This window comes from Paenibacillus sp. FSL H8-0048 (assembly GCF_038002825.1).
Lineage (GTDB): Bacteria > Bacillota > Bacilli > Paenibacillales > Paenibacillaceae > Paenibacillus_AQ.
This window is the reverse complement of the sequence record NZ_JBBODF010000001.1, coordinates 7,257,178-7,314,026: the sequence shown is the minus strand read 5'-3', so window position 1 is coordinate 7,314,026 and position 56,849 is coordinate 7,257,178. Positions and strand designations below refer to the sequence as shown.

63 protein-coding genes (2 of these 63 only partly in view) are annotated in these 56,849 nt (G+C 53.7%); 1 reads left to right on the top strand and 62 read right to left on the bottom strand.

Annotation, left to right across the window (positions count from 1 at the left end):
* The 23 genes from NSU18_RS31740 to NSU18_RS31630 form a co-directional block, all read right to left on the bottom strand.
* Nucleotides 1-328, bottom strand: the beginning of a protein-coding gene (locus NSU18_RS31740) for a DnaD domain protein (protein WP_341018403.1). It extends 440 nt beyond the left edge of the window; 328 of the gene's 768 nt are visible here — the first part of the coding sequence; the start codon lies at nt 326-328; its stop codon lies beyond the left edge, outside the window.
* Nucleotides 329-352: 24 nt separating this feature from the next.
* Nucleotides 353-1,648, bottom strand: a complete 1,296-nt coding sequence (asnS, locus tag NSU18_RS31735) for an asparagine--tRNA ligase (protein WP_076156680.1) — start codon at nt 1,646-1,648, stop codon at nt 353-355.
* 21 nt (nt 1,649-1,669) lie between these two features.
* Nucleotides 1,670-2,878, bottom strand: coding sequence for an acetate/propionate family kinase (locus NSU18_RS31730; protein ID WP_341150940.1), 1,209 nt, complete (start codon nt 2,876-2,878; stop codon nt 1,670-1,672).
* Complete coding sequence (locus tag NSU18_RS31725; RefSeq protein WP_173128977.1) at nt 2,875-3,747, bottom strand: 3-hydroxyacyl-CoA dehydrogenase family protein; 873 nt, start codon at nt 3,745-3,747, stop codon at nt 2,875-2,877. The genes NSU18_RS31730 and NSU18_RS31725 overlap by 4 nt, the downstream gene beginning before the upstream one ends.
* A 132-nt stretch (nt 3,748-3,879) precedes the next feature.
* Nucleotides 3,880-5,382: an AAA family ATPase gene (locus NSU18_RS31720; protein WP_341018399.1), complete on the bottom strand. Its 1,503-nt coding sequence runs from the start codon at nt 5,380-5,382 to the stop codon at nt 3,880-3,882.
* Nucleotides 5,375-5,917 carry a hypothetical protein gene (locus NSU18_RS31715; RefSeq protein WP_341150939.1) on the bottom strand — a complete coding sequence of 181 codons (543 nt, stop codon included), beginning with the start codon at nt 5,915-5,917 and terminating at the stop codon, nt 5,375-5,377. The genes NSU18_RS31720 and NSU18_RS31715 overlap by 8 nt, the downstream gene beginning before the upstream one ends.
* Before the next feature lie 268 nt (nt 5,918-6,185).
* Nucleotides 6,186-6,956, bottom strand: a complete 771-nt coding sequence (locus NSU18_RS31710; RefSeq protein ID WP_445321837.1) for an aminoglycoside adenylyltransferase domain-containing protein — start codon at nt 6,954-6,956, stop codon at nt 6,186-6,188.
* A 237-nt stretch (nt 6,957-7,193) separates the two neighbouring features.
* Entirely contained in the window at nt 7,194-7,715 is a 522-nt protein-coding gene (locus NSU18_RS31705; protein WP_341018394.1) for a cell wall elongation regulator TseB-like domain-containing protein, read from the bottom strand.
* A 29-nt stretch (nt 7,716-7,744) separates the two neighbouring features.
* Nucleotides 7,745-9,046 (bottom strand): amidohydrolase, encoded by a 1,302-nt coding sequence (locus tag NSU18_RS31700; protein WP_341150937.1) that lies wholly within the window; start codon nt 9,044-9,046, stop codon nt 7,745-7,747.
* The gene (locus NSU18_RS31695) at nt 9,036-9,686 is read right to left on the bottom strand and encodes a redox-sensing transcriptional repressor Rex (RefSeq protein WP_341018391.1); all 651 of its coding nucleotides are present in this window, start codon (nt 9,684-9,686) and stop codon (nt 9,036-9,038) included. The genes NSU18_RS31700 and NSU18_RS31695 overlap by 11 nt, the downstream gene beginning before the upstream one ends.
* 138 nt (nt 9,687-9,824) lie before the next feature.
* Complete coding sequence (gene dinG, locus NSU18_RS31690; protein ID WP_341150936.1) at nt 9,825-12,686, bottom strand: ATP-dependent DNA helicase DinG; 2,862 nt, start codon at nt 12,684-12,686, stop codon at nt 9,825-9,827.
* 115 nt (nt 12,687-12,801) lie between these two features.
* Complete coding sequence (locus NSU18_RS31685; RefSeq protein WP_341018388.1) at nt 12,802-13,440, bottom strand: tetratricopeptide repeat protein; 639 nt, start codon at nt 13,438-13,440, stop codon at nt 12,802-12,804.
* Nucleotides 13,441-13,554: 114 nt separating this feature from the next.
* The gene (gene panD / locus NSU18_RS31680; RefSeq protein WP_036698065.1) at nt 13,555-13,938 is read right to left on the bottom strand and encodes an aspartate 1-decarboxylase; all 384 of its coding nucleotides are present in this window, start codon (nt 13,936-13,938) and stop codon (nt 13,555-13,557) included.
* Complete coding sequence (panC, locus tag NSU18_RS31675) at nt 13,931-14,821, bottom strand: pantoate--beta-alanine ligase (RefSeq protein ID WP_341018386.1); 891 nt, start codon at nt 14,819-14,821, stop codon at nt 13,931-13,933. Before panC ends, panD begins: the two co-directional genes overlap by 8 nt.
* 1 nt (nt 14,822) lies before the next feature.
* Nucleotides 14,823-15,689 carry a 3-methyl-2-oxobutanoate hydroxymethyltransferase gene (gene panB, locus NSU18_RS31670; RefSeq protein ID WP_341150935.1) on the bottom strand — a complete coding sequence of 289 codons (867 nt, stop codon included), beginning with the start codon at nt 15,687-15,689 and terminating at the stop codon, nt 14,823-14,825.
* Nucleotides 15,690-16,460: 771 nt separating this feature from the next.
* The gene (locus NSU18_RS31665; protein ID WP_341018382.1) at nt 16,461-17,261 is read right to left on the bottom strand and encodes a biotin--[acetyl-CoA-carboxylase] ligase; all 801 of its coding nucleotides are present in this window, start codon (nt 17,259-17,261) and stop codon (nt 16,461-16,463) included.
* Nucleotides 17,254-18,774, bottom strand: coding sequence for a CCA tRNA nucleotidyltransferase (locus NSU18_RS31660; RefSeq protein WP_341018380.1), 1,521 nt, complete (start codon nt 18,772-18,774; stop codon nt 17,254-17,256). Before NSU18_RS31660 ends, NSU18_RS31665 begins: the two co-directional genes overlap by 8 nt.
* Before the next feature lie 10 nt (nt 18,775-18,784).
* Complete coding sequence (gene bshA, locus NSU18_RS31655) at nt 18,785-19,942, bottom strand: N-acetyl-alpha-D-glucosaminyl L-malate synthase BshA (RefSeq protein WP_341018379.1); 1,158 nt, start codon at nt 19,940-19,942, stop codon at nt 18,785-18,787.
* 91 nt (nt 19,943-20,033) lie between these two features.
* A complete protein-coding gene (gene bshB1, locus NSU18_RS31650) occupies nt 20,034-20,738 on the bottom strand; it encodes a bacillithiol biosynthesis deacetylase BshB1 (protein WP_341150934.1) in 705 nt (234 codons plus the stop codon).
* Nucleotides 20,735-21,160 carry a methylglyoxal synthase gene (mgsA, locus tag NSU18_RS31645; protein WP_341018376.1) on the bottom strand — a complete coding sequence of 142 codons (426 nt, stop codon included), beginning with the start codon at nt 21,158-21,160 and terminating at the stop codon, nt 20,735-20,737. Before mgsA ends, bshB1 begins: the two co-directional genes overlap by 4 nt.
* A gap of 17 nt (nt 21,161-21,177) precedes the next feature.
* Nucleotides 21,178-21,981: a 4-hydroxy-tetrahydrodipicolinate reductase gene (gene dapB, locus NSU18_RS31640; RefSeq protein WP_341018375.1), complete on the bottom strand. Its 804-nt coding sequence runs from the start codon at nt 21,979-21,981 to the stop codon at nt 21,178-21,180.
* Between the two features lie 32 nt (nt 21,982-22,013).
* Nucleotides 22,014-22,535: a tetratricopeptide repeat protein gene (locus NSU18_RS31635; protein ID WP_341018373.1), complete on the bottom strand. Its 522-nt coding sequence runs from the start codon at nt 22,533-22,535 to the stop codon at nt 22,014-22,016.
* Nucleotides 22,536-22,594: 59 nt separating this feature from the next.
* The gene (locus NSU18_RS31630) at nt 22,595-22,924 is read right to left on the bottom strand and encodes a nucleotide pyrophosphohydrolase (protein WP_036698080.1); all 330 of its coding nucleotides are present in this window, start codon (nt 22,922-22,924) and stop codon (nt 22,595-22,597) included.
* A 167-nt stretch (nt 22,925-23,091) separates the two neighbouring features.
* On the opposite strand from NSU18_RS31630, the gene NSU18_RS31625 reads away from it, so the two are divergent.
* Complete coding sequence (locus NSU18_RS31625; RefSeq protein ID WP_341018372.1) at nt 23,092-23,964, top strand: YitT family protein; 873 nt, start codon at nt 23,092-23,094, stop codon at nt 23,962-23,964.
* A 194-nt stretch (nt 23,965-24,158) separates the two neighbouring features.
* On the opposite strand, the gene NSU18_RS31620 is transcribed toward NSU18_RS31625, so the two are convergent.
* The 39 genes from NSU18_RS31620 to NSU18_RS31430 form a co-directional block, all read right to left on the bottom strand.
* The gene (locus NSU18_RS31620) at nt 24,159-25,058 is read right to left on the bottom strand and encodes a sporulation protein YpjB (RefSeq protein WP_341150933.1); all 900 of its coding nucleotides are present in this window, start codon (nt 25,056-25,058) and stop codon (nt 24,159-24,161) included.
* A 55-nt stretch (nt 25,059-25,113) separates the two neighbouring features.
* Complete coding sequence (locus tag NSU18_RS31615; protein WP_341018368.1) at nt 25,114-25,761, bottom strand: DUF1405 domain-containing protein; 648 nt, start codon at nt 25,759-25,761, stop codon at nt 25,114-25,116.
* Nucleotides 25,762-25,848: 87 nt separating this feature from the next.
* Nucleotides 25,849-26,724, bottom strand: a complete 876-nt coding sequence (locus NSU18_RS31610) for a menaquinol-cytochrome c reductase cytochrome b/c subunit (protein ID WP_341018367.1) — start codon at nt 26,722-26,724, stop codon at nt 25,849-25,851.
* Between the two features lie 23 nt (nt 26,725-26,747).
* Complete coding sequence (gene qcrB, locus NSU18_RS31605; protein ID WP_036727267.1) at nt 26,748-27,419, bottom strand: menaquinol-cytochrome c reductase cytochrome b subunit; 672 nt, start codon at nt 27,417-27,419, stop codon at nt 26,748-26,750.
* A gap of 5 nt (nt 27,420-27,424) precedes the next feature.
* Complete coding sequence (locus NSU18_RS31600) at nt 27,425-27,979, bottom strand: ubiquinol-cytochrome c reductase iron-sulfur subunit (protein WP_341018366.1); 555 nt, start codon at nt 27,977-27,979, stop codon at nt 27,425-27,427.
* Nucleotides 27,980-28,200: 221 nt separating this feature from the next.
* Nucleotides 28,201-28,626, bottom strand: coding sequence for a DUF2487 family protein (locus NSU18_RS31595; RefSeq protein ID WP_341018364.1), 426 nt, complete (start codon nt 28,624-28,626; stop codon nt 28,201-28,203).
* Between the two features lie 121 nt (nt 28,627-28,747).
* Nucleotides 28,748-28,927: an IDEAL domain-containing protein gene (locus NSU18_RS31590; RefSeq protein ID WP_341018363.1), complete on the bottom strand. Its 180-nt coding sequence runs from the start codon at nt 28,925-28,927 to the stop codon at nt 28,748-28,750.
* Between the two features lie 18 nt (nt 28,928-28,945).
* Nucleotides 28,946-29,452 carry a gamma carbonic anhydrase family protein gene (locus NSU18_RS31585; RefSeq protein WP_341150932.1) on the bottom strand — a complete coding sequence of 169 codons (507 nt, stop codon included), beginning with the start codon at nt 29,450-29,452 and terminating at the stop codon, nt 28,946-28,948.
* Nucleotides 29,453-29,463: 11 nt separating this feature from the next.
* Entirely contained in the window at nt 29,464-30,552 is a 1,089-nt protein-coding gene (locus NSU18_RS31580; protein WP_341150931.1) for a hypothetical protein, read from the bottom strand.
* A 90-nt stretch (nt 30,553-30,642) separates the two neighbouring features.
* Entirely contained in the window at nt 30,643-31,230 is a 588-nt protein-coding gene (locus NSU18_RS31575) for a histidine phosphatase family protein (RefSeq protein ID WP_339310367.1), read from the bottom strand.
* 148 nt (nt 31,231-31,378) lie between these two features.
* Nucleotides 31,379-31,822: an anti-sigma factor gene (locus NSU18_RS31570; RefSeq protein WP_341018359.1), complete on the bottom strand. Its 444-nt coding sequence runs from the start codon at nt 31,820-31,822 to the stop codon at nt 31,379-31,381.
* 152 nt (nt 31,823-31,974) lie between these two features.
* Nucleotides 31,975-32,562, bottom strand: coding sequence for an RNA polymerase sigma factor (locus NSU18_RS31565; protein WP_341018357.1), 588 nt, complete (start codon nt 32,560-32,562; stop codon nt 31,975-31,977).
* A gap of 881 nt (nt 32,563-33,443) precedes the next feature.
* On the bottom strand, nt 33,444-34,538 hold the full coding sequence (locus NSU18_RS31560) for a prephenate dehydrogenase (protein ID WP_341150930.1): 1,095 nt from the start codon (nt 34,536-34,538) through the stop codon (nt 33,444-33,446).
* A 59-nt stretch (nt 34,539-34,597) separates the two neighbouring features.
* Nucleotides 34,598-35,695 carry a histidinol-phosphate transaminase gene (gene hisC, locus NSU18_RS31555; protein ID WP_341150929.1) on the bottom strand — a complete coding sequence of 366 codons (1,098 nt, stop codon included), beginning with the start codon at nt 35,693-35,695 and terminating at the stop codon, nt 34,598-34,600.
* 23 nt (nt 35,696-35,718) lie between these two features.
* Nucleotides 35,719-36,543 carry a tryptophan synthase subunit alpha gene (gene trpA / locus NSU18_RS31550; protein ID WP_341150928.1) on the bottom strand — a complete coding sequence of 275 codons (825 nt, stop codon included), beginning with the start codon at nt 36,541-36,543 and terminating at the stop codon, nt 35,719-35,721.
* Nucleotides 36,533-37,738 (bottom strand): tryptophan synthase subunit beta, encoded by a 1,206-nt coding sequence (trpB, locus tag NSU18_RS31545; RefSeq protein ID WP_341150927.1) that lies wholly within the window; start codon nt 37,736-37,738, stop codon nt 36,533-36,535. Before trpB ends, trpA begins: the two co-directional genes overlap by 11 nt.
* Nucleotides 37,735-38,415, bottom strand: coding sequence for a phosphoribosylanthranilate isomerase (locus tag NSU18_RS31540; protein ID WP_341150926.1), 681 nt, complete (start codon nt 38,413-38,415; stop codon nt 37,735-37,737). The genes trpB and NSU18_RS31540 overlap by 4 nt, the downstream gene beginning before the upstream one ends.
* Nucleotides 38,408-39,238, bottom strand: coding sequence for an indole-3-glycerol phosphate synthase TrpC (gene trpC, locus NSU18_RS31535; protein WP_341018342.1), 831 nt, complete (start codon nt 39,236-39,238; stop codon nt 38,408-38,410). The genes NSU18_RS31540 and trpC overlap by 8 nt, the downstream gene beginning before the upstream one ends.
* A complete protein-coding gene (gene trpD / locus NSU18_RS31530) occupies nt 39,228-40,268 on the bottom strand; it encodes an anthranilate phosphoribosyltransferase (protein ID WP_341018339.1) in 1,041 nt (346 codons plus the stop codon). Before trpD ends, trpC begins: the two co-directional genes overlap by 11 nt.
* A gap of 136 nt (nt 40,269-40,404) precedes the next feature.
* Nucleotides 40,405-41,958: an anthranilate synthase component I gene (gene trpE / locus NSU18_RS31525; protein ID WP_341018336.1), complete on the bottom strand. Its 1,554-nt coding sequence runs from the start codon at nt 41,956-41,958 to the stop codon at nt 40,405-40,407.
* A 359-nt stretch (nt 41,959-42,317) separates the two neighbouring features.
* Nucleotides 42,318-42,689, bottom strand: coding sequence for a chorismate mutase (gene aroH / locus NSU18_RS31520; RefSeq protein ID WP_341018334.1), 372 nt, complete (start codon nt 42,687-42,689; stop codon nt 42,318-42,320).
* A complete protein-coding gene (gene aroB, locus NSU18_RS31515) occupies nt 42,683-43,786 on the bottom strand; it encodes a 3-dehydroquinate synthase (protein ID WP_341150925.1) in 1,104 nt (367 codons plus the stop codon). Before aroB ends, aroH begins: the two co-directional genes overlap by 7 nt.
* Before the next feature lies 1 nt (nt 43,787).
* Nucleotides 43,788-44,957 carry a chorismate synthase gene (gene aroC / locus NSU18_RS31510; RefSeq protein ID WP_036727299.1) on the bottom strand — a complete coding sequence of 390 codons (1,170 nt, stop codon included), beginning with the start codon at nt 44,955-44,957 and terminating at the stop codon, nt 43,788-43,790.
* 182 nt (nt 44,958-45,139) lie between these two features.
* Complete coding sequence (locus NSU18_RS31505) at nt 45,140-45,316, bottom strand: hypothetical protein (protein ID WP_341150924.1); 177 nt, start codon at nt 45,314-45,316, stop codon at nt 45,140-45,142.
* A gap of 110 nt (nt 45,317-45,426) precedes the next feature.
* Entirely contained in the window at nt 45,427-46,230 is an 804-nt protein-coding gene (locus NSU18_RS31500) for a CheR family methyltransferase (protein WP_341018326.1), read from the bottom strand.
* 27 nt (nt 46,231-46,257) lie between these two features.
* Entirely contained in the window at nt 46,258-46,701 is a 444-nt protein-coding gene (gene ndk, locus NSU18_RS31495; RefSeq protein ID WP_036727303.1) for a nucleoside-diphosphate kinase, read from the bottom strand.
* 111 nt (nt 46,702-46,812) lie between these two features.
* The gene (locus NSU18_RS31490) at nt 46,813-47,781 is read right to left on the bottom strand and encodes a polyprenyl synthetase family protein (RefSeq protein WP_341018324.1); all 969 of its coding nucleotides are present in this window, start codon (nt 47,779-47,781) and stop codon (nt 46,813-46,815) included.
* Complete coding sequence (locus NSU18_RS31485) at nt 47,778-48,638, bottom strand: menaquinone biosynthetic enzyme MqnA/MqnD family protein (RefSeq protein WP_341150923.1); 861 nt, start codon at nt 48,636-48,638, stop codon at nt 47,778-47,780. The genes NSU18_RS31490 and NSU18_RS31485 overlap by 4 nt, the downstream gene beginning before the upstream one ends.
* Nucleotides 48,635-49,177, bottom strand: a complete 543-nt coding sequence (locus NSU18_RS31480) for a UbiX family flavin prenyltransferase (RefSeq protein ID WP_445321883.1) — start codon at nt 49,175-49,177, stop codon at nt 48,635-48,637. Before NSU18_RS31480 ends, NSU18_RS31485 begins: the two co-directional genes overlap by 4 nt.
* 62 nt (nt 49,178-49,239) lie before the next feature.
* Nucleotides 49,240-50,115 carry a UbiA-like polyprenyltransferase gene (locus NSU18_RS31475; RefSeq protein WP_341150922.1) on the bottom strand — a complete coding sequence of 292 codons (876 nt, stop codon included), beginning with the start codon at nt 50,113-50,115 and terminating at the stop codon, nt 49,240-49,242.
* Nucleotides 50,108-50,860, bottom strand: a complete 753-nt coding sequence (locus tag NSU18_RS31470; RefSeq protein WP_340752875.1) for a demethylmenaquinone methyltransferase — start codon at nt 50,858-50,860, stop codon at nt 50,108-50,110. Before NSU18_RS31470 ends, NSU18_RS31475 begins: the two co-directional genes overlap by 8 nt.
* A gap of 3 nt (nt 50,861-50,863) precedes the next feature.
* Nucleotides 50,864-51,733, bottom strand: coding sequence for a heptaprenyl diphosphate synthase component 1 (locus NSU18_RS31465; RefSeq protein WP_341150921.1), 870 nt, complete (start codon nt 51,731-51,733; stop codon nt 50,864-50,866).
* 115 nt (nt 51,734-51,848) lie between these two features.
* Nucleotides 51,849-52,388, bottom strand: coding sequence for a hypothetical protein (locus NSU18_RS31460; RefSeq protein ID WP_341018312.1), 540 nt, complete (start codon nt 52,386-52,388; stop codon nt 51,849-51,851).
* 107 nt (nt 52,389-52,495) lie between these two features.
* On the bottom strand, nt 52,496-52,744 hold the full coding sequence (gene mtrB, locus NSU18_RS31455; RefSeq protein WP_051478165.1) for a trp RNA-binding attenuation protein MtrB: 249 nt from the start codon (nt 52,742-52,744) through the stop codon (nt 52,496-52,498).
* A 102-nt stretch (nt 52,745-52,846) separates the two neighbouring features.
* Nucleotides 52,847-53,119 (bottom strand): HU family DNA-binding protein, encoded by a 273-nt coding sequence (locus tag NSU18_RS31450; RefSeq protein ID WP_019909963.1) that lies wholly within the window; start codon nt 53,117-53,119, stop codon nt 52,847-52,849.
* Between the two features lie 355 nt (nt 53,120-53,474).
* Complete coding sequence (spoIVA, locus tag NSU18_RS31445) at nt 53,475-54,953, bottom strand: stage IV sporulation protein A (protein ID WP_341018310.1); 1,479 nt, start codon at nt 54,951-54,953, stop codon at nt 53,475-53,477.
* Nucleotides 54,954-55,372: 419 nt separating this feature from the next.
* Entirely contained in the window at nt 55,373-56,131 is a 759-nt protein-coding gene (locus NSU18_RS31440) for a DUF3939 domain-containing protein (protein WP_341150920.1), read from the bottom strand.
* A 53-nt stretch (nt 56,132-56,184) separates the two neighbouring features.
* The gene (locus NSU18_RS31435) at nt 56,185-56,553 is read right to left on the bottom strand and encodes a 2Fe-2S iron-sulfur cluster-binding protein (protein WP_341018308.1); all 369 of its coding nucleotides are present in this window, start codon (nt 56,551-56,553) and stop codon (nt 56,185-56,187) included.
* 27 nt (nt 56,554-56,580) lie between these two features.
* On the bottom strand, nt 56,581-56,849 hold the 3' portion of the coding sequence (locus NSU18_RS31430) for a hypothetical protein (protein WP_341018305.1). The gene runs 355 nt beyond the window's last position; only the last 269 of its 624 coding nucleotides appear in the window; its start codon lies beyond the right edge, outside the window; it ends in the stop codon at nt 56,581-56,583.

Sequence of the window (56,849 nt, the reverse complement as noted above, 5' to 3'; positions counted from 1 at the left end):
CGGAGAAGTTGTAGCGCTCATAATGAATGTCCCTCAACTCGTCGTTATCTCCGTCGATGCTGATGAACCCTTCCTTCATAAGCTTCTGCAGCTCTCCGGCAATCACCGGAATACTGCGCCCGGTTACTGCCTGCAGCTCCTCCAGGGAAGGGAAGTCTATTCCCTCCACCTGTCTGAAGGAGAGCAGATGAATCAGCAGCATGGACTCGCTGCCGCTCAGATTCAGCTTCCGGTAATATTTCAGGAGTGCATAAGGAATGACGGCCATTCCGTTCTCCAGGCCGAAGGCTACGCCCTCGCCCCAGGTATTCCAACCTTTTCCGTCCATACTTAAGCCCCCTTTCCCTATTCTTTAAGGGTAAAGACGGTACAGTGTACGAGGGAAGGCAATGGTCTCACGGACATGGTCCAGACCGCAGATCCAGGCTACGGTACGCTCCAGCCCCAGACCGAAGCCGGAGTGTGGAACTGTGCCATAGGTGCGCAGATCCATATACCATTTGTAGGTATCCATCGACAGGTTATGTTCCTTAAAGCGGGCTTCCAGCAGTGCCGGATCGTCAATACGCTGTGATCCGCCAATGATCTCCCCGTAGCCTTCAGGAGCGATCATATCCGCGCACAGCACCACTTCAGGACGATCAGGATGCGGCTTCATATAGAAAGCCTTAAAGGAAGCCGGGTAGTGGGTAATGAAGACCGGTCTGTCGCTCATCTCGGCAATCGCCGTTTCATGAGGAGCCCCGAAATCATCGCCCCAGGCAATTTCATAGCCTTTTTCGTTCAGGAACTTAATCGCATCGTCATAGCTGATACGCGGGAATGGTGCTTTGATGTTCTCAAGCTTCGAGACATCGCGCCCCACCGCTTCCAGCTCAGCACGGCAATTTGTAAGCACGGACTGCACGACGAAGCTGATGAAATCCTCCTGCACGCACAGGCTCTCTTCATGATCGGTGAAGGCCATTTCCGGCTCAATCATCCAGAACTCGATCAAGTGGCGGCGGGTCTTGGATTTCTCTGCACGGAAGGTAGGCCCAAACGAATAGACGCGTCCCAGAGCCATGGCTGCTGCTTCCATATACAGCTGTCCGCTTTGGGTAAGATAGGCGTCCTCTTCGAAGTACTTGGTGTGGAACAGGTTGGTCGTGCCTTCTGCAGACGTTGGTGTCAGAATCGGCGGGTCCACCTTCGTGAAGCCGCGCTCATTGAAGAACTGTTGAACCGCGCGGATAATCTCCGCACGAATAACCATTACCGCCCGCTGCTTGGAGGAACGCAGCCAGAGGTGACGGTGATCCATCAGGAAGTCGACGCCATGCTCCTTAGGTGTAATTGGATAATTCTCGGTAAGATGCAGAACTTCAATGCCCGTAACCGTCAGCTCGTAGCCCGACTGGCTGCGGGGCTCCTCACGGATGATTCCTGTCACATACAGAGAGCTCTCCTGGGTGAGGCTCTTGGCATCATCCCAGACCTGCTCAGGGACTTCTGATTTCACCACAACCCCCTGGATATAACCGGTACCGTCGCGAAGCTGCAGGAACTGAATTTTACCGCTGGAGCGTTTGTTGTTGACCCAACATCCGATGACAACAGTCTCTCCGACATGCTCATTCACGTTCTTGATTACACTCTTGTTAGCCATGCCTGTAATCTCTCCTCTAATTTAGCCGTTAATTCCTTGCACAATACGATAGGTATCGCGTGCAATCACCAGCTCTTCGTTCGTTGGAACCACAAGTACCTGTACCTTGGAGCTTGCAGTAGAGATACGGCGCGGATCGCCCGAACGAACCTTGTTGGCTTCCTCGTCCAGCTCAATACCCAGGTAGGACAGGTTGCGCAGGACCTTCTCGCGAAGCAATGATGCATTCTCCCCTACACCGGCAGTGAAGACGATAATGTCTGCACCGTTAAGTGCTGCGGTGTAAGCCCCGATGTATTTGCGGAGACGGTATTCGTACATTTCGAAGGCCAGCGAAGCATTCGGCTCGCCCTTCTCGTATCCTTCGATAATTTCCCGCATGTCGCTGCTGATCCCGGAGATCGCCAGCATACCGCTGTGCTTATTAAGCATAGAGTTGACTTCACCATGAGTCAATTCTTCCTTGTTCATCACGTATGGAACAATAGCAGGGTCAATGTCACCGCTGCGTGTACCCATCATCAGACCTTCGAGTGGAGTCATCCCCATGGAAGTGTCTACGGAGATACCGCCGTCTACAGCCGTCAGGCTGGCACCGTTACCGATGTGGCAGGTAATGATCTTCAGCTCTTCCAGCGGACGTCCGACAAACTCAGCCGCAGCCTTGCTTACATAATCATGGGAAGTCCCGTGGAAGCCGTAGCGGCGGATCTTGTATTTGCTGTACAGTACTCTAGGAATAGCGTACAAATAAGCTTTCTCAGGCATAGTCGAATGGAACGCTGTGTCGAAAATAACGGTCTGCGGCACACCCGGCATATTGCTCTCGGCAGCCAGAATACCAAGCAGCGCAGCAGGGTTATGCAGCGGAGCCAGGTCGAACAGACGGCGGATCTCGGTCTTGGCTTCCGTAGTAACAAGCGCGGATTCCTTGAAGCTCTCTCCTCCGTGTACTACGCGGTGGCCTACAGCATTAATCTCGTTAATGGATGTAATGACGCCGTGTTCCTTGTCTGTCAGATTCGCCAGAACCTTACGGATTGCTGTAGTGTGCTCCAGAATTTCGCTAACCTCTGTCACTTCCTGTTTGCCGGTTGGTTTGTGGGTCAGAATGGAGGAATCCATGCCGATACGCTCAACCAGACCTTTGGCAAGTACGGATTCATCCGTCATGTCATAGAGCTGATATTTCAAAGAAGAACTGCCTGCGTTAATTACTAATACTTTCATACCCGGTCACCATCCTTGTCATACTTGAAGAAGCCTTCGCCCGATTTCGTACCCAGTTGTCCTGCACGTACCATCTTCTTGAGAATTGTCGAAGGACGGTACTTGAGCTCGCCGTATTCACGGAACATGTTCTCAAGTGCGGCAAGAACGGAATCCAGACCGAAGCGGTCTGCCATTTCAAGCGGCCCGTTCTGGAACTGGTAACCGATACGCATAGCATCATCAATATCTTCAGGAGAGGCAACCCCTTCCTGGAGCACATGCATAGCCTCGTTTATGAACAGGCAAATGAGGCGTGAAGATACAAATCCGGGGGATTCGTAGATCATAACGCCTTTTTTCTCAACAATCTCATCGACAAAGGCTTTGGTATCTTCAAATGTGCTGTCCGAGGTTTTAAGACCGCGCACGATTTCAACCAGATCCACCTTACCTACAGGGTGTATGAAGTGCATGCCGATAACGCGTTCCGGATACATTGTAGAGCTTGCAAGCTCAGTCAAGCTAAGCGTTGACGTATTGCTGGCAAGAATAATGTGGCTCGGACACACCTGATCGAGCTGATTGAATACCTTTTGCTTCGCTTCCAGATCTTCAACGATAGTCTCAATGACCATATCGCAGGAGCTCAGTTCAGCGAAGTGTGTAACCTTCTGGATGCGGGCCAGGATCAGCTTTTTCTCCGCCTGGGTAATCGCCCATTTCTCCAGCTGCTTGTCGAGACTGGTCTCGATCATTTCGTAGGAGTAGTTCAATCTTTCTGCCGTCTTCTCCACCAGCATGACATCCAGGCCTTTGGCTGCCAGCATTTCGGCAATCCCTTGTCCCATTGTGCCTCCGCCGATGACACCGATCTTCTTAAAATTCATGTAAAAGTCTCCATCCTTTCAGGTATCTATACTTCTGTATTGTACCTTGTCTGTCGAAAAAAATAAGTAGCCCGACATATAATGATATCTTAGCATGTCTGAAAAGTAAAAAAAAATAACCGGCATAAAGAATTATGCCGGTAAAAGGACACTGTCACGAAATTGACAACGAAATTGCTCTCCGGAGAGAACTTCTTCCTTCATTAAAATGTCAAGGGAGTAATCAAATATATTTCTCTGCTTCTCCAGCAGGTCATTCGTGCGGATCATCAGCTCGTCCAGTATTTTACTGTTTTCCTTCATTAATTCTTCAGTGGTAACCATTTGTAGATTCGCAATCCCGAGCGAGGTGAGCCCTGACTTCATCATAGTCTCGACGATATTCAGCGCCTGATCGAAGTCTCCACGGGAACCGGTACTGCGTCCGCCGTAATACATCTCTTCGGCAGCCGCTCCGCCCAGGGCAATCATGATCTGGTTCTCCAGATAATCCTTCGTGTACAGATACTGCTCAGTCTGCGGATTATGCCGGACATAGCCCAGAGCCTGACCCCGCGGGGTCAGTGTTACCTGGCTTACGCTTCCGGGGCGCAGCAGCTCAGCCATAATAGCATGTCCAAGCTCATGGATCGCTACCCGCTTCTTCTCTTCATGGTTGGTCTCACGGTCCGTCTTCTCGCCCATCATGACCTTGTCAATCGCCATCGACAGATGACGCTGCTCCACCAGGGTCAGATTCTCGCGCATCATGTAGATCGCGGCTTCGTTCATCACGCTCTCCAGCTGTGCACCCGAGAAGCCGTAAGCTTCTTCGGCGATTTTATCCAGATTCACGGTGTCATGCAGCGGCTTGTTCTTGGCATGCAGGTCGAGAATCGACTTGCGGCCCTTCTTATCAGGCATATCGACCTGAATATGGCGGTCAAAACGGCCCGGACGCAGCAGAGCAGAATCAAGCATCTCCTTGCGGTTCGTTGCGGCTACCAGCAGGATACGCGGGGTATCATTGTTGTAAATCCCGTCCATCTCCGTCAGCAGCTGATTGAGCGTCTGATCATATTCACGCTGCTGTCCGCCTTCGCGCTTCCCGCCGATAACGTCAATTTCATCGATGAAAATAATGGCGCTTTGCTTATTCTCCTTGAGCGCCCGCGTGCGGGCATCCTTGAACAAATCGCGTACACGTCCCGCACCCACACCGACATACATCTCAACGAATTCACTGCCTGAGGCAGCTACGAATACGGAGTTCGTATAATGCGCCGCAGCCTTGGCCATCAGCGTCTTTCCTGTTCCCGGAGGCCCGGTAAGCAGAATTCCCTTGAGCGGACGAATCCCGAATTTGCTGATTTCCTCATGCCGGATCAGAAAATCCAGCGCTTCACGCAGCTCCTGCTTGGCATTGTCCTGTCCGCCGATCTCTTCAAAGGTCAGCTTGGAGGGGCCGTTCTTCTTACGCTTCTTATCTGCACCTGCATTGACGGCCAGACCGCCGCGGGCATGGGCAATGAACAGGAGCGCGGCAACCATTCCCAGCGCTATAATGACAGGGAAGATATTAATCCCCACAAAAGCCATAAAAATCAGCATGACCGGAACGAATCCGGCTACAACCTCTTTCCAGTACTTAGGCATTGTTCCACACTCCCATCTTGGCTGCTGCACGCGGCAGAATGATAAACTTGCTCTCTGTACCGTTGCTCAGGCTTACATAGACATTGTTGTCGTCAATCTCTGTGGCAGCTGTAACCCCGCTGAACTTGCTGTCCTGCTCCTTCAGACCATCCAGCTTCGCTGGTATCAATGTATATTTCCGGCTCTCCATCGCTTCTGCTACAGAGAACATCGCTTTATCCCAATACTCATCCAGCAGTTCACTCGGCTTCTGTTCCACATCCAGCTTAAGGGTCCTGCCATCAATAGCAGTACTGCCTTCTCTCGATACATACTGCACCAGCTCACGTAATTTCGTGCCCGGCTGCAAATCCAGTTTCAAAGTGACCTCATTGCGTTTAATAGTAATATGGGAATCCTTCACTCCCTCGTAGGATGATACCAGCTTCTGCAGCGGCTCCTGCACCGCGAATTGACGGTAAGAATACCAGCCACCAAACAATAATGCAGCAGACAGCAGAGACGTTAGCAGTACAGGCATAAGACGCAGTTTCAAGAAACGTCCTCCTCTCAATAATGACCGAGCATAACTCTATAATAAAGACCAGCCAGCGTGTCCAGCGCCCATCCGAGACTGACATGCTCTTAAGCATGTCTTAATACAAGTAGTAGTATATCACAGGTGTATATACGATTTTACATAAAGTTGTGAATATATTTAAAATTTTTGATACTAATTTCTGGATGTTTCATGCGGCATGAAAAAACGGCAGCTCAGATTCATAGCCTGAAATGCCGCTGCTACATTCATATTCCAGTGTCCCCTACATCCGGCTAACGCCAATTTCAGCCATCATATATTCCGCAAAATCAGTTAAAAGCTCCAGTTCATAGCCTTCGGCAACGGCCGCACCGCTATATTCCTTAAGACACCGTCTAAGCAGCCCGTGGAAGCGTTCCGGCAAGTGCTGAAGTCCCCACTCCCCGCCTTCCTTCTTGGAAGAGACATGACCTTCCTGCACATAGTAGAGTACCCTGCATAGATTCAGGGTGTAATAGAGTGGAGCATTCCCTATATTCTGCTGCGCATCATCGATATCCCGGATAATAGAATCCAGATAATACCTGCGGTCTACCGGCGCAAAGGCCTCGCGGATCGGCTCCCCGTACAAGATAAACCCGCGATGGTAAACTACTGCAAAATGCGCCGCCAGATCAGCATCCTCAAACCCGCCGCACAGATAATTCTCATCGGTTCTATACCGCTCTAAATGAGCTTCTGAAAAGTGAAATTCAAACGGCGTAGGATACACGAAATTGTGCAGGTATGTCTTCAGGACGATAGACAGTTCAACTCCGCGCTTATTCAGCAGACTGTCATGAAAGGCTACGATACGCCCGGCAAGTCTTTGACTGACCTCTGCTGGCAGCTTGTCCTCTACGACAATCAGCAGATCAATATCGCTTGAATCCGGGTGAAAACAACCCATCGCCAGGGAGCCGTGCAGATAAATCCCCGACAGATTCTCCCCCAGCTCTTCCTTAAACAAATCCACTGCCTGATCCAAATATGCTAAAACTTCCAATTCAATCATCCTCCTTGAGAGACATTTATGTATGTTGGCGATAGCATTCGAGGTATACAATAAGTATATCAATTCAAGTATATTCATCGATGTATCTCAAACCATATATCTCCATTTAGCCACAGTTCCGCGTCTGCCACCAGTCCAAGAACAGCTCCAGATTATTTTCAACATGATGGATACAAAAAAACGGAAGAACAGATCATCCGTTCCCCCGCAATGTATTTCTGCCGCTGAGTCCTTAGCTTAGCGGTTAGGCAGACTGTACCCCTCACCGATGGCGCTGCCATCCTTGAAGCGGTAAAAGTTGTAATAGAATCGCCCGTCTTTTTTGTAAAATAGCTGCCAGGCATATTCCCCGTTATATACACCGGGCAGCAGCCGTTCAATCTTAACGTCCGGCAGCTGTGCGGCTATGATTTCGCGCATCTTCTCTTCCGAGGTGCCTTTGCTCAGCTCTTCGGCATACAGGCCGTTGTCGCCTCCGGCAGGCTTGCCCTCCAAGGTGAAACGGACCCACACCATCAGCTCGGTCCCCGCTTCATTTTTACCGGTCAGCACCCAGTAGATCTCATTGTCATTCCAGACGGATTTCTGGGCCTTGGTTACCTCTGTCAGTCCGGCTCGCGCCCGGGCCAGCTCCTTGGCTTCACTCCGCTCGTTCCACTGGTCCTTCATAATGTAGGCATAGAACTGGCTTAGTCCGAACAGAAGGAGCAGCACCACGGTAATCCCCAGCCAGATCCATTTTCTCCTCTTCTTCTTCACCACACTGTTTCCTTTCCCGTTCCCCTGAATTACCGTTTAAGCAGGCTCTCGAACGTCTCCTGTGCTTTGCGGCGGATAGCTTCTTCATCCAGTGTCAGGCATTGTCCATGCTTCACTACCTGCTGGCCGTTCACCCATACATGCTCTACATCCTTGGCGCTTGCCGAATAGACGGCATGGGAGAGCAGATCGGTATGCGGCAGCAGATGAGGCTGATCAATATCCAGCGCGATGAAGTCGGCCTTCATCCCTGCTGCAAGCCGGCCTACCCCGCTCAGGAAAACAGACTGCGCCCCGTACTCCGTAGCCATCAGCAGCGCCTCAGGAGCCGGTACGGCTGTAGGATCACCGCTTACGCCTTTATGGATCAGAGCCGCCAGCCTCATCTCTTCAAACATATCCAGGTTATTGTTACTAGCAGCGCCGTCTGTACCCAGGGAGACCTTAACCCCGGCTCTCAGCAGCTCAGGAACACGTGCAACCCCGCTGGCCAGCTTCAGGTTACTGCCGGGATTATGCGACACACCAACATTATAGCGGGCCAGAATCCCGATCTCCTCATCGTTCAGATGAACCCCGTGGGCAATGAGCGAAGGACGGGTGAACATTCCCAGCTTCTCCAGATGCGCGACTGGACGAAGACCGTAGTCGGCCACGTTCTGCTCCACTTCATGGCGCGTCTCGGACATATGGGTATGCATCGGCAGATCCAGATCGTGCGCAGCCTCCACGAACTTCATGAAAAACTCTGGAGGACAGGTGTACGGGGCGTGCGGCGAGAGCATGGTAGTGATTCTGCCGTCAGCCTTGCCGTGCCAGTTACGGGCAAAAGCAACCGCTTCAGCGAGCTTCGCCTGCTGCACCTCTTCCGGACACAGCCCAATCACGCCGCGCATTAGCACCGCTCGAATACCGGATTGCTCTGTTACTTCCGCAACACGGTCCATATGATCATACATATCGAGGAAGGTGGTTGTGCCGCCCTTCAGCATTTCCAGCACGGACAAAGAGGTTCCCCAATATACATCATCACCAGTGAATTTCTCTTCCATCGGCCACATCTTCTCCTGCAGCCAAGTCTGAAGCACCATATCATCGCCGTATCCGCGCAGCAGCGACATGGCCGTATGTCCATGGGTATTGACCAGTCCCGGCATGAACAGCAGACGGCTGCCGTCTACGACCTGGGCGCCAGCCTCCACTACCGGCTCAGCTTCACCTATGTAAGTAATCAGATCATTCTCCAGGGTCATATACCCGCTCAGAACCGGCTTATCGCTGCCCGGAACCAGAAAGTGCCCGTTCTTGATTATCGTGATCTTACTGCTCATCTTCAGCCTCATCCTTTCCATCATGCAAATAATAGGCCAGGCTCTGCAGATCTGTGGTGAAATCTGCGGCATGAATCCGGATATTGGCAGGCGTCTTGAGAATAACCGGTGCGAAGTTCAGAATCGCCTCGATGCCGGAGTCCACAAGAATATCAGCTACATTCTGGGCTTCGCTGTCAGGTACGGTAATAATCCCGATCCGGATGCCCTGGGAGCGGATGGTATCGCTCAGCTCCTCCATCGGCTGCACAACCAGCGAGTTGATCTGCTGGCCCACCTTCGGCGGGTAGGCATCGAAGATCGCAGTAATCTTCATCGTATCCTTCAAGTAAGCGTTATAGTTAGACAAGGCATGACCGAGATTACCGGCTCCAACCAGTGCAACATTAATTTGCTGATCAAGCTTGAGAATATGGCGGATCTTCTCAATCAGATAGGATACATCGTAGCCGATGCCCTTTCGGCCGAAATCACCGAAATAAGCGAGGTCCTTACGGATCTGGGCGGGATTCAGATCAAGCTTCTGGCCCAGCTCCTGAGAAGAGACTGTGGAAATTTCACGTTTTTGGAGATCGTTCAGGAAACGCAGGTACACTGGGAGCCTGCGCACGACGGCCTCCGATATTTTATCCGATTTCATGTATTCTCCTCCTTAAAAGTTGTGTTAGACCCTTACAATTATAGCAACCGTGCCCCCCGCCTGCCGGAGCGGCAGGACAGGGCGGGAACGGATCTTCAGGTTTATCATGACTTATTAATAATAGCAATAGCAGATGAATTAGGAAACCCCGCCGTCCTCCAGCCATTCGGTAATTCTCGGGACCATCTGCTCGGTGAGCATATGCTCCATCTTGGGACCGGGGAGTGAATACAGGAAGTACTTTCCGTAATGCGATTCAATGACTCTGGTATCGTACACAATTACGATGCCCCGGTCCTGCGCCGTGCGGACCAGCCGCCCGAAGCCCTGCTTGAAGCGGATGACAGCCTGCGGCACGGACAGCTTCATGAACGGGTTCTTCTTCTGTGCCTGAAGCAGCTCCGACTTCGCTTCTGCCAGCGGGTGATTCGGCGGCTGGAACGGCAGTCTGACAATCGCCAGACAGGTCAATGCTTCTCCGGGGATATCCACCCCTTCCCAGAAACTGCTGGTACCCAGCAGGACCGAGGCCGGGCTGTCCTGGAAGCGGCGGATCAGCTTGCTCCGGCTGCCGCCTTCCACACCTTGTCCGAGCACCGCGATATCCTGGGAGGCAAGCGCCTCCTTCAGCGGATCATAGACCTGCCGAAGCATCTTATAGGAGGTGAACAACACCAGCATCCGCCCCCGCGTGGTTACAGCAGTCTCGGCAAGAGAGTGAACGAGGGTGTCCACAAAGCGGGCATCCCCTATGCTTCCCTTGACGCTCGGGAAGTCGCGGGGAATAACCAGCAGAGCCTGCTCCCTGTATTTGAACGGTGACGGAAGCAGCGCTGTCATCAGACGACCCTGCTCCGCAGCTTCACCAAGACCCAGGTTATCGATCATAAACTGGAAGGACTTATCCACGGATAAGGTGGCCGAGGTCAGGATGATACTCTTCTTCTTGTCGAAGAACAGCTCCCTGAGCTGGGTACTGACATCAACGGGAACAGCATACATTTGCAGAGACTTCCCCTTATAATTACCGCTTCCCTCCAGCCAATACACGATATTCTCATCGTTCAGACTCATGAAAAAGCGGATCTGCTCTCTAATGGATGCCAGATCCTTGAATAACCCGCCGATATCAGTCACAAGACTGTCCGAGGAGGATTGGCTGTCCGTGTCACGCATCTCACTGAGCATTTTGTCACCCTTGCGGATAATGTCGCTTAGACTGAGGTTCAGTGTATTCTCAAGGGCGGCCAGCTCCTCCCAATCCTTCGGCTTCTTGCCCGGCTGCAGGCGCGCCACCAGCTGGCCTGCTTCACCGGCTCCGGCATCGCTGCGCTCGGGCAGCAGGCTGAAGAGCCGGTCGCTGAGCGCATCCCAGGATTCCTTCACCGTCAGAAGATCGGGGTAGATCCGGTCGATCACACCGCTCCATTCGGAGGCCTGCTCACTGCCTGAAGACTGCAGACTCTGACGGAGGGCAGGCAGCTGCCCGCTCCGGCTATCCTTGTAGAGACGGGTGAGGGTATGGGCGAATGTGAAATATTTCATCTGCATACCAAGATGCTTGCCAGCAATATCCTCCAAATGATGGGCTTCATCAATAACAAGGTGGTCATAAGCCGGAAGAAGCTGATGCCCGGCTTTGACATCTGCGAACAGCTTGGAGTGATTGGTGACCACTACATCGGAGATCCCGGCTTCATGCTTAGCGCGGTGGTAATAGCATTTGCGGAACCAGGGACAGGCGCGTCCCAGGCAGGAGTCGGTATCACTGGCTACAGTCTCCCAGAAATCGCCGCCCCGTCCGCTTAAGTTAAGCTCCTCATCATCGCCGGTTGTCGTCTGGGTTAGCCATACGAGCATTTGTGCAGCGGTAAGAGCCTCTTCTCTTGGACTTGTAAAGTCCTTTTTGTTCATTCTATGCTCGAACTTGCGAAGACACAAATAGTGCCCTCTTCCCTTAAAGATGGAGGCCTTGAACGGGAACGGCACAACGCTGGTCAAGAGCGGAATATCCCGCTCACGCAGCTGGTCCTGAAGGTTAATGGTATGAGTGCTGACCATCACCTTCTGATCACTTTTCACACTATGGTAGATGGCCGGAAGCAAATAACCCAGCGATTTACCGGTGCCGGTTCCCGCTTCAATCAGCAGATGCTTGTCCTGCTCAAGCGCTGTAATGACCTCATGGATCATCAGCTCCTGGGCTTCACGGCTCTCATACTGGGGAAGAACAGCCTTCAGCCGCAGGGTTACCTCTTCCATATACTCTTCAAAGGTAATATTATCCAGCGGATTGACGCTTCCTTCCTCCCGGGGCGTAGCCAGCTCCGCCCAGTCCCCCACAGCCAGCGCAAGCTGGCGGTAGAAGCTCAGCTCTCCTTCCGGCTGAAAGGTCTCCATCTCCCGCTCCCGCAGCAGACCGTCGAAATACCAGGCCAAATCACTGTCTTCGTCTGCGAACAGCTCATTCAGCCGCTGAATGGTCAGCAGCGGCAGACTGTGCAGCTCTTCCAGACATTTGAGCAGCACAATAGCCGTGGCAAGCGCATCACTGTCCGCCTGATGAGGACGGTCATGCGTAATGCCGAAGTGGCTGCTTACTGCGCCTAGCTGATAGGTGCTCAGCGAGGGAAAGCATATTTTGAGAAAATCGATGGTATCCAGAATCCGCCCCTGAAACGGCAGGTAGCCGCAGCGGTCCAGCGCATTCTGCAAAAAATGAAAATCAAACGCTACATTGTGTCCGACAAGGACCACATCATCCAGCAGCGGCACCAGCTCCATCATCATCTCATCAAGCTCCGGCGCATCCTGTACATCGCTGTCTGTAATTCCGGTCAGGCCCGTAATAAAAGGAGGAATTGGCGCTCCGGGCTTGACGTAGGAACCATACACCCGGGAGATCGTCCCGTCTTCTTCTATAATGGCAAGGCCAACCTGGATGATCTCTCCCACAGATTGGGTTCCCGTAGTTTCAAAATCAAGCACGGCAAATTTCATTATAAGTTCTATTCCCTTTCACTTGAGACTCTTTATCAGCATAACAGAAGTTACGAAAAAAGGCGATGCACACCCCGGGAAACGGGGCGCATCGCCTAAAGAAACCGAGGATAAGTTATAATAGCGAAACCAGCTGATGGCCAAACTCCAGCTTCCCGCCCCGCCTGCGGCATACCTCCAGATTCACATTCGGCTCCGGCAGATCCGGGTCATGCAGCAGAGACAGGCTGAACAGCTCACTGGCTTCATTGAAGCGTTCCTGGGAAGCCCGGATACAGCCCAGCGCATTATAGATCATTGCCTTCAGCTTCACTTCACGGATCAGGCCCAGCATGTGGTTCAGATGTCCCCAGGCGGTGTCGCCTTCTCCCTCCTGCAGATAAGCCATAGCCAAATACAGGCGGGCAGCGAGGCTGTCCGGATACTTAGCCGTAACCTCCCTGAACTGTTCAATGCACTTGCGGTACATCAGCAGCTTGTAATAGCCCTGGCCCCTGACAAAAGCATCCATCGCAAGCTCGGGCGCTTCCTCCTCCGGCAATTCCTCCGGCGGAGTCTGGAAATCGGCCTGTTCCCGGAACTCGCTCAGCTTCTCGGCGAAGAGCAGCCACTCATCCATTACAGTATCACTGATTCGGTGGAGCATATTATACTTGGATAAAAGATCGCTTCGGCGGGCACCCTCCGCAGTAGGATAGTCGGTTTTGATCTCCTGGAGCATCTTGTTCATCTCAGCAAATAAATGTTGAAACACCGGACATCCCACCCTTACTGATAATGAAGTCAGCTTAAGCTTGCCTAAGTTCATTATCAGCAAGTACGGGGGTCTTCATCCCTGCCATTGATTACATGGCTCAAAGCGCGGACTTCAGGCAATTGTGGCGTGAATCTCATGATCCGCCAGCTTCACCGGCTTGTTGCCTTCATCTACGAACACCACCGTCGGCTTATGCGCTGCCAGCTCTTCAGAGGACACCACAGCGTAGGAAATAATAATTACGGTATCTCCGGGCTGTACCAGACGCGCCGCCGCCCCATTCAGACAAATGACGCCGCTGCCGCGCGGACCCGGAATGACATAAGTCTCCAGGCGGGAGCCGTTATTGTTGTCCACGATCTGCACCTTTTCATTCTCCAGCAGGTCTGCAGCTTCCATCAGATCCTCATCAATGGTAATGCTGCCCACATAATTGAGATTGGCTTCAGTGACTGTTGCCCGGTGGATCTTGGATTTCATCATATGTCTAAACAAAAGCGTGTGCCTCCTTAGGAATAAATACATTATTATCAATCAGACGGGTTCTGCCGAACTTCACGGCCAGAGCCATTATAACCTCTCCGCCCGCATCCGTCAGCCTGCTGCCGCCTTCCAGCTCTTCCAGATCAGGGAAGGTTAGAATTTCTGCATAATCAATCACTGCGAGCGGCGATGCAGAAATGACCGAGACCAGCAGTGCCCGAGCTTCATTTACCGTACGAATGCTGCCCTCTTCCATAGCTTGGCGCACCTCGCGCAGGGAACGAGACAATACCAGCGCCTGTCTGCGCTCCTCGCTGCTCAGATAGACATTGCGGGAGCTAAGCGCCAGCCCGTCTTCCTCGCGCACAATAGGACAGGCGATAATGTCCACATTCATGTTAAGGTCTGACACCATCCGGCGGAGAACAGCTACCTGCTGGGCATCCTTCAGTCCGAAGAAGGCATAATCCGGCTGCACAATATGGAACAGCTTGCTGACCACTGTAGTTACTCCGTCAAAATGTCCTGGACGCGAAGCGCCGCAGAGCTGCGACGTAAGCGAGGAGACCGTTACGCCTGTACGAATCGGCTGCGGATACATCTCTTCTACACTGGGGATGAACACCAAATCCGCACCTTCACGTTCAGCCAGCTCCAGATCCCGCTGTTCATCCCGCGGATAGGAAGCAAAATCCTCATTCGGTCCAAACTGCAGCGGATTGACGAAAATACTCATCACCACCGTGCCGCTCTTCTCCCCTGCCTTACGCAGCAGGCTGGCATGTCCTTCGTGCAGATATCCCATGGTGGGCACAAAACCAACAGGGCCATGGCCCCCTTCACGCATATATTCAAGCGCTTCGCGCAGTTCAGCAATCGTTCGGATCACTCTCATTTTATTTCGCTCCTTTGCCGGCATTGCCGTATAAAGATTCCAGAACAGTCTCGTCCGCGCTAAACACATGCTCCTCGGCAGGGAACGAGCGGTTCTTCACTTCCTGAACATAGCTGGTGATGCCTTCGCGGATCAGGGAGCCTACATCGGCGTAGGTTTTGACGAATTTTTTCTCCCGGTAAGGAGAGGCATACCGCAGGAGATCATGGAATACCAGAACCTGTCCGTCACAGTAACGCCCGGCACCAATGCCTATGGTCGGTATGCTGACCGTCCGGGAGATCGCCTCAGCCACCTCTTCCGTGACCAGCTCCAGCACAATGCCGAAGGCCCCGGCAGCTTCCAGCGCCTTCGCTTCGTCCATCAGCCGCTGTGCATCCCTGGCATCCTTCCCCTGAATCCGGTAGCCGCCGATCATATTGACCGACTGCGGGGTCAGACCAATATGGCCGAGCACCGGAACACCGGCAGCGACAACAGCGGACACTGCGGAGCAGATTTCGAGGCCGCCTTCCATTTTGACCGCATGGGCCTGGCCTTCCTGCATCAGCCTGCGCACACCGCGCAAGGTCTCATCCACGCTTCCGTGGTAGGTCATAAACGGCATATCAGCCACTATAAAAGTATTAGGAGCCCCGCGTTTCACCGACCGGGTATGGTAGACCATATCGTCTATGGTAACCGGCAGCGTGGTATCATAACCAAGCACGACATTTCCCAGGGAATCACCGACCAGAATCAGATCAACGCCGGCTTCTTCCGCCAGCAGGGCTGAAGGGTAGTCATAAGCGGTCAGCATGCTCAGGGGCACACCGTCCGTTTTCATTTTTTTCATCTTGATAATATTCAGTGCGTGTTTGTCTGCCATGTCGCTCTCATTCCCCTTTTCCATAAAATACGCGAGTTTCGCGCAAACAAAAAAACCTTTTAGCATGGTCCGCTAAAAAGGTCCGAAGGGCAAAAAAGAGTCACTCGCGATCGTCCCTTCTGTCTCGGTCCTTACGGCTCAGAGCAGAATCCAACGTAACCGTTACATCCAGTTATGAAGGTACATCCGGTACAACAAAAAAACAATTGCGTGAGTACAGCTCGCCATGCGATGCCGCCTCATGAGCACAGTATACCAAAAAAACACAAAAATAAACACCTTAAAATATGACATGGCCGCCCTCGTGGTCGTGAGGAGCGGCCTTGTTGGCATTCTAACAAGGTAAAGTACAAAGCTGCATTCGTAGCTAAAAACTGAGATAAGTGTATTATGTACAATTAACAACAGTGAAACGGAAGACTTTCCTCTCAGGGGTTCGTGTAACGAAACCCTATCATCCCCAAAAATCTAACGGACCGAAGAGACCTTATTCCCGCGATAACGCCCCTTTTTGCAGCGTAACGGACTCAGGAGATCTTATCATCTTTCTGAAAGACGTTTTGGGGCTGAATTGCAGGGGATAAGGTCCTTGCGGTCCGTTAATCGCCCAAGTGACGATTTTCTTTATGCATAAGAGCACCTCAGTCCGTTGTGCTAAGCCAAACGCCCTTTAAGAACACCCCCCGCTTGGAAAAGATGTAAATTGAAGGGGAATTGTGTCTGCTCCACTAACTTTAATCTGATGAGATACTAGTTAAATCTGATGCTCTTCTAAATCATTTCAATTTCGCCGGACAGTACGCTCACTACCTCACCGGATTCGTTACGCAGCAGCAGCCCGCCGTTGCCGTTCAGACCTACAGCAGTAGCCTCGGTGCGGCCTTGGGGAGTATTCACGCATACCTGACGCCCCAGTGTTACCGACATCGACTCCCACAGCTCCTTCACGGGCTGAAAGCCGTGTTCCAGATAGACAAGATACAAATATTCGAGTTCCTCCAGCACGGCTTCCGCAAGCCTCGTACGGTCAACAGGAATGCCGCCGCCTTCGATCAGCAGCGATGTACCAACCCCGAGCAGCTCCTCCGGGTAGTCTTCCTCGGTCAGATTGGCAGCGATGCCGATACCCGCGATGCAGTAATGCAGCCCGCCTTCCCGAAGCGAGGATTCAAGCAGGATTCCGCAGATTTTGCGGCCGCCGGCCAGCAGGTCATTCGGCCACTTGATGCCGGCAGGCACCCCGGTAACCTCACGGATTGCTGTGCAGACAGCCACTCCGGCCAGCAGCGTCAGCTGCGGAGTCAAGGCCAGCGGCAGATCGGGACGCAGCACCAGGCTCATCCAGATTCCTTTGCCATGTGGCGAGTGCCATTTGCGGCCCATCCGCCCGCGCCCGCCGGTCTGCTCTTCGGCCATGACCGTTGTTCCTTCCGGTGCGCCGCCTTCGGCAAGTATTTTGGCTTCCTCCTGAGTGGAACCGACTGTATCCAGCCGCTGAATTCCTTTGGCCCAGCCGGGAACGAACGTCTCCCGCTTCAAGACGCCGGAATGCTGCGTATGACCGCTATTCATCTCTATCCATCCTTTGGGCTGCTTGCAGCAGTGATTGGGTGTCATTGGCAAGGTCACCTGCCGCGACAGCCAGAAGAAGCTGGTTCAGCAATATGCCCAGCCAAGGGCCGGGACGCTTCTCCAACGCCCCTGTCACCTCATGGCCGCTCACCGCCAGCTCAGCGAGCGTACGGACCGGCATCTCTGCGGTCCAGGACCGCAGGAGGCTGGTGGTGACGGTTGGGATGGTACTTACGTCCGCAGCTGTGGCGGGGACATCTGTCGCTGTGGCGGATACGCCGTCTATGCCAGGGATGTCTGACGACGTGGCAGATACGCCATCGTCTGTGAAAGGGACGTCTGACGACGTGGCGGATACGCCGTCTGTGCCAGGGACGGCTGACAACGTGGCGGATACGCCACCGTCTGTGTAAGGGACGTCTGACGACAGGTCTGCTGCACCTGCGTCAACAGCGCGCGCGGCGTCAGCCCCCGCCGCCGCCTCAAGCAGCGTCAGCCACCCTTCGGCGGCTGACTGGCCATAGCCCAGCACGGCGGCGATCCACCGCCGCCGCAGCCGCTCCCCGGCGCCGGTAGCCTCCGGCCGGGCCGAGGACAACGCCGCGTCCCAGGCTTCGCGGACGCGGAGCACGGCGACGACGCCGGTGCGCGTCGCCCCCGGGAACCTCCATGCCCGCAGGAGCTCATCGGCGGAGGCCGATGTCGATCCCAGGGCATGCAGCAGGAGCGCCCAGCGCAGGCGGGCGCTCTCCAGGTTCCCGAGACCGGCGAGGCGGGCGGCGGCGGCGGCCAGGTCCCGGCCGGTCCAAGGGAACGGCGCTTTGCCGCGCGGCAGCAGGCCGCTGCGCAGCAGGAGCCCGAGCCCGCGCTGCGGGTGCGGGCCTTCCAGGATGCGCTCCACCTCGGCGCGCACCCGCTCCACAGCAATATGCGCCAGCTTGTCTCGCTGGCGCAGCAGACCGCGCCAGGTATTCTTCGCAATCGCGAAATCCAGCACGGAAGCAAAACGTACGCAGCGCAGCATCCGCAGCGCATCCTCCTCGAAGCGTTCCTCCGCTTCACCTACACAGCGGATCACGCGGAGCTTGAGATCACGCTCCCCGCCGAAAGGGTCAATCCGCCCGCCGTCAAGGCCACAGCAGATGGCATTGATCGTGAAATCACGGCGGCGGAGGTCCTCCCGTACATCCCTTACGAATACGACATGCTCCGGACGCCGGTGATCGGCATAGCCGCTCTCCGTCCGGTAGGTCGTAACTTCTAAGCTGTAGCCCTCCTGTAGCACAGTGATCGTGCCATGCGCCAGGCCGGTAGGGACACAGCGCGGAAACAGGGCCATCACCTCCTCCGGCAGTGCGGAGGTAGTGATGTCTATATCATGCACCGGACGGCCCAGCAGCTCATCGCGCAGGCAGCCGCCGACGAAATAAGCCTCATGACCGCCTGCCAGCAGGCCGGCAACAACAATTCCGGCGGCTTCTGCCATGCCGGGTGGTGCCATTCTCCATTCCATAACGGACTCCTTACCCCCGGATCGGGTCTAATCCGGATACCTTGCGCCCGAGCACACGGTAATAGATATCTTCGTATTGATTGGTAATCATATCTCTGCTGAAATCATGGCAGGACCGCTCCAGGCAGGCGCGCCGGAAGCTCTCAGCCATCGCCGTATCCGAGAGCAGCCTGACGGCATACTCTGCCATCGCTTCTGTATCCCCGACTGGCGCGAGGAATCCGGTCTTGCCATGCTGAATCAGCTCCGGAATGCCCCCGGCCTGCGATCCGATGGTCGGAACGCCGCAGGCCATCGCTTCCAGAGCGACCAGCCCGAAGCTCTCCTTCTCCGAGGGCAGCAGCAACAGGTCCGCCAGGGAGATCACCTGGGCAATCTCGTCCTGCTTACCCAGGAAGCGGACATGATCGTCGAGACCCATCTCGCTGATCTTGGCTTGAATCTTAGGCAGGTCAGGGCCTTCGCCGACCAGCAGCAGCTTGGAAGGCACCTGCCGGTTCACCTTGGCGAACACATCCACCACATCACTTACCCGCTTGACCGGGCGGAAATTGCTGATATGCATGAGAATCTTCTCATCCGGGGCTGCAAAGTCGCCACGCAAATCCGTGACATCCCGGGGATAATAGACACGTTTGTCCACGAAATTATATGTCAGATCAATTTCACGCGTAATATCAAGCGCCTTGCGGGTCTCCTTGATCAGATCACGGGAGACTGCGGTCACCGCATCGCTCTCGTTAATGCCCAGCCGGATCAGATCCTTCAGGGATTCATCCTGGCCCAGTACCGTAATATCCGTGCCGTGCAGCGTGGTAACCACCTTAATATCATTGCCCAAGATCTGCTTGGCCAGAAAAGCACATACCGCATGCGGAACCGCATAATGCACATGGAACAGGTCCAGATTCTGCATTTTGGCTACCTGTGCCATCTTGGTTGCCAGCGCCAGATCGTATGGCGGATAGCGGAATACATAATAATCGTTAACCTCTACCTCGTGGTAGAAAATATTCTTCTGAAACGTTCCCAGCCGAAACGGGATGCTGTGGGTTATAAAATGAACCTCATGGCCTTTTTCAGCCAATAGCTTGCCCAGTTCAGTGGCCACCACACCCGAGCCGCCAAGAGAAGGATAACAAGTGATGCCTATCTTTAGCCGCTCCATAGCTCCGCCCCTTCATTTAACTTAGCTCTATTACTTCAAGTAACGTTATGAATTAATTATAGTTGTTTTCCGGGCTTTGTCGAGTTGCGCCTTATCCGCGTGCAGCACTGAACAGATCCACAGTATACGGTACCTTACCAGCGAACCCTTCGGCATAAGGAATGAGCCTCCGCTGGCCGAGCAGCATATCTCTGGAACGGACGCGGTCAATATATCCTTCTGTCAGAGGAGTCGCTACGGCATCCTCTCCCGGAGTGATCCCGAACTGTGAACGGTAGCAGGACAATGCCTGCTCCTTCAGCGGATACTGCGCAGTCACATCGACAATCAGGTCCGTCCGTCCAAGATCATTAATGAAATAGAAATATAATTGTGGCTCCGCAATCGCAGGCTTGTCCGGCATATATTTGCGCAGCTTGGCATTAAATACCGCTTCCTCCACCAGCTTACTGCAGGCAATATGATCGGGATGGCGGTCTTCCCAGTAAGGGGCAAATACCATCGACGGGGCATAGCGGCGGATTTCTGCAGTTACAGCGGCCAGATGCCCCTCTGTCAGAGAGAGGCCCCGGTCAGGCAGCCCCAAATTACTCCGTACCGACGCGCCCAGCACTGCGGCAGCCTGCTCAGCCTCCTTTTCCCGAAGCTCCACTGTTCCGTTCGAGGACATCTCCGCCCGGGTCAAATCGCACATTCCCACCTTGAATCCGGCGGCAGTGTGCTTGGCAATCGTTCCTGCCATGCCGATCTCGGCATCATCCGCATGCGCGCCGAATACCAGAATGTCAAGCTTCATGACTCGTCCACACCCGGCTTGTATTTATGTACCAGCTCACGCCAGCCGAAATCTCCCCGGTCAATAGCCTTCACCAGGATTTCTGCTGTAGCAATATTCGTGGCAACCGGAATCCCGTACACATCACACAGACGCAGCAGTGCCGTAATATCCGGTTCATGCGGCTGGGCCATCAGCGGATCACGCAAGAAAATGATCAAATCCAGCTCATCTGTAGCGACCATAGAGCCGATCTGCTGATCGCCGCCAAGCGGCCCGGACATGTAACGGTGAATGGAGAGCTTGGTCACTTCCATGATGCGCTGGCCCGTCGTTCCGGTGGAGAATAACTGGTGCCCTTCGAAGACATGCTCATAAGCGGTTACGAAATTAACCATTTCATCTTTTTTACGGTCATGTGCGATAAAAGCAATTTTCAACATTCTGTTTCTCTCCCCGTCTATTCTATAAAATGCTCAAAACCGTAAATCAAGCCGGTATAGCCCATCACCTTTTGAATTCCGAGCTTGACTCCCGGCATATATCCCGCACGCTCATAGGAGTCATGACGGATCTTCAGCGACTGTCCGAACCCGCCGAAGACAACCTCCTCCTGGGCAAACACACCCGGAAGCCGCACACTGTGAATACGGAAGCCGTTATAATACCCGCCGCGCGAGCCTTCAATAATCTCTTCTTCCTCGGGATGTCCCTGGCGGAGCTCCTGCCGCGCCTCAGAGATCATCTCTGCCGTCTTAATCGCTGTTCCTGAAGGAGCATCCAGCTTTTGGTCTCCGTGATATTCGATAATTTCGAGATGAGGGAAATACTTTGCGGCCTGGGCAGCGAATTTCATCAGCAGAATCGCACCGATGGAGAAGTTAGGTGCAATCAGTCCGCCGATTCCCTGCTCTTGGCATTGCTTGTCCAGCCCGGCGATCTGCTCCGGCGTGAAGCCGGTGGTACCGATAACCGGACGGACGCCGTACTTGACCGCCAGTGCAGTATTGCTATATGCCGACTGTGGAATCGTAAAATCTACCATTACATCGGCCGCTGTATCAGCAAGCGCAGTCTCCAGATCCGAAGTCACAAGTATACTGCATTCCTCAAGGCCAACCAGCCGGCCGGCATCTTTGCCATGTGCAGAGCGGTCCACCGCTGCCGCCAGCTCAAGTTCATCATCCTGCAATACCAGCTTCACAACCTCTTTGCCCATTCTGCCTCCAGCTCCGGAGACAATAACTCTGATCTTGTCACTCAAATGAATTCTCCCCGCTTTCCCTGGCTCTGTTATTATTGTATATAGTGTTGCAGCGATTTCTGCAGATCCTTCATCAGCAGACGCAGTCCGCTGTCATCCGGGTGCAGCGACATGACTTCTTTGAGTACTGCAATCGCCTGCAGATGTTCATTCATCCGGCTGTGCGCAATCGCCAGCCATACATAAGCATCCCCGTAGAGAGGATCAAGCGATACAGCTTCCTTCAGCAGCGTAATCGGATGGTACGGATTTAGCGCTTCCGCTGCTTCATCCTCCAGCAGCCGCTTCGCCTCCTGCACAAGCTGGAGGGCCTGCAGATGCTGAAGATGCAGCTGATACTCCGGTTTAGTCCCATCCAGCCGGCGTGCGGCTACAGCATGTTCAAGCGCTTTATCCAGCATTCCGCTGCGGGCATAGGTAATAGAGCAGCGGTATCTGACTTCCGCATCATCAGGACTAGCGGCAATGGCCGCCTCGAACAAGGTGATGGCCTCAGCAAAGTCACTGCGGAGTATCGAGCGGTAGGCCGCTTTTACATAATCATTATGATCCATATCCTCACCATCCTTACGGCTAAATCCCGTTCGTTTGGTACAGCATATGTAGCATAGGCCTAATCGGTGTTTTTGGGCGTCCAGCGCCCGGCATCACGCGTATTGAATTTGTGCATAACCTTATTGTGTGCCTCAGTTAAGTCTATACCGAGTGAATTGGCGAAACAAACGGTAATGAAGAGAATGTCACCCAGCTCCAGCTCAATCGAATTATCGGCTTCATCCGCTTTTTTCGGTTTTTCGCCGAATTGATGGTTCACTTCGCGGGCCAGCTCTCCAACTTCCTCGGACATCCGGGCCAGCATCGACAGCGGACTGAAGTAGCCTTCTTTAAACTGTGAGATATAGGCATCCACCTCACGCTGAATGTCACCAAGGCTTTTATCCATAAATTATTGTTCCACCCCCGTGTGTTCTTGCCTTCTGTTTGCCCCTATGTTATCGTAAAGACGTTTTGAAGACAAATCTTTTTTGCAATGCCGCCTGGAGCTTACGTGCTCTCCGGGGGGATCATTACATATAAATTGCCCATTTAGAGGCGTAGGCGAGGGATTATATGAGTTCAACCATTAAAATCAGCACAGTCAGTAAAACAGTGGCCCCCATCATGCTGGGCACAGCCATCTACGCATTCGGACTACTGTATTTCATCATTCCCAACCAGCTGATGGAGGGCGGAGTTACCGGGATTACCATCCTGCTGAATTACGCCTTTAACATCCCGATCTTCTTAACGACACTGCTGCTGAACCTCCCGCTTTTTCTGCTCGGCTGGAAGGTGCTCGGGGCGAATCAGATCGTGTATACGGGCCTTGGCATCGGCGCCCTGTCTTTTTTCCTCTGGTTATTTGAACGGATGATTAAAGCAGGCTGGATTGTGACGTTCAGTACAGAGCATGATTTTATTCTTGCTTCATTATATGCAGGGGTTACCCTGGGTCTGGGTCTGGGGATTGTCTTCCGCTTCGGAGGCACCACCGGGGGTGTAGATATTGTAGCACGGATACTGGGACGCAAGTTCGGCTGGAGTATGGGACAGATTATTCTGGCCGTGGATATCATCATTATCGGGGCTTCCCTGCTCTACATTCCCCGCGAAAAAATATTATATACGCTTGTGGCCGTCTTCATCGCCTCACGCGTAATTGATTTCATCCAGGAAGGAGCCTACGCGGCCAAAGCCTTCACCATCATCAGCGACGAGGCTCCGAGAATTGCCGAACTGATCACCGCTGAGCTGGAGCGCGGCGTGACCTTGATCCCGGCAATCGGCGCCTATTCCAAGCAGGCCAAGCATATGGTCTACTGTGTGGTCTCCAGGCAGGAGATCCGCCGGCTCAGCCTGCTGGTGAAGTCGGTAGACCCTAAAGCCTTCGTCATTATCAGTGACGTTCATGATGTTCACGGCGAAGGCTTCCGGGAGACGTAATCTATACACAAGTGGAAACGGCTTTGCCGTCCTTTTTTAGAGGGCGGCACCCGTTTCAGCGAGAAATAGAAGGATAATTTATCGTGTGCAACATATAAATTCTTATATTTCAAAAGAGGGCGGACCCCGCAAGCCAGCAATAGCTGCTAGCGGGGTCCGCCCTCTTTTGTATCCTCTGTTCCCTCGACCTTATGCTACACGGTCTTCAAATCCCGCTTCTGGCCACGATACTTACGATAAGCCGTATACGCCAGCACCGTAAAGATGAACGCGCCTGCCAGCAAAGCCCAGCCCCCGTATTGCTGCGGAGCCAGCGGCAGCGACAAGACCGGCTCGCTGCGCTCCTTGCCGAACATCACTCTTGCTGCATCCTGCCCGTAGGATACGATCTCCAGCAGGCGGGCCCGTTCCACGGGCTGCTCCGAGCCTGCCACCCCACCGGCATATGACAGCCAGGAATCAAAGGCGTTCACCGTCTCAGCAGGCCGGGAGATCATCACGGCAGGCCGGATATTCGCGTACCGGCTCTGAAGTCTTGCCAGCGCCGCTGTCCAGCCCTTCAGATCATTCGCGGCGGCACTTTGCTCCATATCGTTCAGATCCTCACGGACCAGCTTATAATACTGCAGCCACATGGGCTGGCGCGGGTGATTCAGGCTGTTAGCGGCAAGCCGCAGCTTCGCCGCAGCCGCTTCCCATCTCTCCGGGGACGGCTGGGCCGCAGCCAGTGCGGACTTCATATCCAGAATAACGGACGAGAGTGCATTGATCCCCTCCACTGAGGTCATCCCTTCGAAGGATGACGAGATGAAGATCTGCGAGATTTCCTCTGCTTCCTGGCGGGCCTTCAGCACATCGCCTTCAAGCACATACCCATACAGAGCTTCCGCAGCCTGCTCCAGCCGCTGTGCTCCACTCCTGGCTGTGAGCGCAGCGGGATCACTGGGTACACTTCCGGCTGCTTCTATGTAAGTTGTGCTTCCATGGCCTGCAGCAGCATCCCCCGCTTCAGCCTGAACGCGGTCTACGCTGATACCGGCGAGCAGCCAGCACAGCAGAATTCCAGACAGTATGATTACTTTTCTGCGCGGCATAAGACATCCCTCCCACCTTAATGTATGGCGGAAGGACAAGAGTTAGAACGGAGGCTCAGCGCTTCATGGCAGTTCTGTCCGGAAGTGCCGGACGCCTTGTCCGGCCGCAAAACAGCCAGGCAGCGGCTGTACTGAACAGCGTAAGCCCCATGGTGGAATACTGAACAGTGATAAGATCATCATCAAGCACCGAGGGCAGCCATGGATACACGCCTTGTGAATAATCCACTATATCATTAGCGAACGTCCACGCAAGCGCCACAGGCAGCATTCTCCGAAAGGTGAAGAACCGGGCATAGATCAAGGCTTCTACAGCCATTCCGGTATGGGAGATCATCAGCATCCAGTCCTTCCAGGTGATCGAATCCCCCTGATAACCGCCGGCCACTATGATACTGACCGCCCATATCCCGTATTTCACTGATGTTAATACAGCCAACGCTTCAATCAGCTCACGCGCCAGTGTTCCTGCAAGCCCTCTTGGCGGATAGAGCAACAGCAGTAGTGCAGCTGTGAAGAACAGACTGGCCGTAGGGCTGTCTGGAACGAACGGCAGTAGCCAGAGCGGTTCCGTCTGAGCTGTGAATGTGAGCTGATTGCCATACCACATATATCCGTAGACCGTCCCCAGCAGATTTACGATAAACAGCAGCCATATTATTCTTCGGTCCCTAAATAACTTCTCAAACCAATGACCCGGCATATGTACAGCTTCCCCCCGACTGTTGGAGCTTCATGACATGACAAAAACCTGAGCGCATAGACGATCAGGTTTTGCGTTACTGTTATTTTACTGTCCGCTTTTTTGTTTGGCAAGCCAGCCGGCCAGCTCATCGATATCCTGCTCAGTCAGCCCTGCCCCCATAGCTGTTTCAACCATCGGCGGCATCTGACCCTTACCTTCTTTTATAATAGTAAGAATCGCTGCCTGATCATGCTTGTCACCGACACCGCGCAGTGAGGGAATACTGCCGGAGCCCTTCATATCTACGGCATGGCAGGTTATACAGGTTGCTTGCTTATAGAGAGCCATAGCCGGATCGTCCTTGTCCACAATGGCAATATCCTTCGGCTTGACGGCGCTTGTGGTTGGCAAGCCCGCAGCCCTGTTCTCGGCCGCCTTCTCCTCGCGCTGAACATCCTCTGGAATCTGGCCGGTCTCAGCCATCTCATGCTTGTATTCTGTCCAGGCTGTATTGGTCAAATAGACGATTGCAGCGAGGGACAGGAACATCAGCGAGGATGCAATCGGTCTGCGGTAGAACCGCCGCTCCGGGCCGGTATCCAGAAAAGGTGCCAGCAGCAGAGCCCCGAAGGCCACCCCAGTCACACCCAGCGTCCCCAGCACAATATAGTCACCGGATGCGTAAGGAAGCTTCAAATACTGATAGAGGAAGAGAAAATACCAGTCGGGAATCGGAATAACCGATGCTGCCGGATTGGCAGGGAAGCCGAGCGGAGCCGGCTCTGAGATGGTCAGAACCAGAATCCCCACCAGCACTACTACACCAACCATCCATTCCTTGAGCAGAAAGTTAGGGATAAAGGCTTCCGATTTACCCGGATACGCCGTATAATCCGGCGGGGTAATGAATCCGTTCCCTCTGCGGACCCGGGAATCCCCGACGAATACCACCTTCTCTTTGGAGTCGTCTCCGTGTGCCATGACTGTGCCTCCTATACGTTATTTTACAGCGGACCGGATATGCCTTGTCTGCGGATCATAATGAAGTGCCCGACAAGCAGAATAAGCAGAACCGCCGGGAGGAAGAATACATGTAAGGCGAAGAACCGGGTCAGCGTCTCGGCCCCGGCGATACTGCCGCCCTGCATCAGCTCCTTGAGCACCGGCCCCATGAACGGAACCGAATTGGCGATCTCCAGCGTAACCTTGGTGGCGAAGTACGCCTTATTGTCCCACGGAAGCAGATAACCGGTTAGACCCAGTCCCAGCATGACGAAAAAAATCAGCATCCCCACTACCCAGTTCATCTCGCGTGGAGCCTTGTACGAACCGGTGAAGAACACACGCATCGTATGAAGGAACATCATCACAATGACGAGACTCGCGCCCCAGTGATGCATGCCGCGTACGATTTTACCAAAGGCGACCTTGGTCTGCAGATATTCCACACTGGCATAGGCATTAATAATATCCGGGACATAGTACATGGTCAGGAACATTCCTGAAAGGATCTGTATGACAGTGATGAAGAACGTTAGTCCGCCGAAGCAGTAGACAAAGGCTGAAAAATGGTGTGCCGGATTGACATGCTCAGGGACCTCGTGGTCGGCAACATCTCTCCAGATCGGTGTAATATCCAGACGTTCATCAATCCAGTTATATACGTTTTTGAACACGCCGTTCACGCCTCCTTCGCCGAAACAGTATTAGGAATGATTTCACCGAGATATACCCAGCCTCCGTCAATCTTGGTGGTGTACTGGTCCAGCGGTTTAGCAGCAACGGCAAGTTGCCGGCCCTGCTTCGTGTAGCGGGCACCATGGCAAGGGCAATGATATTCATCGGGATACGCCTTGTTATTATTCCAGCCTACGGTGCAGCCCAGATGCTTGCAGATGGGTGAAAGCGCATAAATATCTCCGTTCGCGTCTTTACGAATCCACGCCGTAAGCATCGCTGTACTGGCATACCATCCGTCCTGCTGCGGAAGCTCGAAGGTGAACTCCTGGGGCTCCTCTGTAATTTTGGACGCTTCGGCTACCTTGATGAATTGCCCCTCGCCTTTTTTCTGCAAAATCGGGTCCACAGCAAACCGGACCATCGGCAAAATAACGCCGGCCCCCATAAAGGCGGTCGCCCCGCCTAACGTATAGGTTAAAAACTGTCTGCGTGACATCTCGTTTCGGCTGGGCGGTTCTTGCGGAAGTGACACTTCTTCTTCATTAAGGCTGCTCATACTGTATGTAACCCCCTTTTCAAAATGTGAGAAGGCACCTGCAGAGTTATTGCATAGGTATTTTAGGTAAAAAATCCGTTTTCAATGAAAAATATCACAGTTCATATAAGTTCATCCTAATCATAGCTTAGGGTCCAAAACCCGTCAAGAATATTGTCTAAATTGTGACAGGCGTTTTCGGTGCTTTTTTAATAAATTGTTGATTTTCCGTCACATTTAACTTATTTTTCATTCTGCCATAAGGTCTGGATTTCGCTGCGCACATACGCGCTTACCCCTGCCCTGGAATCAGCCACTATCTCAGGCAGGCAAAGGAGTAAATCGCTTTCAAAAACATCCTCCCTGCGCAGTCCCTCATTGGCAGACATCACGATTGCGTACTGGAAGCCGCTGGATTTGACTTTTCGGCAAAGTTCATTCACAATAGCTCCCATTCCGGGCCCGGCATACTGTACCGCCGGATAAGTCACGACCCTCCCCTTGTACGGTTGTTCAGCCAATTCCAGGAAATCACGCTGGCGTTCAAGTAACGTGGCGGTCTCAGGCGGAGTCTCCGTGCCCTGAAGTCCGCTATAAGGAATGATGCACGTATCATAAAAATGTCCGTCGGTCTCCCAGGCTCTACTGTCAAAATCACTGAATTTCATAGATTCGCCTCCTCTAGCCGCATCCTGCAGCATGCATTTTTACTTTAAAAGCATCATAAACAAGTGTATTCAGCTTGGCAATCCCTAATACAGAAAAAAAGAAATGCGCCAAGCGCATTTCCTATGCCAAACTTTTCAGTTCTTCAGTCAGATTCCGGAAAGCTGCCTCATCACCGGCAGCCAGCGCCGTGTCAATCTCCAGGTACAACATGTCGGTACGACGCTTTCTTAATGCTTCATCCCACACCATTTCCGCAGCCAGCCCCAGCATCACTTCATAAGTAGCCTTCATTTTGTCCATTCGATACACCTCCGCTGTTTAAGAAATTCCGTATTCCAATGCTTTTTTCACATAGCTTTCACTTGTGCGTGCCATCCTCAGCAGATCCTGCTCAGTCAGTTCACGGATTACTTTGGCCGGTGTGCCCAAGGAGAGCGTGTACGGAGGAATGATTTTGTTCTCGGTTACAATAGAGCCGGCTCCTATTAAAGCATATTCACCAATCTCTGCTCCGTTCAGTACAATTGCACCCATTCCGATTAATGTGCCCTTGCCTATCCGGCAGCCGTGGATGATTGCTGAATGCCCGACCGAGATGTCATCCGCAAGCACCAGCGGCAATCCTTCCGCCACATGGCCGACCACACCGTCCTGGATATTGCAGCGTTCCCCGATGATCACCGGCGCCAGGTCACCGCGAAGTACGGCGTTGAACCAGACACTGGATTGTTTGCTTATTCTTACATCGCCAACGAGCTTAGCGCCTTCCGCCACATAGACTGATTCATCAAGCTGCGGTATGTAACTCCCATAGGCAATCCGCATCTCTCTCCCCCTTACCTGAGCAGATGCTTCGGCACAGCCGCCTCACATCCCCAGGGTGTCATCATGACCACTGTTCCTGCGGGCTGCTCACCAAGCTTAAGCATGCCCAGATGCAGCATCATCCGCAAGATGCGCTGTTCCAGAATGGAAGCGGCATCATCGTAATAGAAGGGCTTGATCAGCCAGCCGATTCCTTCTAACAGCGAGGCTGTGGTCACCCATCTGCCGGCACTTAGACTGATCCAGTAGACCAGCGAAGGCAAATTGGGAATAGCCCCTTTATACAGTCTTAACCAAAAGGAGAATAACTGCATCAGCTTCTCGGATTTTCCCTCCGCCAGAAAATGCCCGCCTGCGGCTGTAAGCTGCAGCCTGTAGCCTTCCTCGGAGATCCAGCGGCGGTGGCGGGCATAATCGTACAGCAGGGCAAATCTCGGCGGATAATGCTCACAAGCCCTGCCGTAGCCGAACCTCCAGCCACCTTTGCCAAGCAAAGGCTCCGTAATCTGCAGCGCATTCATCAGCCCTTGCTGATTGCGCTTATAAAGCGCGCCTTCCTGGTTCAGCTCAGGCTCATTCTCCTTCACATACCGCAGGAACAGCAGCAGATCCCCGGCCAGTAAATCTCCCTCTCCCCTGTACACCGCCGGCTCCGGGACAGGAATAATCCGCTGCTGCAAATACTGGCCCATCTGCTCACGGAAGCGCTTCTTCAGATCCAGCGGCACCTGGAACAGATACCGGCTCTGCTGAGAGGCTCCGCTGAACAACCAGCCGCTGTTCTTAAGCCGGCTGACCAGCTCGCGGTAGTCACCGCTTTTGCCGGGCGGGGCATCGAAGGAAGCCTGCCTGGCAGCAGCCAGCAGATCCTCCAGGCTGAAGTGACTGCGTTCATCAAAGAGCAGGCTGTTCAGCAAACGCAGCTCTCCCGGGGAACTCCCCTTAATATGGGACTCCATGAATTCCCGGCTGCCCAAGGTAATCAATATACTCTGAATCAAATCATGTTTGGAATTCCGTTTGCACTCACACTGATAGCGTCCCGCAATGGCGGTCAGCTGACCAATGTCTGCATAAGTGAGCATATCCGCCAGATTCATCTCTCATCGCCTCACTGTTTTACTACCATTATGGGAAATACAGCCCTTTTTATTCCTTTTGCCGCAAAAAAAATAACCCGAAGGGTCGGGTTAATGCTGTTTTTGTAAAATATGACGGGTACAGTTGTACAATAAAGGATTCCATTCCTGCTCATTCTTCTCCAGAATCGTGAGTGAGAGATTGCCGAGCCGTTCCGAATATTTGTCTTTGTAAAGTGCGGTGTAGAGCTGCGCAAGGAATCCTCCATGGGAGATGACCAGGACATTCTTACCCGGGAAGCGGGCCGTAATATCCTCCAGGAATGCAAGACCCCGGACCTGAAGCGCCTCATCGCTCTCCTGTCCCAGAGACAGCAGCTTCCAATCCTTGCCCCATTTGGCTTCACGGGCTTCGGCTGTCATGCCCTCCACCTGGCCGTAGGCACGCTCACGGATACGGTCATCCGGCTCAAGGAGAGGAATACCCAGCTTGGCCGCTACGATCTTGCCGGTCTCTGCTGCACGCGACAGGCTGCTGGTAATACAATAGTCCCAGTGGTAAGGCTCCTGCAGCAGCCGGTCGCCCAGCATCTCAGCCTGCCGCCTGCCTTCATCATTCAGCGGAATATCACTTTGTCCCTGAATTTTACCTACCGCATTCCAATCCGTCAGCCCATGGCGTATTAAGCCGATCAGCATCGCCTATCACCGTTCCCTTCCCTTTTATGTTTGCTTACTAATGTAACACGAATGAAAACAAATGTCTTCTTTTTTAGAGCAAGTGGATACACATACATTCTTGTATTCAAATCAAAAACCCTCTTCTCCAGGTTCGGGAAGGGGGTTCTCATTGTCTGCGGTACCGGTTCAGACGGACCAGCAGGAATATGGATAATCCGACGCCCAGCGTCGACAATACCATCCAGTACTGCGGATGTGCAGGCCCCATATTGGCCACCAGCGGCTCAATGATCCCGCCCTCAGACTCCACCGGATAGGAAGAAGACCAGTCCAGAGTTAAGCCTGCCACACCTGTCTCGACGATCCCGCTCTGTGCCGCCGTCGTATTCGAAGGGGTCTTGAACACGGTGAAATATAAGAAGCTGGAGATAAACACCGCTAAGAAGCAGGCAATCCAGAGGGTTAAACGATGCCGGAATACTGTAGAGCTCCCCGCAGACTTCCCGTCTCCAGGCATAAGCCAAGGGCTCTCCAGATAGATCCGCTCCATAACCTTACTGTTAATCGCTTCTGCCCGCTCATCGCTGACATCGAATCTTGTATCCTGCATAAGCTCACTGGTCTCCTGCCACAGTGCCCATTCGGCACTGCAGTAGGAGCAGGTTGCGATATGTCTCTCAAGTCTAATCCGCCTGGGATCTGTGGGGGGAGCGTCCCACAAGTGTGGAATGGAATCCTGCGCTTCCCTGCAATTCATAGGCCTTACACCCTCTCAGCCTGCTCTTCAGCTTCAGGCTCATAGAAATAGGATTCGAGCTGCAGCTTCACACTGCTTCTAGCCCGGAACAGCAGTGACTTCACTGAGCTGACGCTCTGCTCCAGAATCACAGCAATTTCCTGATAATCCATCTGATCATATTCACGCAGAATCAGCGCGGAACGCTGCTTCTCCGGGAGATTGTTAATCGCTTCGCGGACGAGCTCCATCCGTTCCTTACGCAATGCTGCCTGTTCCGGCGCAACATCAAGCGGTGCCACAGGCGTATATCCGCTCTCTTCGAGCGACACATTCCCGGCACGGTTCTTACGAAGTTCACTCAGCACTGTATTGCGGGCAATCGTGTACAGCCATGTGGAGAAAGAAGCATCAACTTCCCGGAAGGAATGAAGACTCCGGAAGGCTTTGTAGAAGGTCTCTGAACAGAGGTCTTCGGCAATCAGCTCCATATGGGAGTTCTTCAGCATGTGGTACACAAACGCCAATATCTTGCGTTGATATCGTCGCATGAGTTCCGAGTATAATTCTGTATCGCCTTGCTTGATTAGCTGGATCAACTGGGAATCCGTCATGGTGAGTCGGCCCTCCTCGCCCTTGCACGTGTAATCCCGTCCGGTCCGTATCTACTTATACCGGGCAGGTAACAAAAAGTTGCGGCATTACTTCAAATTTGCAGCACAAAAATCCAATCTTCCTATGTATATTCAACTAACCGTTATTTAAGGCTTGGTGTATGTAAATACTGAAAAAAATTCGCATATTTACAACTTTCATTCTTTTCAAGTCAGAAGAATGGCAGCATTCTCCTTACAGGACAACGCAGCCTCTCTCCACTTGTTCAGCAAGCGGTTACCTATACCTGGAAGGAATCTATAAACATACTTAACCTAGTATAGCACAGTTTCTAACAGGAGGAAATTAATAGACTTTGAGAGAGGCAAAGACAGGCCGATGAAAGCGGTCTTTTTTTCTTTGAATAAAGTGTTGACAAAATGTAAACGGATACATATAATAAAAGTACAGTATGGTTTCTCTCCACTCCTATCCAAACACTACACGGTTCCAAGAAATTGTGAACTGTAACCGCTTATTATGTAAGCGGTCTTTTTTTTGCCCATTTTTACGAACATATGGGTGTTTACCAAGCGTTTGTTCTTTGCGGGAGCCGGGGCGTCCTCTCATAGCAGGTGGATATCCTCCACTTATTTAGGGAGTGTGGTTCTTTTTCGGTGCAATAGCTGGACAAACAACACTTATTTCTGCTCCTCCTCCGTTGTATGGCAGAAACCAGCAATAATAGTTGCTGTTTTTCCACTTGCTTCCTAATATCCAGCAACTATCGCTGAATTAAGATACATTTGTCCACTTACTCCTTAGAGAAAGCAGTTAAGTTTCAAAAAAATAAGAGCCGGAGCTTCAAGCCCCGGCTCTTATTTTCCTTTTTACATATATTTTACATATATACGGTATAATCATTCTCCTGCAACAGAATTCTGGCCCGCTCCATATCGTTCTCCTGGCGGAAGGATAAGCGCATGATCCCGGGAACATCCTCGCGGCTCTCAATAATCTGCACGTTGCTGAGGTTGATGCCCTGGTCGCCCAGCTCCGTAGCAATCCGGCCGATAATGCCGGGATGATCGGGAACATCAATATGCAGATCGAACAGCGGAGTGATCATTCCCTTGCGCCGCTCAGGAAGCTGGCTGCGGAATTGATTCGCCTCCTGGAAGGCCGACTCGATCCCTGCACCATCCCCGCTCTCCAGCAGATGAATGAACGAGGACACCTCATCGTTCCAATCCTTCAGCAGCCGCAGCATCACAGAGCGGTTATTCAGCAGAATATCGCGCCAGATGATCGGATCGCTCGAAGCAATCCGGGTAATATCACGGAAGCCCCCCGCAGCCAGCGTGCTGTACAAGGAGTCCGAATGGTCATAGGCATGAATCTGATTCACCAGGGCTACCGCAATAATATGCGGCAGATGGCTGATCGCTCCTACAATCTCATCATGGCGCTCCGGATCAAGCCGGACAATCTGCGCTCTCGTATGTAGCAGGAGCGACTCCAGAGCCTGGTATGCCGCTTCAGGTACTCCTGGCGGGGGCGTGAGCACGTAGTACGCATTCTCGAACAATAAGGAGGAGGCTGCCTCTACGCCTGAACGCTCCGATCCGGCCATGGGATGGCCTCCGATGAAATGTACGCCGGGAATATCCAGTGTAAGGGCACACGCAGCGATACTGGCTTTGGTGCTGCCGACATCTGTAATGATACAGCCCGCCTTCAGCGGCAGCCTGCTTAACCGCTGAAGGTAGTCCTCAAGCATGCCGACCGGCACACACAGAAAAATATAATCCGCATCCAGTGCAGCTTCCTCAAGAGATAATGTAGCCTGATCAACCACACCTCTGCTCACATATTTGGCAGCAGATTCAGGACGGTGGGCATGGCCTACAACGGTCAGACCCTCCTTACCTTTGAAGCATAGGGCCAGTGAGCCGCCGATCAGGCCGACACCGAAAATTGCTATTTTTGTCGTCATGTTCTTAGTACTACCTGCCTTCTGTGGTATCGTCAATCCAGCTTCTGAGCCTGTTGCGGTTATGTGCGAACTTCCTGCTCCTTCAGCGCTTGCTCCAGGGCAGCTACGAAGGCTGTGTTCTGCTCGGCGGAGCCGATGGTCACCCGCAGATAGGTCGGATACCGGTGGAAGCCTGTTCTGACGATGATTCCTTGCCGCAGCAGCGTATCGAAGACTTCAGCCGCAGGCTTACGTACATCCACCATAATGAAGTTCCCGTGAGCCGGGAACGACGTAAGCCCTAGACGCGCGAATTCCGCCTCAAGCTGCACAATCCCTGCACTGTTAAGGGCACGGCACTGCTGCACATATTCCTGATCGGAGAGTGCCGCTACAGCCGCCACCTGAGCCAGGCGGGTCGTATTGAACGGCTCACGCACCTGATTAATCAGGGAGATCACCTGCTGGCTGGCTACACCATAGCCGATACGGAGCGCAGCAAGACCATAGATTTTGGAGAAGGTACGAAGGACTACCAGATTAGGGTATTTGTCGATCAGCTTAATGCCATCAGTGTAGCTGAGATCCGTCACATATTCATAATAGGCTTCATCGAGGACTACCATTACGCCCGCAGGTACTGCATCCAGGAACGAAATCAGAGCATCCTCAGGCACAATGGTACCGGTTGGATTGTTCGGATTGCAAATCCAGACGATTTTGGTCCGGTCCGAAATCTTCGCCAGCATCGCGTCCAGATCATGCGTTCCGTCCTTAAGCGGGACTTCTATAGTTACAGCCCCTTCGATATCCGCATTGCTCTTATATACAGAGAAAGTCTGATCTGCCATAATCGTCTCGTCGCCGGGCAGGAAGAAGGCACGGGCAATCAGAGCAATAATCTCATCCGATCCGCATCCGAAAATAATACGGTAACCCGCCACGCCCAGGTGCTTAGCCAGCGTCGCCGTCAGCTCAGCGGCAGAGCCGTCCGGGTATAAAAAGAGGTTATCCAGCTCCGCTACGATAGCGGCCTTCGCACTTGGTGCAGCCCCGTAAGGATTCTCGTTGGATGCCAGCTTAATGACTTCGCTTAAGCCCAGCTCCTTCTTGACTTCTTCAATCGGCTTCCCTGGCTTGTAGACAGGAAGGTCAACGATATTCGGTTTTGGATTCATGGGTGATCCTCGCTCTCCAAAGGTTAATTAGGTCTTAATTGTGACACAAATTCACGAATTTGCAACAGTCCGGCGCTTCTCGTCTGCGGCTGGGACAAGAGGGGAATAACCTCCTCCACCTTGCGGACAATGGCGCTTCCGACTACTACACCATCACAGATCTTGGCAAACCGGGATACCTGTTCTCCGGTGGAGATCCCGAATCCTACAGCGATAGGCAGGTCCGTAGAACGGCGGACGGACGCTATGAATTCATCTACTCCGCTGTGGAAGCTTGAGCGTTCCCCGGTTACCCCGAGCGAGGATACGCAATAGACAAAGCCGCTTGCACCGGATACGATCCGGGCAATCCGTTCGCTGGAGGTCGGGGCCACGAGCGGAATGAGATTCACACCGGCGGCACGGCTGCGTGCACGCATGTCTTCTGACTCCTCAACCGGCAGGTCGGGAATAATCAGCCCGCTGATCTCATGGGTATTCAGCTCCGCAAAAAACGTATCCAGCCCCATCTGCAGCACCGGATTATAATACGTGAACAGGATGAACGGCAGCCCGCTGCCAGCCTGCCGTGCTTTCAGCGCCGTCTCCATACAGGTGCGCAGATGAACCTTGCTGCGCAGCGCTCTTGCAGACGCCCGCTGGATGACCGGACCGTCGGCCAGCGGATCGGAGTAAGGAACGCCAAGCTCCAGGATATCCGCTCCCGCTGCCTCCAGCTCGGCAATAATATCCAGTGTAGTCTCCAGATCAGGATCGCCTACGGTAAGGAACGGAATAAGGGCAGTACGGCCTTCCGCCTTCAGCCGGTTAAAAGCCAGGTCCATCCGGTTAGTCGTTTCAGTTGTCATTACCGCTCGCCCCTTCCGTATAAGCCATAATGGATTCGACATCTTTGTCACCGCGTCCCGACAGGCAGATCACCACAATATCATCCTTGGTCAGCGTCTTGCCGAGCTTCACCACATGGGCAATGGCATGAGCCGATTCCAGGGCGGGAATAATGCCCTCCGTCACGCAGAGCAGCTTCAGTGCATCCAGCGCTTCGGCATCGGTCACCGGCACGTATTGGGCACGGTGAATGTCCTTGAGATAGGAATGCTCAGGCCCCACGCCCGGATAATCCAGTCCGGCCGATATGGAATGGGCCTCGATGACCTGTCCGTGCTCGTCCTGCAGCAGATAGCTCAGCGAGCCCTGGAACACGCCATGGCTTCCCTTGCTCATGGTTGCTGCATGGAACGGAGTATCTACGCCTTTACCGGCAGCTTCAACACCAATCATCGCCACCTGCTCATCCTCCATGAACGGATAGAACATACCGATGGCATTGCTGCCTCCGCCTACTGCGGCAACCAGCAGATCGGGCAGACGTCCTTCCGCCTCCAGAATCTGGCGGCGGGTCTCATCCCCGATAATCCGCTGGAAGTTGCGGACCATCATCGGATACGGATGGGGACCTACCGCCGAGCCAAGCACGTAGAATGTATCTTCGACATTGCTCACCCAGTAGCGTAGCGCCTCATTCCCGGCATCCTTCAGCGTTCTGGAGCCTGAGGTCACCGGAATAACCTCTGCCCCGAGCAGCTTCATGCGGAAGACATTGAGCGCCTGGCGGCGGGTATCCTCTTCACCCATGAACACCTTGCATTCCATGCCGAGCAAGGCGGCTACCGTAGCTGTAGCTACTCCGTGCTGGCCTGCGCCGGTTTCGGCAATCACCTTGGTTTTACCCATCATTTTGGCCAGGATGCCTTGTCCGATCGCGTTGTTGATCTTGTGGGCGCCTGTATGATTGAGGTCCTCCCGCTTCAGATAGATCTTGGCCTCGCCAAGCTGCTTACTTAGCCGCTCTGCATAATACAGCGGGGTCTCGCGGCCCGAATACTGCTTGAGCAGATAATCTATTTCCTCCTGAAAGGCCGGGTCTGCCGAGAATTTATTGTAAGCTTCCTCCAGCTCAATCAGCGCAGTCATCAAGGTCTCAGGAACGAAGCGGCCTCCAAAAGAACCAAAACGTCCATTTTTGTCCGGTACTTGTATCATGATTGCTTCACCCTTTCTACGAAAGCTGTCATTTTGGCGATATCCTTACTGCCGTTACTCTCTACTCCGCTGGAGACATCCACGCCATAAGGGCCGTAACCATCCAACAGCTCGTTCACATTGTCCGGATGCAAGCCTCCGGCTATAAATAAAGGCAGCGCATGCTTCGCCGCCGCTTGCTGGTATAAGGGGATTTGCTCCCAATCAAATGTACGGCCCGTACCGCCGCTGTCCTGCGGATCATAGGCATCCAGCAGCAGCGCATCAATCGTACCCGCATAGCTGTCCAGCAGAGTCTGAACCTCATCCCCCGCATCAGTACTGCACCCGGCAACCGAAAGGGCTTTCCAGACCTTAATCTGGGGAAAAGCCGCCTTGACCTCCGCACAGAACTGCGGACTCTCTTGTCCATGAAGCTGCACAACATCCAGCGGTACCGTTCTCAGCAGCTCTACCAGCTCAGAAAGAGCGGGGTTAACGAATACGCCCACCGGGCGGGGAGCCGGCTCAGACTTCCAGTTGCCCAGCTCTGCAATCAGCTCCGCAGCCACACCCGGGGTAACCCTCCTGCGGCTGGGTGCAAATACCAGGCCCACATAATCGAGCGGCAAACTATTCATAGATTTTAGCACTTCAACGCCCTGAAGTCCACAGATTTTTACGAGAGGTTCAGTCACTCTGCACACGATCCTTCCCTGCTGGAAGCGGACCGAGCAGCTGATGGATGGCCTGCTCTACATCCGGCTGGCGCATCAGGTATTCTCCGACCAGCACACCGGTTGCCCGTGTCTTGCGGAGATACGCAATATCCTCCGGCCCGGCAATCCCGCTCTCGCTGATTACGGGAAGACCGGCGGGCAGCAGGGCTGCCAGCTCCTCCGTAGCGGAGAGCGACGTTTCGAACGTCTTGAGATTCCGGTTATTAATACCCAGCAGAACCCCGGGATGTTCAGCCTTACCAGTAGACAATACCGTCTCCAGTTCGCTGCGGTCATGAACCTCAATCAGGATATCGAGTCCAAGCGCGGCAGCGGAGTCGGTGAACGAGGCGAGCTGCTGCGGGGTTAGAATGGCCGCAATCAACAGAATGGCATCCGCACCAAGCAGGCGGGCCTCATAGATCTGCTTCTCGTCGATAATGAAGTCCTTACGCAGCAGCGGAAGCTGTACAGCCTCTCTTACCTGCTGGAGATACACGCCGCTGCCCTGAAAATAATCCTTGTCCGTGAGCACGGACAGGCAATCGGCTCCTCCTGCTTCATAGCCCCGGGCAATCGTCACCGGATCAAAATCGGCCCGGATCAGCCCCTTGGACGGCGAGGCCTTCTTCACCTCGGCGATCAGCCCCATCTCCCGGTTCCGGCGTTCAGTTAAGGCGCTGCGGAAGCCTCTTGTAGCAGGTAATGCGGCAATGGAACGCTCCGCCGCGGCAAGCGAGAATTGCCGGCTTAACGCTTCTACCTCTTTTACTTTCGTGGCAACAATCCGGTCAAGATACATAATCAAGCTCCTTTGTCATCGCTTTTAACTGTTCCAGCTTGCGCAGCGCCGCTCCTGAATCCACAACCTCTCTGGCACGGTCCACGCCTTCCTTAAGGGTATCGGCAAGACCGGCGACATAGATGCAGGCTCCGGCATTGGCCAGTACGATATCACGGTACGGATTGATATTACCCTCTAGCACTGTAGTAATAATCGCCGCATTCTCTGCGGCATCGCCGCCCATGACATCCTCCAGCGGATGCTGGCTGAGGCCAAGCTCCTGCGGTGTAATTTCGTAGGTAGTGACTACGCCCTGCTTCAGCTCGGAGACCTGCGTCGGTGCCGAGATACTGATCTCATCCAGGCCGTCCAGGCTGCTGACAATCATCGCCCGCTTGGAGCCCAGCTCACCCAGGACCTTGGCAACCGTCTCTGTCTTGTTGCGGTCATAGATGCCCATCAGCTGCCGGTCTGCTCCGGCCGGATTGGTCAGCGGACCCAGCATATTGAAGACCGTCCGCACCCCCAGCTCACGGCGGGGAGCAGCGGCATGCTTCATGGACGGATGATAGATTTGGGCGAACAGGAAGCAGATGCCGATACTGTCCAGACATTGCCGCGCCTGCTCCGCATTCAGATGGATATTGACGCCAAGCGCCTCCAGCACATCTGCACTGCCCGCTCTGCCGGACGCCGAACGGTTGCCGTGCTTCGCCACTCTGACAGAAGCAGCGGAAGAGATGATCGCCGAAGCTGTGGAGATATTGAATTTATGAATTCCGGAGCCGCCCGTGCCGCAGGTATCCAGCAGCTGGCTCCGTTCTGTAAGCACCTGTGTGCCGAAGCCGCGCATCGCCTCTGCGAAGCCGGTGATTTCTTCAACGGTCTCGCCTTTGATCCGCAGTGCAGTCAGCAGCGCTCCGATCTGCGCCGGCGAAGCTGCACCTTCCATAATCGTGCCCATAATCTCGCGGGCCTGCGTACGGGTAAGATCCTTTCCCTCGATTAAACCGGCAATTCCTGATTGCAGTAACTGGCTTGCGTCCATAGTGGATGTCCTCCTAAGAGTTTTGTGAGCGGGGCTTCCTGAACCAGCTTCGTACAAAACTGGCTCCGAAAGCATACGCAAAAAGTTTTATGGAGCATTCTCTGCTCTTCTGATCTCGTCTCTGCTAATTCCCGGTTCACGGGGTATATTCGTACATATAATCCTGGTTAATGACCTGCTTCTCCTTCACCTCAGCGGGGAACATTGCTTCCGCCATCCGGATCGCCTTCAGCATTCCCTTAGCCTTGTTCACCGTCTCCTCATATTCCTTCTCCGGCACGGAATCCCAGACGATTCCTGCTCCGGCCTGCACATAAGCACGGCCCTTGCGGAAGATAATCGTGCGGATCGTGATGCAGGAATCCATGTTCCCGGAGAAGCCGAGGTAGCCGATCGCTCCGGCATAAGCACCGCGGGCTTCCCGCTCAAGCTCCGCAATAATCTCCATCGCCCGCAGCTTCGGCGCGCCCGATACCGTACCTGCCGGAAGGCAGGAGAGGAAGGCATCGAAGAAATCCTTATCCTCGGCCAGCGTTCCGGTCACATTCGAGACCAGATGCATGACATGCGAGTATTTCTCGATCTCCATGAAGGTATTGCATTTCACGCTGCCGAATTTTGAGACCCGGCCCAGATCATTGCGGCCCAGGTCGACCAGCATCAGATGCTCCGCACGTTCCTTCTCGTCCTCAAGCAGCTCTGCGGCGAGCTGATGATCCTCAGCCGCGCTCGCTCCGCGCGGCCGGGTTCCCGCAATCGGCCGGGTCTCCACCCGTCCGCCATCCACCTTGACCAGCGCTTCCGGCGAGGTGCCGACGATGATCTCCTCATCCATTTTCAGATAATACATATATGGGGATGGGTTCAGAATGCGCAGCATCCGGTACACATGCAGCGGAGAGACCTCGGTCTCGATATGCATCCGCTGCGACAGCACCACCTGGAAGATATCTCCGGCACGGATGTATTCTTTGGCCTGCTCTACGTTGCTTATATATTGCTCCTTTGTGAGATTCGAGTGAATCTCTCCAAGCTCGATATCCTGCGGAATGCTGCGGCGGTTGACGTTCTCCTTCGGGCCTTCCTTTTGCAGCTCCTCTGCCAGATTCACTAAGCGGTTGCTCAGTTCCTCGTAATTGGCCCGGATATCCGAATCCGTATCGCCATCCTTAATATGAAGATTACCCACCAGCAGAATCTGCTGCTTCACATGATCGAAGACGATAATGCGGTCACAGAACATAAAGCGGATGTCATCCATATTCAGGTCATCTACCGCATGTGCGGACAGCTTCTCATAATACTGCAGCAGATCATAGCCGAAGAATCCGATGGCTCCGCCTGTGAACGGCGGCATGCCGTCCAGCTTGGGACTGCGGTAGGAACGGAGCAGCGCCTTCAGCTCCTCGACAGGTTTGCCGGACAGCTGTTTTTTCTCGCCGCCGACCTCCACCTGGATCTGCCCCTTTTTGCCGGAGATCATCAGGAACGGATCACTGCCGATAAAAGAATAACGCGCCCATTGAATGCCGCCCTCTACACTCTCCAGCAAAAATGCGCGATCCTGCTCGGCAAACCGCTGGAACAGCCGGATCGGCGTTTCCATATCAGCCAGCAATCTTGTCACAACCGGGATCAGATTGTATTCGCGCGACAGCGACACCACTTCTTCAATGCTCGGATTCGTCACTTGGGTAACCTCCTAGGGGGATAACGGATAGGGTCCGAAATACAGAAAAACCTCTACCGGAGTAGAGGTTTGTTGATAGTCAGTATGTGAATAAGCGCCTGGGACAAGCATGAACAAAGCCGAATGCAAGAGATTCCTCCATGGATACATACAGTGATAGCGCAACAGCAACTCATCATAAGTTACGGCTATACAGGTATGCCAAAAAAAGAACACTGACAATCAAGGGCCTGCTCTGCTATAAATCCTACACTCAGCTCAACTATACTCTACTCAACTCATTCAAAACTCTGCTTTACTCGGCTAACTTCACTATACATGATGACGGTAGTCATTGACAACCCCGTAATTATAATTTATTACTTGCTCTGTGAGAGATCCGGGCGAAGCCGCTGGGCTTCATTCAGATACACATGACGCATATCCCGCTGGGATTTGTCGGTGTTCACCTGCACCATCAGGCGGATACAATTCGGCAGGCTGCCCTTCACAGGGATCTCCACGGAACACATCAGCGGAACCATCTCCCAGCCTTCAATCTCACGGATCGCCCGTGCCGGGAAGGTTGCATCCAGATCGGCAGTCATCGTAATCCACACACTGCAGATATCCTCTGCGATCACATCATTGCGCTCCACAATCTCCCGCAGCAGGATCACCGTTTCACGTAAAATTTCCGTCTCTTCATTCTGGGTTACGGTCGTTGCACCGCGTATGCCCCGGTTCACCATGGGCTCCCCTCCTTCTTAAGCTGGGCTATGACCTCTGATACATCGCTTGCCTGCACATCATTGAAGATGCTAACTTCACCAATGGCCTCCGGCACGATAAAAGTCATTCGGCCTTCCTTGAATTTCTTGTCATGCATCATCGCTTCCATCAGCTCTTCCCCGCTATACTGCGAAGGCAGCCGGGTCGGCAGCGACAGGGCGGTGAGCATCGATACAGTATCCTCGTAGATCTGTCTGTCCCGGCCCAGCTTCGCTGCGAGCAGAGCAGATCCGGCCATCCCGATGGCAATCGCCTCTCCATGCAGGAAGGTGCCATAGCCGCCGACAGCTTCGATGGCATGTCCGATGGTATGCCCCAGATTCAGAATCGCACGCTGCCCGTGCTCGCGCTCATCACCGCCGATTACGTCCGCCTTGATGGCACAACCGCGTTCCAGCGCATATCCCAGCGCCTCTGGATTCAATGCCAGCAGCTCTTCCGCATGCTCACGGCACCAGTAAGCGAACTCACGGTCCAGAATCAGCCCGTGCTTGACTACCTCAGCGAGGCCAGAAGCAACCTGCCGGGGTGGAAGCGTAGTTAGGGTGTCCAGATCATATACCACCATAGACGGCTGATAAAAGGCACCCAGCATATTCTTGGCCAGCGGATGGTTAACGGCCACCTTGCCGCCTACACTGCTGTCATGGGCGAGAATGGTCGTTGGAATCTGCATAAACCCGATTCCCCGCATATAAGATGCTGCAACGAAGCCGGCCAGATCGCCAACGACTCCCCCGCCAAGCGCCAGCACGGCTGAGCTTCGGTCCAGACCGCCTTGAATGGCGGTGGTAATAACTTCTTCATAGACGGCAAGTGACTTCGAGGCCTCACCTGCCTGAATGACATGGCTGACCACCGTATATCCGCTGCTGCGGAGGGAGGCCTCCACCTGCTCCAGATACAGCGGCGCTACTTCCGTATCACTCACCACCAGCAGCGGGCTGCGCTGCGCGAACCCCGCTTCGGTACAGCGTTCACCGATACTCTGCAGCAGACCGCTGCCGATATAAATCGGATAAGAACGTTCGCCTAAGTCAACAGTAATGCTGCGCATCTTAGTAGCTCTCCAGCTGAGCCAGGTAGTTATTATAGTTCGCGCGGATCTCTTCCAGAGAGTCCCCGCCGAATTTGTCCAGGAACGCCTTGGCAATCTCCCAGGCTACTACACTCTCCAGTACGACACAAGCTGCCGGAACGGCACAGGCATCTGAACGCTCAACCTGGGCTGTGAACGGCTCCTTCGTATCGATATCCACACTCTGCAACGGTTTGTACAGCGTCGGGATCGGCTTCATTACTCCTCTGACGACCACTGGCATTCCATTGGTCATTCCGCCTTCGAACCCGCCCAGCCGGTTGCTCGCCCGGTAGTACCCCTGCGAGGCTTCATACATAATCTCGTCATGGACCTGTGAGCCGCGCAGCTTTCCGGCTTCGAAGCCGATTCCGATCTCTACGCCCTTGAAGGCATTGATCGACATCACGGCTCCGGCGATGGCACCATCCAGCTTGCGGTCAGACTGTACGTAACTGCCAAGGCCAATAGGCAGACCTTCGACAATACATTCCACAATTCCGCCGATGGAGTCGCCTTCTTCCTTGATCTTGTCTATGTAAGCCTCCATCTTCTGCTCCGTCTCCTTGTCCACTACCCGCACAGAGGATTCTTCAGTCCGGGCAATCAGCTCATCGATAGGCAGATCGTTAGCAGGTGCTTCAATCTCTCCGATCCGGATGACTTGTCCGGCAATCTTCACCCCGAAGGCTGCAAGCAGCTGACGCGCTACTCCGCCTACGGCTACTCTTGCGGCTGTCTCACGGGCGCTGGAGCGCTCCAGCACGTTACGCAGATCGGTATGGTTATACTTAAGTCCGCCGTTCAGGTCCGCATGACCGGGACGTGGACGGTTCACCCGGCGCTTCTCTTCGTCACTGCCCGGAATCGGCTCAATGTTCATAATGTTCTTCCAGTGTGTCCAGTCCTTGTTCTCCACAATGAGCGCTACAGGAGCTCCGGTAGTATAGCCGTGGCGTACACCGCCGGCAATCTGGGCAGTATCCTTCTCAATCTGCATCCGGCGTCCGCGGCCGTAGCCCTTCTGTCTCCGGTGCAGCTGGAAATTAAGCTCTTCAAAGTCAAGTGTCAAATTACTGGGCAATCCCTCAATAATGGCTGTAAGCTGGGGGCCGTGCGTTTCCCCCGCTGTTAAATAGCGCAAACTCATGCTGCGTTCCCCCTTCACACTTTTGGACTGTAAACCGCTAAAATGTTAAATGTCTTTGCTTATTATAGTATAGGCTCTCCGCTTTGACAAGAAAGCAATAGACTATCCCGCTGCTTCCCCCGGAACAAAACAAGCGCCGCTCCTGCTCTTTCGAGTAGAAGCGGCGCTGCTGTGCTCCCCGTTCAGGAGCCTGTCTCCAGAGCGTCGCTGCCGGGTGCCGGAAGACGGCTGCCGGTTCTGCCCTCTTCCGCAGTGAGCAGGCTCTGGAGCTGAAGCTCCTCAATGCCGAGAATCTGCCCGCATTCGCGCACGGTGAGGAACCCCCGCCGGTACGCGGTGATGACCTTGCTTTTGTCCATCTGGATTAACGACCTTTCACTTGGCGTTAGGTTTCTTCCTACTTTCCAGTATCACTGAAAAGCGCCTAAAGTATACCTTGTACCAAGGGAGACTCCAGCAGACTAAAAGGCTATTTCTTACGGTAAAAGAAGGTTTCAGTCGACTCGAAGCCATACTGCGCCGGTGTGAAGATCTGCTCCGTGCTGCCCACGAAAAGATAGCCCCCCGGACGCAGACTGGCCGAGAATTTGTGATACAGCTTATTCTTGGCTTCTTCGGTGAAGTAGATCATGACATTGCGGCAGATAATCAGATCGAAGCCTTCATCGAATTTATCCAGCAGCAGATTCTGCTTGCGGAAATCAATATTCTTCTTCAGTCCTTCGCTGACCTTGAAGACCGGGCCTTCAGGTGTGAAATACCGGTCTGCCACATCTTTGGGCACATCCTTCAGGGAGCGCTCCAGATACATCCCCTGCTTTGCTTTGGCCAGCGCCCCGTCATCAATATCTGTAGCCAGAATACCGGTCTGGGCCAGAATATTCTTATCCGAGAGAATCATCGCCAGCGTATAAGGCTCTTCCCCCGTTGAACAGGCGGCACTCCATAGCTTCAGTCTGCGGCCGGAACGCTGAAGCTCCGGCAGAATCACATCCCGCAGCACTTCCCAGCGGTTCGGATTCCGCCAGAATTCAGAGACATTGATCGTCATGCGGTCAAGGAACTCATAGAACAGAGCCTTGTCCTTCATCATTGCCGCATAGAATTCGCTAAAGCTATTGTAGCCGTTCTTCATACGGAGTGTAGTCAGCCGCCGCTTCATCTGTGCTTCCTTATACTGCGCAAGGTCAATGCCGGTGCTTTGCTTAATGTTATGGATAAATCCGGTGTAATCAGGGTCCGGGGTTAATGAGGATTCTTCACGTTCAGCCATAATAATCTCCTGTCTCCTGCCCGGATCTTACATCCAGGCCGCGATGTCTTTATGATACTGTGCCAGCTCATCCGGAGCGAAGAAATTGGCGATCTCACGTGCTGCACTGTCCGGTGAATCCGATCCGTGAATCAGATTAAGCGGAGTATGGCTGGCATAATCCCCGCGGATGGTGCCCGGCAGGGCTTCACCGACCTTGGTTTTGCCGATCAGGAGACGCGATAAAGCGATGACATCATCGCCTTCCCATACCATGGCGAACACAGGGCCGGAAGTGATGAAGCTTACCAGCTCCGGGAAAAAATCCTTGCCGTCATGCTCCGCATAATGCTTCTTGGCCTGCTCTTCAGTAACAGTAATCAGCTTGGCAGCGACCAGCTTGAATCCCTTGTCTTCCAGACGGGCGACGATGCGTCCGATTAGTCCGCGCTGTACACCATCCGGTTTGATCATCAGATACGTTTGTTCCATAGAGTCACTCTCCAATTTCCCTTATTCTAAATGAATGGGCTGTTTATGGTCTGATATTATCAGAAACCCCGGCATCTGTGAACGTAAATTTGCAGGTGAGCTGTTATATTTTCAATAAGCCCGGCCGGTCACGAAAAAGGCGATATCGCGCAAATTGCGCTTCGTCCGGTTGCTGGGCAGCTGCTCCAGCGCATCCAGCGCCTTGGCGATATAGCGGGAAGCCAGCTCCTCCGCACGTGAAATCCCGTCGCCGGAGAGAATCAGATCGATCGCGCGGCCGACCCCGGTGTTCCCTTCACGAATCGCTTCAAGCTCTTCCAGCAGTCGGCTGCGGAGCCGCTCATCCTGCAGACTGTAGATGACAGGCAGAGTGATATTCCCCTGCCGCATATCGCTTCCGGGCGGCTTGCCAATTTGCTTCTCCGTTCCGGAGAGATCGAGCAGATCATCACGGATTTGAAACGCCATCCCAACGTTATATCCGTAATTATAGAGGAGCCTGGCCGTTCCCGGCTCCGCATCTGCAGCCAGAGCGCCAAGCTGACAGCTGACGGCAATCAGCAGCGCTGTCTTCCGGCGGATTCTCCGCAGGTAATGGCGCACGCTCTGTCCGCTGTTGAAGAAGTCGCGGATCTGCTCCATCTCTCCGATGGACATCTCTACCATGGCTTTGGAGAGAATCTGATGAATCAGGGGATTCTTCAGCCCTGAAGTCATCACGAGTGCCTTGGCATAAATATAGTCACCTGTATACATGGCGATCTTGTCGCCCCATTTCGCCTTGACGGTAGGCTCCCCCCGCCGGAGCTCCGCATCGTCAATGACATCATCGTGGACCAGCGAGGCGCTATGAATCAGCTCCAGCGGAATCGCAACACGCTTTAGCTTTTCGAGATCATAGGTCCCGAATTTGCCGCCCATCAGAACGAATACCGGCCGGAGCCGCTTGCCCCCTGCTCTCAACAGATGCAGAGAGGTCTCGCTCAGCAGTTCATCATCCCCCTGGACACTGCGGTATAGCTCTTTCTCAATTTGATCCATATCTTTGCTTAGCAAGCCGAATATTTGCAGTCGCTTCATTCTTTCACCCGTGTCAGCAGATTGTGGCTCCAAAGCTCCATCTTCACTTCCTGCGGCAGCAGGCCCATTTCATAGGCATAGCGGAAATAGAGGTTCAGACCTTCCTGCTGCCTTTCCCCAAAGTCGTAACATAAATTACGGAAGTAATCTCTCCAATAGGAGGCCGTGCCCCCGATCGTGCAGCAGGCTTCATGAATTACCGGTCCCAGATCATTCAGGCCGCGCCGCTTGCTCCGCTCGAAGGCTTCGGCAATCTCGGCAATAGCCTCAGGATTCCGGGCCGCAGCCTTGCGGTTAACCGCCCATACAGCAAAGGTCATACTATGGCCGGTCCATTCCTTCCACAGCCCGCCCAGATCCGTCACTTCATAGCCCTGATCCTGCCAGGAGGCGCGAATGGCATGGTCACCTATCAGGAGTCCGGCATCCGCCTGCTGCATCATGGTGTTCAGATCGGGATCGCTGCTAATATACTCCGGGCTGGTCCCTAATGCCTTATGCATCAGAATCTTCAGCAGATTGACCGAGGTAGCCGAGGTATTCGTCACGGCTATCGTTCCGCTGCCAAGCTGCTGTAGCGGCTTTTTGGAGAACAGAAATATCGACCGCACCGGACCGTCCGCGCTGACGGACAGACCGGGCAGCAGCAGCAGCCGGTCGCTGGCCGCGGCGTAAGCAAAGGAGGATAAAGCCCCGACATGAATATCGCCTGCTGCCATTCCCCGGTTAAGCACAGCCGGCACCTCACTCACCATTTCAGCAGGAAAGCTTAATGCAGAGGGATCGAAATAATGATAGACCGGCCATGAATTGGTGTAGCTGATTTTGCCGATGACGGTGTGTTCCAGGTTTGTCATCCTTCATTCCCCCATCTGCGAAATAAAGTATGCTCAATCCCGAAGCTGTCCAGCACCTTACCCACCATGAAATTGATCAGATCATCCATAGTGGCAGGACCGTAATAGAACGCAGGCATCGCCGGAATCAGCTTGACGCCCATCCGCGACAGCTTCAGCATGTTCTCCAGGTGAATCGCATGCAGCGGTGTCTCCCGGGGCACGAGAACGAGCGGACGCCCTTCCTTCAGCATAACATCCGCAGCCCGCGTCATCAGATTGTCCGAGCTTCCATGCGCTACAGCAGACAGGGTTCCCATTGAGCAGGGCATAATAATCATCCCCTCTGTCCGGAAAGAGCCACTGGCAATCGAAGCACCGATATCCTGCACCGGGTGATACAGAAGAGAACCGGGATAGCTGCCGAACTGCTCCCTCAGCAGGCCTTCCCTGTCAGTTACAGCATAACCCAGCTCCTCCTTGAAGACACGCCAGCCTGCATTACTGACCACCAAATGTACTGTATAACCGAGGGACAGGAGTGTCTCTGTCAGCCGGATGCCGTAGACAGCCCCGCTCGCACCGGTAATGCCAACCACGAAGTTCTTTGGCTTAAGTTCGGTCATTTGTAGAACTGCACCACCAGGTCAATCAGAGTAAAGGAAAAGACTACAATGCTAAGCACACCGTTCATGGTGAAGAAAGCAGTCTGCAGCTTGCTTAGATCACCCGGAGACACAATGTAGTGCTCATAGAACAGTATAATATAAGCAATCACCATGCCGGCTACATACCACCAGCTCAGCTCCGTGATGAACAAGAGAGAGATGAAGCCCAGGGCTGTCAGCAGGTGAAAGACCTTGGCTATCCCCAGCGCACGGGCCACCCCGAAGCGCACCGGAATCGAATACAGCCCTTCCTTGCGGTCGAAGTCCACATCCTGGCAGGAGTAGATGATATCAAAGCCCGCTGTCCAGAATACGATCGTGAAATAGAAGATCATAGCGGTCAAGTCCACCGTTCCTGTAACCGCAACCCACCCGCCGAGAGGTGCAAGGGCAATCGTAAGCCCGAGAATCAGGTGACAGGCCCAGGTGAAGCGTTTGGTGAAGGAATAGAGGACCAGCAGAAAAACAGCAATCGGCAGCAGCTTGGCTGACAGAGGATTGAGCTTGAAGGCTGCCCAGAACAGCAAAAAGAACGAGAACGCGATGAACAACGATACCTCTCCAACCTTCAGTAATCCTGCCGGAATGGCTCTTCCCGCTGTCCGGGGATTCTTCGCATCACTGATCCGGTCGATCAGCCGGTTAAGCCCCATGGCCGCGCTTCGTGCGCCGAACATGGCAACAACCACCCATCCGATCTGGCTCCAGGAGGGCAGTTCTCCAAACATGACTACCGAACCAAGCAAAGCCCCCATAAAAGCAAAGGGTAAAGCAAAAACTGTGTGCTCAAATTTAATCATTTGTAGAAAAATACCGATTTTCTTAAACATTACAGTTCTCCTTGAGTCCAAGATGTAACGCCGCGATGCCACCGTTCAAGGGGAACGATTCCACTTTTGTAAGTCCGGTATCCCGGAAGATCTCCTCTAATTGCTTCCTGTCCGGGAAGAGTGCCAGTGATTCAGGAAGCCATTTATATTGCTCATACCGCTTGGCGAACAGTCTGCCGAGCAGTGGAAGCACACGCTGGAAATAAAAATAATAAATACCTTTGAACGGCTGCTTCATCGGCTTCGACAGCTCCAGGCATACTACCATACCGCCGGGCTTCACCACGCGCTTCATCTCGCTGAGCACCTGAACGGGATCAGGCACATTACGGAGTCCAAAGCCGATTGTCGCGTAATCGAAGGAGTTATCACCGAACGGCAGCTCCATCGCATTCCCCTGAATCAGGGAGATCCGGTCCTGCAGTCCGCGCGCTTCCACCTTGCGCCGTCCCACCTCCAGCATGCCTGCGCTGAAGTCCAGCCCCATAACATTTCCGGTCTCGCTCGCATCCGCGAGGGCAATGCTCCAGTCGCAGGTACCGCAGCACAGGTCCACTGCCGAGTCCCCGCGCTTCATGCCCATCTTGCGCATGGTGAACTTCCGCCAGGCCTTATGGCGCCGGAAGCTCAGAATATCATTCATCAGATCATATTTGCCGGCAATGCTCTCAAATACCGAATGGACAAATTGCTCCTTCGGCTTCTCGCCTTGCCCGCCTGTTACGGTAGCTTTATCTACTGTCATTCTCTAACCCTCCACGGCAGCTTGTCCGGAAATTTTCATTTGCAGAAGTAGGCGGTCCAGTGCTGATCTAAGCTGACCCGCCAGTTCCTCGTCCCTGATGCTCTGCAATAACGTCTGAATGGACGCAAGCGAACTATGCAGCTTGTCCGTCAGCAGTGTATCACATTTGCACCTCAGCTTCAGCTTCTGCCAGTCCTTGGGGTCCAGAGTCTGATCCTTAAGCTGCTGACGTTCCTCTTCGGCCGCCGACTCCATCACCTTCCAGTAAGCATAGCCCTCCAGCGCACTTGCCGGAGTTGCCCCCCGGCGCAATTCCTGGGCTGCAGTCTCACACTGGCTGAATTCGGCGAGCAGCTTCTGCCAGATGTCTCTCAGGGACTCTTCAATCATCGGTGTAAAAGAAAGAAACAGCCGCATATTGAGCTGTACCGTGTGCTTCAAGTATTGTTCGGCCTGGACAAGCGTTCCGCTCATCTTGCCGTAAAGATTGGCCTTCATCACATTGAAATCAGCGATAGCCGTGCTGAGCGTGCCCACCATTTCAATCTGACCGTGCTTCGCGAGCAGATGGTAGAACCAGCTGCTGAAATAATCACCGGCCAGAACCTTCAGCTGGCGGGTGCGCATCATATCACCGCCGGGCTCTTCATGATTCCGGTCAATGCTCTCATGGGTATCCAGTCCAAGCTGGACGAGTCCGGTCACCAGAGTGAACAGCTCTCCCTGCTGGAAGTCTGCCCCCCGGCCTCTGCCGAGAAAAATATATAACAAATGACCCCGCCCGTCTGAGAACGGCGGCAGTTCCGTATGCCGCTGAATCATATCGTAGTCGGTGTAGGGTTTAGCCAGTTGCGGTATGCGGTACGGTTTCATTTTAGCCTCCGAAGCCATTGACGTTTGTCAAAATGATTTGTTCACAATCTTGTCTATTATATCACATGTTTTTTTGTCACGCACGAGTGAAGCCTTCTAGTTTCAATTACCCAGTTCAGGGATAAATGAACTGTTTCTTCCACAGCTCGCTTTCGCTAATGCGGAAGCCGTTCTTCAGGTAATCGGGAAGAGGCGAATTGCCTGCGTTCTCCAGCGCCTCCTGGAGCAGAGGGGTCCACTCGCTGCGGCGGATATCCCCCGCAAGGAGCAGGCGGCGGGTATCCAGCCACTGATCCTCTGCCACCACACGCAGCAGGAGCTGGTCCACGTTCGAGGTCTCCTGAATCGCGAACCCGACCGCCAGAGCCATGTTGCGGTACAGCTCCTGAGGTTCGTGGACATCACCATTCACCTTGAGATCCAGCGACAATACCCCGTTCTCCCAGCCAGCCTTGTCGATCATCAGACTCAGCGGAATCTCACTCAGCGCATCTACCAGATTGTCATTCTCCAGCACCATGCCCTCCGGCCCAATAGTGTGTACTGCGCTATACTTGCTCTGGGCAGTTAGAACGTTGCCGGCCAATTGCGGCAGCAGCAGGGTAGCAGCTGCACTAAGCAGCAACGCCGTTCCGATCAGCCAGCTCCGGTTCATAACATGCCCCCCTACTCATAGTTTCCGCTGCTATGCAGGATTATACGGCACCGCAGAGCGGCCCATATCTAGTTATATTTTGAAAAAAAGCAGGCTATGCCTGCTTTTCAGCTTTCACTCTCTAATTGTCCGTGTTTGCTCCAGATTTCAGCCTTGCCGCGGATTTTCATTGCTGAGGTGTGATCGGTGAATTGGGCAATGAGCACCTCGCCTTTGTCCAGCTTCTCCGTATGGTGAAACCGTGTGTCCAGCCCTCTGGTCAGCCCGATGACCTGAACACCGTTCTCCTTGGCCTTAACTACGATGTAGTCGCTGCCGGACGGCGCAGGATTCACTTCATTCTTCTTCTCAGTCATTGTAATCCTCCTCAAAGTTTATGAGCCTCTCAAAAACAAATGCCGCCCTGGAAGGCGGCATCGTTGGTATTCAAGGACTATGGGGCAGATATGTAGAAATCTTTATTTGATTCCGTCTTTCAGCGCTTTACCGGGTTTGAAAGCCGGTACTTTGCTTGAAGGAATTTCGATTTCTTCACCAGTCTGCGGGTTGCGGCCTTTACGTGCGGAACGTTCGCGCACTTCAAAGTTTCCGAAGCCAACCAGCTGAACCTTATCGCCGCTTTGCAGTGCACCTGTGATTGCTTCAAAAACGGCATCTACCGCTTTCGTAGCATCTTTTTTGGGAAGTTCAGTTGCTTCTGTAACTACATTGATCAAATCTGATTTATTCATGTCTTCTCACCTCCCTGGTTAAAAGTTCCGGTATCATACACTGTTTCCGTTTCAACGTAAAATATACGTGATAATCCCGTTTATTACTAGGGTACTGGCACCTCTCTTCTAGAAGCGCAACAAACTTATAGTAATACAGCCCAACCATAATATCAAGGCGTTCCTTAAAAAAGGAGCAGAAAGTAGCAGGTTTCCCATCATTCCGCTGTAATTGCGCAGTCTATTACTACCAGTTATGCCGTAAAAACGGAAGCTTTCCAGGGAGAATTCCCCTTTTCCACTCTATCCGCATGCGGACCCGGAAATAGCAAAAGAGCGGGAAATGCTCCCGCTCCAAAGGACAAGCTTATTTTATTTAGAGGATGATGGCGATCAGGCCGCCCGAGCCCTCGTTGATAATCCGGCCCAGCGTTTCCTGCAGCTTGTAGCGGGCATTGTCCGGCATCATCGCGATCTTACCCTGGATGCCTTCGCGGACTATGGAATGCAGGGACCGGCCGAAGATATCGGATTCCCAGATTTTGATCGGGTCATTCTCAAAGTCCTGCATCAGGTAGCGCACCAGCTCTTCACTCTGCTTCTCCGTACCGATGATCGGCGAGAACTCCGACTCGACATCCACCCGGATCATGTGGATCGACGGTGCCGTAGCCTTCAGCCGGACTCCGAAGCGGGAGCCTTGACGGATCAGCTCAGGTTCATCCAGCGCCATCTCAGCCAGGGAAGGTGCGGCGATGCCATACCCCGTGGTCTTCACCATTTCCAGTGCTTCCGAGAAGCGGTCATATTCGCGCTTGGCGTGGGAGAAGTCCTGCATCAGCTGGAGCAGGTGATCCTTGCCGCGGATCTCGACCCCGACTACCTCCATCAGCACCTGATCATACAGTTCTTCGGGAGCATAGAGGTCGATCTCGGCTACCCCCTGGCCCATGTTCATGCCGCTGAGGCCTGCCCGGTCGATGAAATCATATTCGGTAAACTGTGAGACCAGGCGGTCCACATCACGCAGACGGCGGATATCCTTCACGGTATCGCGGACAGAATTCTCATAGCTGCTGCGCAGCCAGTGATTCTCACCCAGCACCATCACCCAGCTTGGCAGGTTAACATTGACTTCATGTACAGGGAATTCATACAGCACTTCGCGCAGTACACCGGTTACATCGTCCTCGGTCATATTCGCAGCGCTGAGCGTCATCACCGGAATGTCATATTTGAGGGCAAGCTCACTGCGGAGCTGCTGGACTTCCTCACTGCGCGGCCGGGTCGAGTTGATGACCAGCACGAACGGCTTGCCGACCTCCTTTAGCTCTGCAATGACGCGCTCTTCGGAATCGACATACGAGCTCCGCGGAATCTCAGCAATCGTACCGTCTGTAGTGACTACCACACCCAGAGTGGAGTGCTCCTGAATGACCTTGCGTGTCCCGATTTCAGCCGCTTCCTGGAAAGGAATCGGTTCCTCGAACCATGGCGTCGAGATCATCCGCGGACCATTCTCATCCTCATACCCTTTTGCTCCTTCTACTGCATAGCCTACACAATCGACCAGCCGGACGTTGACCTCCAGCCCTTCGGCCACCTTAATCTGCACCGCATTGTTGGGTACGAATTTAGGCTCGGTAGTCATAATCGTTTTGCCTGCCGCACTTTGCGGCAGCTCATCGACCGCTCTTACGCGGTCTGATTCACTGGTGATGTTCGGCAGAACAATCGTTTCCATGAAGCGCTTGATGAATGTCGATTTCCCCGTGCGAACCGCGCCGACGACGCCAAGATAAATGTCTCCGCCGGTACGCTCGGCAATGTCCTTGAAAATATCCACTTTTTCCAAAAGAGATCCCCTCCTCATATTACTCCGAAGAAAAAATGCCTGAAGAGCATCGACTTCGCGTTCCGCCGGCAAACTGACCCTTGCAGGACAACCACCGGACTAAGCTTTGCCCGCCCGAAGCCTAGCTTACTTGCCTGAGGCGAAGCAAGGTTGCCCCGCGCTAAACTCCGAATGCTCGGACATGCATTTGGACTAGTATCATCATATGTATCCGTAACGGATTTATGACAAGCGTCCGCGCATTTTGCATCTGAAATTTCGTATACCAGTTCCAGCTAGCCACTGCGTCAAGACACCCGGAAGTCTTCTCATCAAGTCTATGAGGGAGGCCTGCACCCTAGAACTACTATCCTTCCTGGCAAAAAAACAGCAGTCCCCGCCCTCGGAGATCTGCTGCTTTAAGTAAAAATACTGCATCGTTATTCTTGCGGAGCCTGCGGAACCGGACGGCCGTGGGCCCACAGGTAAGGGAGTGACTTGACGGGAACATAATAAGAAGCCTGGTCCAGCTCCAGACGCAGATCACGGTCTGCCGCAGGTTCACTGCCGTTCTTATCTATGGCCGAGGAGATATCCCCGCTGTAATCCACATAGACCGTCCCGCTGCTATCCATCAGGAATTCCAGCGGCTGGCCCGAATATACGCTGCTTAGCTTGATTGTCGCGGTCCCTGCCCGTTTGGCGTCAATGGACACAAGGCCCGGATACAGCTCCTCTCCTGCCGGAAGCTTCCCGCCGTAGGCAGACTTATAGAGGTTCACCTTACGCTGGATATCGTTAACCTTCTGCACGGTCACCAGGTCCATCAGTTTGACCTGCGGGTCCGTCTCCTCATCCAGCACCAGGAAACGGGCGCTCCCGCCCTTCTCGAACGCTGCTGCCGGGATCTCATCCAGGTATCCTTCCTGCTGCAGCTTATTCAGGTCAATCACGAATTTCTCGTATCTGGGCGTGGCCTGATCGCTGGTCAAGATCGGCAGTAGCCCATTCTGCTCCTGATAATCATCGACCGCAGCCTGCACCCGCTTCACACTCTCGCGGTAACTGCTGCCGGGCTGCTGCTGCTCCCGGGGATACATGCAGCCGCTTAGAGACAAGAGCAGCAGGACAAGCAAAGGCAGCTGAATAGCAGACCTGTTCCGCCTCTGCCGGAGCTTCACCAGCTGCATAGAGTCCATTCGCAGGGCTCCTCTCTGTTCGTTTATGGTTGCGTATGTGCCTGTAGTAGCCTTCACCATAAGTCCTCCGTTTCGCCACGGCGCGCCGCTTCCAGCCTGCGGCGTACAGCCGCTTTCAGCGGGTCCTCGGGGATATGCACCCTGACATCACCCCATACAGCGGCCTGACAGGCAAGGCGGACGCCTTCATCCAGCAGGCTGCCAAGCTTGCGCTTCTCCGCCTCCGCAGGAGGTCTGAGTGCCCCGGCCTCCCCATGCTCCACCGACACTTTGCACATCATGCACCCCGCCTTGCCCCCGCAGCGGGTAGGCAGGACAATTCCGGCTTTGCGCACAGCCTCCAGCAGCGATGTACCATGCTTGACAGAAGCTGTGCGTTGTTCCGGAAGGAAAGTGACCGTTATTTGCGATTTCGCATTCATCTTACAGCCTCCTTCCCTGCATTCAGGTTATATACGTATAGATTCAGTGATCCCCAGCAGCTTGTCCAGCCTGGGCTGCAGGCCGGCGGCTTCCAGATGATTCTCCTCGACGAGCTGTTTCAGAAGCGGCAGATGACTGTTTATATCCCGCTTAACCAGCTCAGCAATAGCCCGGCAGCGTTCTTCCCTGCCGCGCAGCAGATTGAAGATTAGCTCATGGACGAGCGGCATCAGTGCCAGCCGTCCGCTCCCTTCAAGCGCATATATCGGAGCATAAGGCTGCAGCTTGCTGATAT

Coding starts and splice junctions, on each gene's coding strand:
- bshA (WP_341018379.1), bottom strand. CDS start 19,942: ATGGAGCGGCTAAAGATAGGCATCACTTGTTATCCTTCTCTTGGCGGC.
- NSU18_RS31565 (WP_341018357.1), bottom strand. CDS start 32,562: ATGACGGATTCCCAGTTGATCCAGCTAATCAAGCAAGGCGATACAGAA.
- NSU18_RS31630 (WP_036698080.1), bottom strand. CDS start 22,924: ATGGATAAAAGCCTTGGTGACATTCAGCGTGAGGTGGATGCCTATATC.
- dinG (WP_341150936.1), bottom strand. CDS start 12,686: ATGAAATTTGCCGTGCTTGATTTTGAAACTACGGGAACCCAATCTGTG.
- NSU18_RS31595 (WP_341018364.1), bottom strand. CDS start 28,626: ATGAAATTCAGTGATTTTGACAGTAGAGCCTGGGAGACCGACGGACAT.
- NSU18_RS31620 (WP_341150933.1), bottom strand. CDS start 25,058: ATGCCGCGCAGAAAAGTAATCATACTGTCTGGAATTCTGCTGTGCTGG.
- trpD (WP_341018339.1), bottom strand. CDS start 40,268: ATGGACGCAAGCCAGTTACTGCAATCAGGAATTGCCGGTTTAATCGAG.
- NSU18_RS31505 (WP_341150924.1), bottom strand. CDS start 45,316: ATGGACAAAAGCAAGGTCATCACCGCGTACCGGCGGGGGTTCCTCACC.
- NSU18_RS31490 (WP_341018324.1), bottom strand. CDS start 47,781: ATGAAGCGACTGCAAATATTCGGCTTGCTAAGCAAAGATATGGATCAA.
- asnS (WP_076156680.1), bottom strand. CDS start 1,648: ATGGCTAACAAGAGTGTAATCAAGAACGTGAATGAGCATGTCGGAGAG.
- NSU18_RS31660 (WP_341018380.1), bottom strand. CDS start 18,774: ATGGAATGGAGAATGGCACCACCCGGCATGGCAGAAGCCGCCGGAATT.
- NSU18_RS31560 (WP_341150930.1), bottom strand. CDS start 34,538: ATGACGACAAAAATAGCAATTTTCGGTGTCGGCCTGATCGGCGGCTCA.
- NSU18_RS31710 (WP_445321837.1), bottom strand. CDS start 6,956: ATGATTGAATTGGAAGTTTTAGCATATTTGGATCAGGCAGTGGATTTG.
- trpB (WP_341150927.1), bottom strand. CDS start 37,738: ATGATACAAGTACCGGACAAAAATGGACGTTTTGGTTCTTTTGGAGGC.
- mtrB (WP_051478165.1), bottom strand. CDS start 52,744: ATGACTGAGAAGAAGAATGAAGTGAATCCTGCGCCGTCCGGCAGCGAC.
- NSU18_RS31450 (WP_019909963.1), bottom strand. CDS start 53,119: ATGAATAAATCAGATTTGATCAATGTAGTTACAGAAGCAACTGAACTT.
- NSU18_RS31700 (WP_341150937.1), bottom strand. CDS start 9,046: ATGAGCAGTAAGATCACGATAATCAAGAACGGGCACTTTCTGGTTCCG.
- NSU18_RS31580 (WP_341150931.1), bottom strand. CDS start 30,552: ATGAATCTGGCGGATATGCTCACTTATGCAGACATTGGTCAGCTGACC.
- NSU18_RS31470 (WP_340752875.1), bottom strand. CDS start 50,860: ATGACAGTAGATAAAGCTACCGTAACAGGCGGGCAAGGCGAGAAGCCG.
- NSU18_RS31665 (WP_341018382.1), bottom strand. CDS start 17,261: ATGAATAGCGGTCATACGCAGCATTCCGGCGTCTTGAAGCGGGAGACG.
- NSU18_RS31575 (WP_339310367.1), bottom strand. CDS start 31,230: ATGCTGATCGGCTTAATACGCCATGGGCTGACGGATTGGAATGCGGTA.
- NSU18_RS31610 (WP_341018367.1), bottom strand. CDS start 26,724: ATGGCACACGGAGACGACTCCAAAGAGAAGGTGGTATTCGTCGGGGAT.
- NSU18_RS31635 (WP_341018373.1), bottom strand. CDS start 22,535: ATGGATCATAATGATTATGTAAAAGCGGCCTACCGCTCGATACTCCGC.
- NSU18_RS31440 (WP_341150920.1), bottom strand. CDS start 56,131: ATGGACTCTATGCAGCTGGTGAAGCTCCGGCAGAGGCGGAACAGGTCT.
- NSU18_RS31600 (WP_341018366.1), bottom strand. CDS start 27,979: ATGAGCAGCCTTAATGAAGAAGAAGTGTCACTTCCGCAAGAACCGCCC.
- aroC (WP_036727299.1), bottom strand. CDS start 44,957: ATGAGTTTGCGCTATTTAACAGCGGGGGAAACGCACGGCCCCCAGCTT.
- NSU18_RS31590 (WP_341018363.1), bottom strand. CDS start 28,927: ATGGACAAAATGAAGGCTACTTATGAAGTGATGCTGGGGCTGGCTGCG.
- NSU18_RS31585 (WP_341150932.1), bottom strand. CDS start 29,452: ATGCGGATTGCCTATGGGAGTTACATACCGCAGCTTGATGAATCAGTC.
- NSU18_RS31615 (WP_341018368.1), bottom strand. CDS start 25,761: ATGCCGGGTCATTGGTTTGAGAAGTTATTTAGGGACCGAAGAATAATA.
- trpA (WP_341150928.1), bottom strand. CDS start 36,543: ATGACAACTGAAACGACTAACCGGATGGACCTGGCTTTTAACCGGCTG.
- NSU18_RS31725 (WP_173128977.1), bottom strand. CDS start 3,747: ATGAATTTTAAGAAGATCGGTGTCATCGGCGGAGGCACAATGGGACAA.
- NSU18_RS31625 (WP_341018372.1), top strand. CDS start 23,092: ATGAGTTCAACCATTAAAATCAGCACAGTCAGTAAAACAGTGGCCCCC.
- bshB1 (WP_341150934.1), bottom strand. CDS start 20,738: ATGAAGCTTGACATTCTGGTATTCGGCGCGCATGCGGATGATGCCGAG.
- NSU18_RS31730 (WP_341150940.1), bottom strand. CDS start 2,878: ATGAAAGTATTAGTAATTAACGCAGGCAGTTCTTCTTTGAAATATCAG.
- panB (WP_341150935.1), bottom strand. CDS start 15,689: ATGGCAGACAAACACGCACTGAATATTATCAAGATGAAAAAAATGAAA.
- NSU18_RS31570 (WP_341018359.1), bottom strand. CDS start 31,822: ATGCAGGATACAAGATTCGATGTCAGCGATGAGCGGGCAGAAGCGATT.
- aroB (WP_341150925.1), bottom strand. CDS start 43,786: ATGCGCAGCATTACTGTTGACTTAGGCGAACGTTCTTATCCGATTTAT.
- NSU18_RS31475 (WP_341150922.1), bottom strand. CDS start 50,115: ATGTTTAAGAAAATCGGTATTTTTCTACAAATGATTAAATTTGAGCAC.
- aroH (WP_341018334.1), bottom strand. CDS start 42,689: ATGGTGAACCGGGGCATACGCGGTGCAACGACCGTAACCCAGAATGAA.
- NSU18_RS31465 (WP_341150921.1), bottom strand. CDS start 51,733: ATGAAACCGTACCGCATACCGCAACTGGCTAAACCCTACACCGACTAC.
- NSU18_RS31460 (WP_341018312.1), bottom strand. CDS start 52,388: ATGAACCGGAGCTGGCTGATCGGAACGGCGTTGCTGCTTAGTGCAGCT.
- NSU18_RS31500 (WP_341018326.1), bottom strand. CDS start 46,230: ATGGCTGAACGTGAAGAATCCTCATTAACCCCGGACCCTGATTACACC.
- ndk (WP_036727303.1), bottom strand. CDS start 46,701: ATGGAACAAACGTATCTGATGATCAAACCGGATGGTGTACAGCGCGGA.
- panC (WP_341018386.1), bottom strand. CDS start 14,821: ATGAGAGTGATCCGAACGATTGCTGAACTGCGCGAAGCGCTTGAATAT.
- trpC (WP_341018342.1), bottom strand. CDS start 39,238: ATGTATCTTGACCGGATTGTTGCCACGAAAGTAAAAGAGGTAGAAGCG.
- NSU18_RS31435 (WP_341018308.1), bottom strand. CDS start 56,553: ATGAATGCGAAATCGCAAATAACGGTCACTTTCCTTCCGGAACAACGC.
- NSU18_RS31695 (WP_341018391.1), bottom strand. CDS start 9,686: ATGAAATCGGATAAAATATCGGAGGCCGTCGTGCGCAGGCTCCCAGTG.
- NSU18_RS31485 (WP_341150923.1), bottom strand. CDS start 48,638: ATGACAAACCTGGAACACACCGTCATCGGCAAAATCAGCTACACCAAT.
- NSU18_RS31720 (WP_341018399.1), bottom strand. CDS start 5,382: ATGCCTAAGTACTGGAAAGAGGTTGTAGCCGGATTCGTTCCGGTCATG.
- hisC (WP_341150929.1), bottom strand. CDS start 35,695: ATGAATCCAAAACCGAATATCGTTGACCTTCCTGTCTACAAGCCAGGG.
- mgsA (WP_341018376.1), bottom strand. CDS start 21,160: ATGTTGAAAATTGCTTTTATCGCACATGACCGTAAAAAAGATGAAATG.